At 72.2% G+C, this 44,042-nt stretch carries 31 protein-coding genes, 6 tRNA genes and 1 riboswitch (1 of these 38 only partly in view); of the genes, 18 read left to right on the forward strand and 19 right to left on the reverse strand.

Annotated features, from left to right (window positions below):
* Positions 1-905, reverse strand: the 5' portion of a protein-coding gene (locus ACIHCX_RS18965; RefSeq protein ID WP_400030730.1) for an MFS transporter. It extends 577 nt beyond the left edge of the window; only the first 905 of its 1,482 coding nucleotides appear in the window; its start codon is at positions 903-905; the stop codon falls past the left edge of the window.
* Positions 906-1,001: 96 nt separating this feature from the next.
* On the opposite strand from ACIHCX_RS18965, the gene ACIHCX_RS18970 reads away from it, so the two are divergent.
* From ACIHCX_RS18970 to purM, 4 genes are all read left to right on the forward strand, one after another.
* Positions 1,002-1,640 (forward strand): TetR/AcrR family transcriptional regulator, encoded by a 639-nt coding sequence (locus ACIHCX_RS18970; protein WP_400030732.1) that lies wholly within the window; start codon positions 1,002-1,004, stop codon positions 1,638-1,640.
* Between the two features lie 10 nt (positions 1,641-1,650).
* Positions 1,651-2,448, forward strand: a complete 798-nt coding sequence (locus tag ACIHCX_RS18975; RefSeq protein ID WP_400030734.1) for a sterol carrier family protein — start codon at positions 1,651-1,653, stop codon at positions 2,446-2,448.
* 235 nt (positions 2,449-2,683) lie between these two features.
* Positions 2,684-4,213, forward strand: a complete 1,530-nt coding sequence (purF, locus tag ACIHCX_RS18980; RefSeq protein ID WP_400030736.1) for an amidophosphoribosyltransferase — start codon at positions 2,684-2,686, stop codon at positions 4,211-4,213.
* 32 nt (positions 4,214-4,245) lie between these two features.
* A complete protein-coding gene (gene purM / locus ACIHCX_RS18985; protein WP_400030738.1) occupies positions 4,246-5,313 on the forward strand; it encodes a phosphoribosylformylglycinamidine cyclo-ligase in 1,068 nt (355 codons plus the stop codon).
* Positions 5,314-5,457: 144 nt separating this feature from the next.
* On the opposite strand, the gene ACIHCX_RS18990 is transcribed toward purM, so the two are convergent.
* Positions 5,458-5,712, reverse strand: coding sequence for a DUF3073 domain-containing protein (locus tag ACIHCX_RS18990; RefSeq protein ID WP_400030740.1), 255 nt, complete (start codon positions 5,710-5,712; stop codon positions 5,458-5,460).
* A gap of 298 nt (positions 5,713-6,010) precedes the next feature.
* A complete protein-coding gene (locus ACIHCX_RS18995; protein ID WP_400030742.1) occupies positions 6,011-7,114 on the reverse strand; it encodes a Leu/Phe/Val dehydrogenase in 1,104 nt (367 codons plus the stop codon).
* Positions 7,115-7,395: 281 nt separating this feature from the next.
* On the opposite strand from ACIHCX_RS18995, the gene ACIHCX_RS19000 reads away from it, so the two are divergent.
* Both ACIHCX_RS19000 and bldC read left to right on the forward strand, forming a co-directional pair.
* A complete protein-coding gene (locus ACIHCX_RS19000) occupies positions 7,396-8,265 on the forward strand; it encodes a hypothetical protein (RefSeq protein ID WP_400030744.1) in 870 nt (289 codons plus the stop codon).
* A 544-nt stretch (positions 8,266-8,809) separates the two neighbouring features.
* Complete coding sequence (bldC, locus tag ACIHCX_RS19005) at positions 8,810-9,016, forward strand: developmental transcriptional regulator BldC (RefSeq protein ID WP_003949541.1); 207 nt, start codon at positions 8,810-8,812, stop codon at positions 9,014-9,016.
* 475 nt (positions 9,017-9,491) lie between these two features.
* On the opposite strand, the gene ACIHCX_RS19010 is transcribed toward bldC, so the two are convergent.
* The 7 genes from ACIHCX_RS19010 to ACIHCX_RS19040 all read right to left on the reverse strand — a co-directional run bounded on the left by ACIHCX_RS19010 (position 9,492) and on the right by ACIHCX_RS19040 (position 16,355).
* Positions 9,492-9,686: a DUF6274 family protein gene (locus ACIHCX_RS19010; RefSeq protein WP_400030746.1), complete on the reverse strand. Its 195-nt coding sequence runs from the start codon at positions 9,684-9,686 to the stop codon at positions 9,492-9,494.
* 228 nt (positions 9,687-9,914) lie between these two features.
* Positions 9,915-9,989: transfer RNA gene (locus tag ACIHCX_RS19015), tRNA-Asp, on the reverse strand.
* A gap of 93 nt (positions 9,990-10,082) precedes the next feature.
* The gene (gene hrpA, locus ACIHCX_RS19020) at positions 10,083-14,060 is read right to left on the reverse strand and encodes an ATP-dependent RNA helicase HrpA (RefSeq protein ID WP_400030748.1); all 3,978 of its coding nucleotides are present in this window, start codon (positions 14,058-14,060) and stop codon (positions 10,083-10,085) included.
* Positions 14,061-14,298: 238 nt separating this feature from the next.
* Positions 14,299-14,372, reverse strand: a tRNA-Phe gene (locus ACIHCX_RS19025).
* A 24-nt stretch (positions 14,373-14,396) separates the two neighbouring features.
* Positions 14,397-14,471: transfer RNA gene (locus tag ACIHCX_RS19030), tRNA-Asp, on the reverse strand.
* Positions 14,472-14,519: 48 nt separating this feature from the next.
* Positions 14,520-14,592, reverse strand: a tRNA-Glu gene (locus tag ACIHCX_RS19035).
* Positions 14,593-14,672: 80 nt separating this feature from the next.
* Positions 14,673-16,355 (reverse strand): metallophosphoesterase, encoded by a 1,683-nt coding sequence (locus ACIHCX_RS19040; protein WP_400030750.1) that lies wholly within the window; start codon positions 16,353-16,355, stop codon positions 14,673-14,675.
* Positions 16,356-16,434: 79 nt separating this feature from the next.
* Here ACIHCX_RS19040 and ACIHCX_RS19045 point away from each other — a divergent pair, with 79 nt between their 5' ends.
* Positions 16,435-16,785 carry a metallopeptidase family protein gene (locus ACIHCX_RS19045; RefSeq protein WP_400030752.1) on the forward strand — a complete coding sequence of 117 codons (351 nt, stop codon included), beginning with the start codon at positions 16,435-16,437 and terminating at the stop codon, positions 16,783-16,785.
* A gap of 295 nt (positions 16,786-17,080) precedes the next feature.
* On the opposite strand, the gene ACIHCX_RS19050 is transcribed toward ACIHCX_RS19045, so the two are convergent.
* Positions 17,081-17,407, reverse strand: coding sequence for a hypothetical protein (locus tag ACIHCX_RS19050; protein WP_400030754.1), 327 nt, complete (start codon positions 17,405-17,407; stop codon positions 17,081-17,083).
* 284 nt (positions 17,408-17,691) lie between these two features.
* On the opposite strand from ACIHCX_RS19050, the gene ACIHCX_RS19055 reads away from it, so the two are divergent.
* Both ACIHCX_RS19055 and ACIHCX_RS19060 read left to right on the forward strand, forming a co-directional pair.
* The gene (locus ACIHCX_RS19055; protein WP_400030756.1) at positions 17,692-19,869 is read left to right on the forward strand and encodes a DEAD/DEAH box helicase; all 2,178 of its coding nucleotides are present in this window, start codon (positions 17,692-17,694) and stop codon (positions 19,867-19,869) included.
* A gap of 226 nt (positions 19,870-20,095) precedes the next feature.
* A tRNA-Lys gene (locus ACIHCX_RS19060) sits at positions 20,096-20,168 on the forward strand.
* A 68-nt stretch (positions 20,169-20,236) separates the two neighbouring features.
* On the opposite strand, the gene ACIHCX_RS19065 is transcribed toward ACIHCX_RS19060, so the two are convergent.
* Complete coding sequence (locus ACIHCX_RS19065; protein WP_400030758.1) at positions 20,237-20,989, reverse strand: DUF4118 domain-containing protein; 753 nt, start codon at positions 20,987-20,989, stop codon at positions 20,237-20,239.
* A gap of 146 nt (positions 20,990-21,135) precedes the next feature.
* On the opposite strand from ACIHCX_RS19065, the gene ACIHCX_RS19070 reads away from it, so the two are divergent.
* The 5 genes from ACIHCX_RS19070 to ACIHCX_RS19090 all read left to right on the forward strand — a co-directional run bounded on the left by ACIHCX_RS19070 (position 21,136) and on the right by ACIHCX_RS19090 (position 26,979).
* The gene (locus ACIHCX_RS19070) at positions 21,136-22,974 is read left to right on the forward strand and encodes an APC family permease (protein ID WP_400030760.1); all 1,839 of its coding nucleotides are present in this window, start codon (positions 21,136-21,138) and stop codon (positions 22,972-22,974) included.
* 144 nt (positions 22,975-23,118) lie between these two features.
* Positions 23,119-24,249, forward strand: coding sequence for a dihydrofolate reductase family protein (locus ACIHCX_RS19075; protein WP_400030763.1), 1,131 nt, complete (start codon positions 23,119-23,121; stop codon positions 24,247-24,249).
* A gap of 100 nt (positions 24,250-24,349) precedes the next feature.
* Positions 24,350-24,423: transfer RNA gene (locus ACIHCX_RS19080), tRNA-Met, on the forward strand.
* Positions 24,424-24,672: 249 nt separating this feature from the next.
* Positions 24,673-24,830: riboswitch (cyclic di-AMP (ydaO/yuaA leader) on the forward strand.
* A gap of 11 nt (positions 24,831-24,841) precedes the next feature.
* The gene (locus ACIHCX_RS19085) at positions 24,842-25,897 is read left to right on the forward strand and encodes a M23 family metallopeptidase (RefSeq protein WP_400030765.1); all 1,056 of its coding nucleotides are present in this window, start codon (positions 24,842-24,844) and stop codon (positions 25,895-25,897) included.
* A 137-nt stretch (positions 25,898-26,034) separates the two neighbouring features.
* Positions 26,035-26,979: an aldo/keto reductase gene (locus ACIHCX_RS19090; protein ID WP_400030767.1), complete on the forward strand. Its 945-nt coding sequence runs from the start codon at positions 26,035-26,037 to the stop codon at positions 26,977-26,979.
* A 31-nt stretch (positions 26,980-27,010) separates the two neighbouring features.
* Here ACIHCX_RS19090 and ACIHCX_RS19095 read toward each other — a convergent pair whose 3' ends face one another.
* The 4 genes from ACIHCX_RS19095 to ACIHCX_RS19110 all read right to left on the reverse strand — a co-directional run bounded on the left by ACIHCX_RS19095 (position 27,011) and on the right by ACIHCX_RS19110 (position 32,081).
* On the reverse strand, positions 27,011-28,387 hold the full coding sequence (locus tag ACIHCX_RS19095) for a PrsW family intramembrane metalloprotease (RefSeq protein ID WP_400030841.1): 1,377 nt from the start codon (positions 28,385-28,387) through the stop codon (positions 27,011-27,013).
* A 19-nt stretch (positions 28,388-28,406) separates the two neighbouring features.
* Positions 28,407-29,249, reverse strand: a complete 843-nt coding sequence (gene trmB / locus ACIHCX_RS19100) for a tRNA (guanosine(46)-N7)-methyltransferase TrmB (protein ID WP_400030769.1) — start codon at positions 29,247-29,249, stop codon at positions 28,407-28,409.
* A 68-nt stretch (positions 29,250-29,317) separates the two neighbouring features.
* A complete protein-coding gene (gene lhgO, locus ACIHCX_RS19105) occupies positions 29,318-30,538 on the reverse strand; it encodes an L-2-hydroxyglutarate oxidase (protein ID WP_400030771.1) in 1,221 nt (406 codons plus the stop codon).
* A gap of 118 nt (positions 30,539-30,656) precedes the next feature.
* The gene (locus ACIHCX_RS19110) at positions 30,657-32,081 is read right to left on the reverse strand and encodes an MFS transporter (RefSeq protein ID WP_400030773.1); all 1,425 of its coding nucleotides are present in this window, start codon (positions 32,079-32,081) and stop codon (positions 30,657-30,659) included.
* A 683-nt stretch (positions 32,082-32,764) separates the two neighbouring features.
* On the opposite strand from ACIHCX_RS19110, the gene ACIHCX_RS19115 reads away from it, so the two are divergent.
* On the forward strand, positions 32,765-34,864 hold the full coding sequence (locus tag ACIHCX_RS19115) for an asparagine synthase-related protein (protein ID WP_400030775.1): 2,100 nt from the start codon (positions 32,765-32,767) through the stop codon (positions 34,862-34,864).
* Here ACIHCX_RS19115 and ACIHCX_RS19120 read toward each other — a convergent pair.
* Both ACIHCX_RS19120 and ACIHCX_RS19125 read right to left on the reverse strand, forming a co-directional pair.
* Entirely contained in the window at positions 34,851-36,860 is a 2,010-nt protein-coding gene (locus tag ACIHCX_RS19120) for a sigma-70 family RNA polymerase sigma factor (protein WP_400030778.1), read from the reverse strand. The genes ACIHCX_RS19115 and ACIHCX_RS19120 overlap by 14 nt on opposite strands.
* A 181-nt stretch (positions 36,861-37,041) precedes the next feature.
* Complete coding sequence (locus tag ACIHCX_RS19125) at positions 37,042-37,830, reverse strand: TetR/AcrR family transcriptional regulator (RefSeq protein WP_400030780.1); 789 nt, start codon at positions 37,828-37,830, stop codon at positions 37,042-37,044.
* A 394-nt stretch (positions 37,831-38,224) separates the two neighbouring features.
* Between ACIHCX_RS19125 and ACIHCX_RS19130 the strand changes: the two genes are divergently transcribed.
* Positions 38,225-39,601 carry an NAD(P)/FAD-dependent oxidoreductase gene (locus ACIHCX_RS19130; protein ID WP_400030782.1) on the forward strand — a complete coding sequence of 459 codons (1,377 nt, stop codon included), beginning with the start codon at positions 38,225-38,227 and terminating at the stop codon, positions 39,599-39,601.
* Between the two features lie 234 nt (positions 39,602-39,835).
* A complete protein-coding gene (locus ACIHCX_RS19135) occupies positions 39,836-41,539 on the forward strand; it encodes a SpoIIE family protein phosphatase (RefSeq protein WP_400030784.1) in 1,704 nt (567 codons plus the stop codon).
* Between the two features lie 66 nt (positions 41,540-41,605).
* On the opposite strand, the gene ACIHCX_RS19140 is transcribed toward ACIHCX_RS19135, so the two are convergent.
* On the reverse strand, positions 41,606-42,889 hold the full coding sequence (locus tag ACIHCX_RS19140; RefSeq protein ID WP_400030843.1) for an MFS transporter: 1,284 nt from the start codon (positions 42,887-42,889) through the stop codon (positions 41,606-41,608).
* A 166-nt stretch (positions 42,890-43,055) separates the two neighbouring features.
* On the opposite strand from ACIHCX_RS19140, the gene ACIHCX_RS19145 reads away from it, so the two are divergent.
* On the forward strand, positions 43,056-43,619 hold the full coding sequence (locus tag ACIHCX_RS19145) for a MarR family winged helix-turn-helix transcriptional regulator (RefSeq protein ID WP_400030786.1): 564 nt from the start codon (positions 43,056-43,058) through the stop codon (positions 43,617-43,619).
* The last annotated feature ends 423 nt before the right edge of the window (positions 43,620-44,042 follow it).

The following is a 44,042-nucleotide window of genomic DNA, read 5'->3' on the forward strand; positions in this document are numbered from 1 at the left end:
GCCGAGGAGCTGGAGACGCCGCGCGCGACCTGGAGGTAGATCAGGACGTAGTAGATGGCGCACATCATCGCGCTGCCCAGGATGCCCTGGACGGCGAAGCCCAGGCGCAGCTCACGCACCGTGAACAGGGAGAGCGGAAGCACCGGTTCGGGCGCCCGCACCTGCCGCCACAGGAAGAGGGCGAGTGCCACGAGCGCCGCCAGGGCGAGACCCAGGACGACCGGGGAGGACCAGGGGTACCGCTTGCCGCCCCAGTCCGTCACCAGCAGCAGCGCACTGGAGAAGGCCGCCGCGAGCGCGGCGCCCGCGTAGTCGATCGGCCGGCGCACAGGGCGCTCGGGAAGCTTCAAGGCGAAGGCGGCGGCGACGAGGACCGCGAGGCCGACCGGCAGGTTGACGTAGAAGATCCAGCGCCAGCTCGCGTGGTCGGCCAGCAGACCGCCGATCCAGGGCCCGATCGCCATGCCGCCGCCGGCGACGATGCCGCCGAGGTTGCCGCCCTGCGCCGTGTCCTCTCCGGGGCCCTTGAGGTGGGCGATGACCACCATCGTGACGCTCATCAGCCCACCGCCGCCCAGGCCCTGCAGCGCGCGGGCCACGATCAGCTCGCCCATCGACTGGGCCGCGCCGCACAGCGCGGAACCCAGCAGGAAGGTGGCGATCGCGCCGGTGAAGACCCGCTTGGGACCGAGGACGTCGCACAGCTTGCCGTACAGCGGCAGCATCGCGGCCGACGCCAGCGCGTAGGCGCTGACCAGCCACGGGATCTTGTCGATGCCGTGTTCGGGGTCGAGGTCCCGGACGATCGGGACGGTGGCCGCGGAGACGATCTGCAGGTCCAGCAGCGCCAGGACGATGGTGACGAGGCAGACGAGGAAGCCGACTTTGCGCTGGGTCTCGGTCATGGATGTCACCATGACGCACGAGAGTGTACTCAGTCAATATTTCATCCGAGCTCATCTTTCATCTCGGCCAAAACTTCATCTTGGTACTGTGATCTCATGGCGGAAGCGATGGGGCTGCGCGAGCGCAAGAAGCGGCAGACGGCGATGAGGATCTACCGCACGGCGATCGAGCTCTTCACGGAACGGGGCTTCGACGACGTGTCCGTGCAGCAGATCGCCGATGCCGCCGACGTGTCGAAGATGACCGTCTTCAACTACTTCGGGTCCAAGGAGGACCTGGTCTTCCGTCCCATGGAGGAGCACTTCGGCGACGCGGCCAGGGCCGTGCGCGAGCGCCGGCCGGACGAGAGCGCCGTCGACGCCGTACGACGGCAGCTCCTCGAACTGGTCGAGGCACGCGACCCGTCGGTCGGCCTGCACAGCGAGCCGTTCGCCCGCATGGTGCGCAGGCTCGTCGTGCAGACTCCGGCCCTGATGGAACGCGCCTTCCTCGGCGCCCAGAAGGGCACCCGGGACCTGGCCGGTCTCCTCGCCGAGGAAACCGGAGACGTGATGCTCGCGACCGTCGCCGCCGCCATGCTCAGTGCCGCCCGCAACGCCCTCGTCGAGGAGAACCACCGCCGCATCGACGACGGCGAGAGCCCGGAGGAGGTCGCTGCCGACGCCCCCGAGCGGGTCCGGCGCGCCTTCGAGCTGGTCGAAAAGGGCCTGAGCGGCTACGCCGTGAAGGCATAGGCTCGCCGTCATGCCCCCGGCCAAGAAGCGCACCCGGACCTATGACCCCGGCAGGACCCGCGCCGCCGTCCTGGCCCAGTCCGGTCATGTGCGGGACGCCGTCCGCGCCCTGACCCCCGAGCAGCTCGCGCTGCCCACGCGGCTCGGCGACTGGACCGTGCGGGATCTGGTCGCCCACGTCGGCATGGCCCTGTCGGCCGTCGGCCGGCTGCTCGACCGGCCCGAGCCGGCCAAGCAGGACGGTGCCCTGCACGACTGGCCGTCGGCCATCGGCGCCGACGCCCCGGCCATCGCGGCACACGCCCGCGAGCTCGCCGAGGGCAACCCCGACCCCGTCGCCCACCTCGAGGCCGCCGAACGGGACTTCACGGCCGCTCTCGCCGGGCATCCCGGTACCCGGCTGCTCGACACCAGCGCGGGCGCCCTGCCGCTGGCCGACTACGTCGTCACCCGCACGGTGGAGCTCGTCGTCCACACCGACGACCTGAACGCCGCCGTGCCAGGTCTGGACATCCCCTACGACCGCCAGGCGCTGGCCACCGCGACGAGGCTGCTGGCCGATACGCTCGCCGCCCGGGCGCCCGGCGGCTCGACCGAGGTGCGCATCCCGCCGTACGCCGTCGTGCAGTGCGTGCCGGGCCCCCGGCACACCCGCGGCACCCCGCCCAACGTCGTCGAGACCGACCCGCTCACCTGGGTCCGGCTGGCCGCCGGCCGGCTGGCCTGGCAGGACGCCGTGGCGGCCGCCGCGGTCAGCGCGAGCGGGGAGCGGGCCGATCTCGGCGGGCTGCTGCCGCTCCTGGCCTGAACCCGCTCCCCGTGGTGTCCACGGCCCGAATGATGTGCGACGCCTCACTCATGTCCCCCGCGGAAAAGTCCGCCGTGCCCTCCCGACGGTGCCGACGGCACCGGATGGATCATCGATTCACTGCTCTGACCTGCTAAAACGGCGACGGGGCGGGAGAAGTGGCGCGAGAGCGGACCCGGACGGGCGGCCATCCCCCCATTCGGACCAGTGGTCGACCTCGCCTACACTCGGAACCGTGCCACGTGGTGACGGACGACTCAACCACGACCTGCTCCCCGGTGAGAAGGGCCCCCAGGACGCGTGCGGCGTCTTCGGTGTCTGGGCTCCGGGTGAAGAGGTCGCAAAGCTCACGTACTTCGGGCTCTACGCCCTCCAGCATCGGGGCCAGGAATCCGCGGGTATCGCGGTCAGCAACGGCTCCCAGATCCTCGTCTTCAAGGACATGGGCCTGGTTTCCCAGGTCTTCGACGAGACCTCGCTCGGCTCCCTCCAAGGTCATATCGCGGTCGGACACGCCCGCTACTCGACCACCGGCGCCTCCGTGTGGGAGAACGCCCAGCCGACGTTCCGCGCCACCGCGCGCGGATCGATCGCTCTCGGCCACAACGGGAACCTGGTCAACACCGCCCGGCTCGCCGAGATGGTGGCCGAGCTGCCGAAGGACGACAACGGGCGCTCCACCCGTGTCGCGGCCACCAACGACACCGACCTGCTCACGGCCCTGCTGGCCGCCCAGGTCGACGCCGACGGCAAGCCGCTGACCATCGAGGACGCGGCCCACACCGTCCTGCCGCAGGTCAAGGGCGCCTTCAGCCTCGTGTTCATGGACGAGCACACCCTCTACGCCGCCCGAGACCCGCAGGGCATCCGCCCGCTGGTCCTGGGCCGTCTGGAGCGCGGCTGGGTCGTCGCCTCGGAGACCGCGGCACTGGACATCACCGGTGCCAGCTTCGTCCGGGAGATCGAGCCCGGCGAGTTCGTCGCCATCGACGAGAACGGTCTGCGCACCTCCCGATTCGCGGAAGCGAAGCCCAAGGGCTGCGTCTTCGAGTACGTGTACCTGGCCCGTCCTGACACCGACATCGCCGGCCGGAACGTCTACCTCTCCCGGGTCGAGATGGGCCGCCGACTGGCGAAGGAGGCCCCCGCCGAGGCCGACCTCGTCATAGCGACCCCGGAGTCCGGCACCCCCGCCGCGATCGGGTACGCGGAGGCCTCCGGCATCCCCTTCGGCAGCGGTCTGGTGAAGAACGCCTATGTGGGCCGCACCTTCATCCAGCCCTCGCAGACCATCCGGCAGATCGGCATCCGCCTGAAGCTGAACCCGCTGAAGGAGGTCATCAAGGGCAAGCGCCTGGTGGTCGTCGACGACTCGATCGTGCGCGGCAACACCCAGCGGGCCCTGGTGCGGATGCTGCGCGAGGCCGGTGCCGCCGAGGTGCACATCCGGATCTCCTCGCCGCCGGTGAAGTGGCCCTGCTTCTTCGGTATCGACTTCGCCACGCGGGCCGAGCTCATCGCCAACGGCATGAGCGTCGACGAGATCGGCACCTCGCTGGGCGCCGACTCGCTGGCGTACATCTCCATCGACGGCATGATCGAGGCGACCACCATCGCCAAGCCGAACCTGTGCCGCGCCTGCTTCGACGGCGAGTACCCGATGGAGCTGCCCGACCCGGAGCTGCTCGGCAAGCAGCTGCTGGAGTCCGAGCTGGCCGCCGGCCCGGCCGGAACGGCCGCGGCCGACGCGATCCGCCGCCCGTAAGCACGCACGACGACACGAAGGTTCCCAAGGTCATGTCTTCCGAGACCACTGGCGCCAGCTACGCGAGCGCCGGCGTCGATATCGAAGCGGGCGACCGCGCCGTCGAGCTCATGAAGGAATGGGTGAAGAAGACCCGTCGCCCCGAGGTGCTCGGCGGCCTCGGCGGCTTCGCCGGCCTCTTCGACGCCTCCGCCCTCAAGCGCTACGAGCGCCCGCTGCTGGCCTCCGCCACGGACGGCGTCGGCACCAAGGTCGACATCGCCCGTCGGCTCGGCGTGTACGACACCATCGGCCACGACCTGGTCGCCATGGTCATGGACGACATCGTGGTGTGCGGTGCCGAGCCGCTGTTCATGACCGACTACATCTGCGTCGGCAAGGTCCACCCCGAGCGGGTCGCCGCCATCGTCAAGGGCATCGCCGAGGGCTGCGTCCTGGCCGGCTGCGCGCTGGTCGGCGGCGAGACCGCGGAACACCCGGGGCTGCTCGGCGCGGACGACTTCGACGTCGCCGGCGCGGGCACGGGCGTCGTGGAGGCGGACCGGCTGCTCGGTCCGGATCGCATCCGTACGGGTGACGCGGTGATCGCCATGGCGTCCTCCGGGCTTCACTCCAACGGGTACTCCCTGGTCAGGCATGTGCTGCTGGACCGCGGCGGGCTGTCCCTGGAGGCACATGTCGAGGACCTCGGCCGCACCCTCGGCGAGGAGCTGCTGGAGCCGACCAAGATCTACTCGCTGGACTGCCTGGCGCTGATCCGCACCACCGAGGTGCACGCCTTCAGCCATGTCACCGGCGGCGGGCTCGCCGCCAACCTGGCCCGGGTGATCCCGGACGGTCTGCACGCCGTGGTCGACCGCTCCACCTGGACCCCGGCCCCCGTCTTCGACCTGGTCGCCAGGACCGGCGACGTCGAGCGGCTGGAGCTGGAGAAGACCCTCAACATCGGCGTGGGCATGATCGCGATCGTGCCCCAGGAGTCGGTCGACGTGGCCCTCGTTACCCTGGCCGACCGCGGGGTCGACGCCTGGGTGGCCGGCGAGATCACCGACCGCGGCGAGCACACCACGGGCGCCGCCCTGGTGGGAGACCACGCGTGAACCACACCCGTGACCGGCACGCTTCGGCCGCCGGCGCCCGGTGGGCGTCGGCGGGCGCACGAAACCCGGTCCGGTGCATGAGCCCCGGACCGGGTGCGATGCGATGCCTACGGCACGCTGGATACGGCTGAGCCGCCGCGGGCGTTATGCGCCGCGACGGTGTTGCCGCGAGGAGTTGTCGTCCTCGTCCTCGTCCTCGTCGTCCTCGTACACATCGGCGTACCGTGCGTACGGGTCGTCCTCGTGCTCATCGTCCTCGAAGCGGTCGCCGTTCGGTGACTGATTCGATGTCGATGCGCCCAGCTCCTCAGCCAGGCGTGAGAGGTCCGTCCCACCGCTGTTGTACTTCAGCTGGCGGGCGACCTTCGTCTGCTTGGCCTTGGCCCGGCCGCGCCCCATGGCTCGACCCCCTCAACGACGGGGCTCAACGGCCCCAGAGTCTGACACGCGTTCATGATCCGGAACGGGCTCTCCATGGAGAGACCGGTCCGTAGGGCTTCCACGGTACCTGAGCCCACGCCCATACGGTACGTCGCCCACCGGACGCGCGTGTGCACAGGACCGCCAAGGAAACCTGTCCTTGCTGGTCAGTGGCGATTTTAACCACTTATCCGCAGACGACCCGCCGGTGGAAGTGAGAGTTCTCTCCAACTGTCCACCGGCAGGTACCGCGCGGAGGCGAGACGTCCGCCGTGCGTCAGCGGGCGGGCCGCGCGTTCCTGGCGGCCCTGGCGTCTGTCATCCGCTGCTCGGCGATCCGGTCGGCCGCGGCGGCCGGCGGAATCCCGTCTTCCTTCGCACGTGCGAATATGGCGAGCGTGGTGTCGAAGATTTCCGACGCCTTCGCCTTGCACCGGTCGAAGTCGAAGCCGTCCAGCTCGTCGGCGACCTGGATGACACCGCCGGCGTTCACCACGTAGTCCGGCGTGTAGAGGATCGAGCGGTCGGCCAGATCCTTCTCGACGCCCGGGTGGGCGAGCTGGTTGTTGGCCGCGCCGCACACCACCTTGGCGGTCAGCACCGGCACGGTGTCGTCGTTCAGGGCACCGCCGAGCGCGCAGGGGGCGTAGACGTCCAGCCCCTCGGTCCGGATCAGCGCGTCGGTGTCGGCGGCCACCGCCACGGTGGGGTACTGGTCGGTGACACGCCGTACGGCGTCCGGCCGCACGTCCGTGATCACGACCTGGGCGCCCTCCTTGACCAGGTGCTCCACGAGGTAGTACCCGACCTTGCCGACGCCCGCGACGCCGACCTTGCGGTCGCGCAGCGACGGGTCGCCCCACAGGTGCTGGGCGGAGGCACGCATGCCCTGGTAGACGCCGAAGGCGGTCAGGACCGAGGAGTCGCCCGCGCCGCCGTTCTCGGGCGAGCGGCCGGTCGTCCAGCGGCACTCGCGCGCCACCACGTCCATGTCGGCCACGTACGTGCCGACGTCGCACGCGGTGACGTAGCGCCCGCCGAGCGAGGCGACGAACCGCCCGTAGGCGAGCAGCAGTTCCTCGGTCTTGATCTTCTCCGGGTCACCGATGATCACGGCCTTGCCGCCGCCGAGGGCGAGGCCGGCCATGGCGTTCTTGTACGACATGCCGCGGGCGAGGTTCAGCGCGTCGGCGACGGCCTGCTCCTCGGTCGCGTACGGGTAGAAACGTGTACCGCCGAGCGCGGGGCCCAGGGCGGTGGAGTGGATGGCGATGACGGCCTTGAGGCCGCTGGCGCGATCCTGACAGAGCACGACCTGCTCATGACCCCCCTGCTCCGAGTGGAACAGGGTGTGCAGGACGCCGTTGGTCACGTCGGTCACGGTGGTGACTCCCGGGTAAGTAGCGGCGAGCGGGGACTGGCCCTCCGAGGTCCCCGCGCGTTGTGGTGGCGAGGGCGGAAGGAGGGGTGGTGGGCGGCGGCCGGTGGGCCGCTCAGCAGGAGATTAGACCCTGACCCCGCTCCCCATGGCCGCGGTGGTGGCGATCACCCTCCCCCGGAGTACGCCGCCACCCGGGCGTGGGACGATTTGCAGTGGTTTTCCGTCCAGCCGGGTGCGGCCCGTGCGGGTTTCGGGTCCGGTTCGGTGGGGAGGGAGCAGGCGTGCCCAAGGTGTCCTCCGTGGTCGTCCCGTACGCGACCTACTTGCGCGTCTACGAGCCGCTGGCCGCCTTCCCGGAGCCGGAGCGCAGCCACTGGGCGCGCTATGCCCGCCGCCCCGACCGCCCCTCCTGCCAGGACGAACTGCGCCGCTCGCTGGCCGACCTGCTGCCCACCCCGCCGGTGCCGGTGCCGGTGCACGAGAGCCCGGACGCGTTCGTGCTCGACGTCGACGGAGTGGTCTGCGTCTGTCCCTGGCGCACCCGGCTGCGCGGCTGGCAGGCCCTGGGTGATCTCGCCGAGGACTTCCCGGCCGTCGTGCTGGACGCGGTGCTGCCGCCGCTGGTGCGCCGCCAGGCCGCCCAGGACTACGAGCGCTGGCTGGCCGACAACCCCGACGCCCGCCCCTGGATCCGCACCGCGACCTGGCAGGTGCCGCTGAACTGGTTCGTGCTGGTCTCCGACGAGGAACGGGAGTACGTCAAGGGCTCGGGGGACAGCGGGGATCCCGGCGGCTTCGGGGACGACCTGCCGGTGCTGCGCTACCGGACGCCGATGGTGCAGGCGCGGCGGCGGGTGGCGCGCGGCCTGCGGGCGCTGAAGGACGCCATCGACGAGGGGCCGCTGATCGACGGACTGGTGGACGTCGGACGCTGGCTGGAGGAGTTCCATCCGCGCTCGCTGGTGGAGTTGGACTACGGCGGCCTGGTGCACGCGCTGCCGGCCGGTGAGCTGGAGGGCGACCACTCCGCCGCCGACGTGGCCGAGGGGATCGAGGCGCTGCGCCAGGGCGACGGGGCGGCCGCGGGAGCGGCGTACGGACGGCTCGTGGAGCGCTGGCGGGCGGTGCGCGACCGGCGCTCCGCGAACTGACGCCCCGCCAGGGCCTCGTGCCGGGGTGACGTGGATCACGGATGAACGGGACGTGAACGACGTACCGTCGGGGGCGTTTCCGGGAGCTGACGGGATGTAGGTCCCGATCCGGGCGATTGCGTCAAGGGTGACGGACGGCACTTACCCGACCCTTGCGCCGCTTACCACCCCTCGTGCCAAAATAGGACAAGGAGTCCGGGGAGGGCTCCATACGTCCACCTGTGCTCCACTGTGGGCGGAATTGCCGTATTGCACTCTTTGGGGGGTCTGGTGACTCCTGATCGTGCTGTGACTGATCGTCACAGTGGCGTGACTGTCCGCTATGACATGGTCCATCGGCTTCCGTCGCTGATGAACACCTGGGAGGGCAATTCCATCGGTTTGGCCGACGCGGCTGGACAGATGGTGTAGTTGTAGTGCCGAGGACAAGCCGTTCGTCCTATAACCGACTCGACTCGCGTCCGCCATTTCGGGCAACGCGGGTCAAGGTGCAGAATTTAGAGGAAAGAACCGAGAAGGTTCGGTTCTCCCGAGGAGGCCGCTCATGACCGCTCGCACCCCTGATGCCGAGCCGCTGCTGACCCCGGCTGAGGTCGCCACCATGTTCCGCGTCGACCCCAAGACGGTCACGCGCTGGGCGAAGGCCGGCAAGCTCACGTCGATCCGCACGCTCGGCGGGCACCGCCGCTACCGCGAGGCCGAGGTCCGCGCACTGCTCGCGGGCATTCCGCAGCAGCGCAGCGAGGCCTGAACAACCGAATAACCGGACGAACCGGCTGGTCCCCCAACTGGCCGAGGCGTCCGGACCCGCAGCTCCAAGCGACGCGGGGACTGCCCCAACAGACCCCACGCCCAAGCCGTCAGAGCTCCGCAGGCAAGTGAACAAGGGTGCGTCGTCGATCGCGCTGGACTCCGCCGAGTCCAGCGCGATCTTTTTTGTGCGTCTTCCGGGACCCTCGGGGTGGCTCTGTGAGTGGGCTTGTCGGAGTCTGGGGAGGCTCGGCGGATCATCGGTGGAGCAGCACACAGGGCGGTGCAATTGCACATATTAAATTGACCCTGTGTAGGGCGGGTGTAAGTACCGCACTTTCAGAAACTCATTCGGTGACACCCGTCACATACCGAGGCGCTTGTTACCGGCCGTGTCTCTGCGCTAATGGAGGCTCCGGTTCCATCGCCCCACGCCTGCAAGGGAGTTCGGGACACGAGGGACGCCACGGCGCCGCTCACGCCGTCGAGGGGTTGTCGTCCCTCACCGCCTCCTCCGGGGTTCCGGAGGCCGTCCGTGGGGCGCCGTCCATCGCCAGTCGCAGCAGGCGGCGGCAGACGGCGCAGCGGCGGGTGAGATGGCGGTACGACGAGGCGGCCGCGAGATGTGCGCGGAGCAGCGCCCGCGTCTCGTGCCTGGCCGATGCCGTCATACGCCACCTCCGGTGAACCGCGGGGGAGCGGAGCCTGCTCCCTGGGTACCGAGGGAATGTGACGCCGTCAAGACGCGGCGGCGCGCCACTGGCCGACGCCGGCCCCTTCGCCCTTCCGGAACGCACGGCGCGGCGCGGACAGCGCGGACAGTGCGAACGGAGCCGACGGTGTGCGCACACGGGAAGAGGGCCCGCGCCCCCTGGGGGACACAGACCCTCTTGACAATGCGGTCCTGACGGGATTTGAACCCGCGGCCTCCACCTTGACAGGGTGGCGAGCACTCCAAACTGCTCCACAGGACCTGGTTTCGCGGCGCCATTCGTGCGGTGCGCTGCGAGATGAGACTGTACAGGAGCAGGGCTGCCGGGTCGAACTCACGCAGGGTGCGCGCACCGTCACGGGGCGGCCGCGTCGATCGCCTTCACGATCCGCTTGTCGGAGACCGGGTACGCCGTGCCCAGCGCGTGCGCGAAGTAGCTCACCCGGAGTTCCTCGATCATCCAGCGGATGTCCAGGACCGAGGACGGCACCGGCCGGCCCCGCGGCATCTGCTCGAGCAGCCACGCGTACTCGTCCTGCATTTCGTGGACCTTCTCCATGCGCGTGGTGTCCCGCTGGACGTTCGTCGGCATCTGCTGGAGCCGGCGGTCGGCGGCCACCAGGTAGCGCATCAGGTCCGGCAGGCGGCGCACCCCGGACGCCGTGACGAAGCCGGGCTTCACCAGGCCGTCCAGCTGCGCCCGCAGGTCCGCCAGGTTCGGCAGCAGCGCGGGGCTGCGTACGGCCTTCAGGCGGCGCTCACAGGCCTGCCAGGCGGCCAGCACCTGCTGCACCTGGCCCACCGTCCGCACGGTCACGTCCACGATCTCGGCCCGCACCTTGTCGTACAGCTTCCGGTACGACTCCTCGTCCCAGACCGGCCCGCCGAAGTCCGCGATCAGCCGGTCCGCCGCCGCCGTCGCGCAGTCGTCGAACAGCGCCTGGATCGAGCCGTGCGGGTTCGCCGACAGGGCGAGCTTCTGCGGGTTGCTCAGCTTCTCGGACGCGAACTTCGCGGGGTTGACCGGGATGTTGCGCAGGATCAGCCGCCGCGTGCCCCGCCACATGGCCTCGGCCTGCTCGGCCTCGGTGTCGAAGAGCCGTACGGACACGGTGTCGCCGTCGTCCACGAGCGCCGGGTAGGCCTTCACCGGCTGGCCGGCCCGACGCGTCTCGAAAACGCGGGTCAGCGTGCCGATGGTCCAGTCGGTCAGGCCCTTGCGCTCCAGGGACTCCCCGCCCTGCCGCTCCGCGGTCGCCGCGGCGGCCTGGGACAGCGCCTTGCGCGCCTTGGGCCTCAGCTTCAGCTTCAGGGCCTCGAGGTCCTTGTCCTCGGCCAGCTTGCGGCGCCGCTCGTCGACGATCCGGAAGGTGATCTTCAGGTGGTCGGGGACCCGGGACCAGTCGAAGTCCTCGGCCTCGAAGGGCACCCCGACCATGCGCTTCAGTTCGCGCGCCATGGTGGTGGTCAGCGGCTCCTGCAACGGCACCGCCCTGTCCAGGAACACCTTCGCGTAGTTCGGCGCCGGCACGTAGTTGCGGCGGACGGGCTTGGGCAGGGAGCGGATCAGCTCGGTGACGACCTCCTCGCGCAGACCCGGGATCTGCCAGTCGAAGCCCTCGTCCGTGACCTGGTTCAGCACCTGCAGCGGGATGTGGACGGTCACGCCGTCCGCGTCCGCGCCCGGCTCGAACTGGTACGTCACCCGGAACTTCAGGTTCCCCTGCCGCCAGGAGTCCGGATAGTCGGCCTTGGTGACCGCCTCCGCCGACTCCCGGATCAGCATCTCCCGCTCGAAGTCCAGGAAGTCCGGCTGCTCGTGCCGTTTGTGCTTCCACCAGGAGTCGAAGTGCGCCCCGGAGACGACGTGTTCGGGCACCCGCCGGTCGTAGAAGTCGAACAGCGTCTCGTCGTCGACGACGATGTCCCGGCGCCGGGCCCGGTGCTCCAGCTCCTCCACCTCGCTGAGGAGCTTGCGGTTGTCGGCGAAGAACTTGTGGTGCGTGCGCCAGTCGCCCTCGACGAGCGCGTTGCGGATGAACAGCTCCCGGCTGAGCTCCGCGTCGATCCGCCCGTAGTTCACCTTCCGCTGGGCGACGATCGGCACGCCGTACAGCGTGACCTTCTCGTACGCCATCACCGCCGCCTGGTCCTTCTCCCAGTGCGGTTCGCTGTACGTGCGCTTCAGGAGGTGTTCGGCGAGCGGCTCGACCCACTCCGGCTCGATCTTCGCGTTGACGCGGGCCCACAGCCGGGAGGTCTCGACGAGCTCGGCGGACATCACGAACCGCGGCGGCTTCTTGAACAGCGCCGAGCCGGGGAAGACCGCGAACTTGGCGTTGCGGGCGCCCAGGTACTCGCCCCGGCCGCCGTCCTTGCGCGCGCCGGACCCGGAGTCCTTGGACTCCTTCACGTCCTTCATGCCGATGTGCGAGAGCAGACCGGCCAGCAACGAGACGTGGATCCGGTCGGCGGGCGCGTCCTGCTCGTCGAGGTGGATGCCCATCTGCTTGGCGACCGTGCGCAGCTGGCTGTAGATGTCCTGCCACTCGCGGATGCGCAGGAAGTTGAGGAACTCCTGCTTGCACATGCGCCGGAACGACGAGGAGCCCCGCTCCTTCTGCTGCTCGCGGATGTAGCGCCACAGGTTGAGGAAGGCGAGGAAGTCGCTGGTCTCGTCCCGGAAGCGGGCGTGCTGCTGGTCGGCCTGGGTCTGCTTGTCGGCGGGACGCTCGCGCGGGTCCTGGATGGACAGCGCGGCCGCGATCACCATGACCTCGCGGACGCAGCCGTTGCGGTCGGCCTCCAGCACCATGCGGGCCAGGCGCGGGTCGACCGGCAGCTGGGCGAGCTTGCGGCCGGTCTGCGTGAGCCGTTTGCGGGGGTCCTTCTGCGCCGGGTCCAGCGCGCCCAACTCCTGGAGCAGCTGCACGCCGTCACGGATGTTGCGGTGGTCCGGCGGGTCGATGAACGGGAACTTCTCGATCTCGCCGAGGCCGGCCGCGGTCATCTGGAGGATGACGGAGGCGAGGTTGGTGCGCAGGATCTCCGCGTCCGTGAACTCGGGGCGGGTGAGGAAGTCGTCCTCGCTGAAGAGCCGGATGCAGATGCCGTCGGACGTACGCCCGCAGCGGCCCTTGCGCTGGTTGGCGCTGGCCTGCGAGACCGGCTCGATCGGCAGCCGCTGCACCTTGGTGCGGTGGCTGTAGCGGGAGATCCGGGCGAAGCCGGGATCGATGACGTACTTGATGCCGGGGACGGTCAGCGAGGTCTCGGCGACGTTGGTCGCCAGGACGATCCTGCGGCCGGTGTGCGGCTGGAAGACCCGGTGCTGCTCGGCGTGCGACAGCCGCGCGTACAGCGGCAGCACCTCGGTGGACCTGTACTTCTTCTTGAGCAGTGCGTCGGCGGTGTCCCGGATCTCCCGCTCCCCGGAGAGGAAGACGAGGATGTCCCCCGACCCCTCGGCCATCAGCTCCTCGACGGCATCCGTGATCGCGGTGATCTGATCCCGGTCGGCGTCCTCGGAGTCCTCCTCCAGGAGCGGCCGGTAGCGGACCTCCACGGGATACGTCCGCCCGCTGACCTCGACGATCGGCGCGTCGCCGAAGTGCCGGGAGAAGCGCTCGGGGTCGATCGTGGCCGAGGTGATGACGACCTTCAGGTCCGGCCGCTTCGGCAGCAGCTGTGCCAGATAGCCCAGCAGGAAGTCGATGTTGAGCGACCGCTCGTGGGCCTCGTCGATGATGATCGTGTCGTAGGCGCGCAGCTCGCGGTCGGTCTGGATCTCGGCGAGCAGGATGCCGTCCGTCATCAGCTTCACGAACGTGGCGTCGGGGTCCACCTGGTCGGTGAAGCGCACCTTCCAGCCGACGGCCTCACCCAGCGGCGTTTCGAGCTCCTCGGCCACGCGCTCGGCGACGGTGCGGGCGGCGATACGGCGGGGCTGGGTGTGGCCGATCATGCCGCGCACACCCCGGCCGAGCTCCATGCAGATCTTCGGGATCTGCGTGGTCTTCCCGGACCCGGTCTCACCGGCGACGATGACGACCTGGTGGGCGCGGATCGCGTCGGCGATCTCGTCCTTCTTCTGGCTGACCGGCAGTTGCTCGGGATAGCTGACCGCCGGCACCCGGGAACGCCGGGCGGACATGCGCTCCTCGGCCGTCCCGACCTCGCCCTCGATCTCGGCGAGGACGGCGACACGCGCCTCCGGCTTGCGGATCTTGCGCGCGCCTTCGAGCCTGCGGCCGAGCCGGTGCGCGTCACGCAACGACAACTCGTTCAGGCGGGAGGCGAGGGCGCCGAGGGCGGGGGCGGGATGCGTAGACATACGGGACCCAGGATCTCATCCCCGAGAAAATCCTGGCGAACGCTTTTGCCGCGGCCTGCCGGGGGCGCGTGGCGGGCCCGGGGGCGCGGCCTGCCGGGGGCGCGTGGCGGGCCCGGGGGCGCGGCCTGCCGGAGGGCGAGTCCGGTGTGCGGTCCGGCGTGCGCGTACGTCCTCGGGTGGTGTCACCGGGCCCGGGAACGAAAAAGGATCCCGCCCGATGGGCGGGATCCTTCTCTTGTGGCTGGGGCCGGGGTCGAACCGGCGACCTATCGCTTTTCAGGCGATCGCTCGTACCAACTGAGCTACCCAGCCACGAGGTTCCTTGCGAAACCCCAGCGGTCCTGACGGGATTTGAACCCGCGGCCTCCACCTTGACAGGGTGGCGAGCACTCCAAACTGCTCCACAGGACCATGCTTGCGTGCGAACCGACGAACGTAAGTGTCGCACACCGTACTGCGTGCCCCCAACGGGATTCGAACCCGTGCTACCGCCTTGAAAGGGCGGCGTCCTAGGCCGCTAGACGATGAGGGCTATCGGCCCGCCTGGGCGCTTCTCAGCGCGTCGGGGACGTGAAAAGCATAGGGGATGGCCGGGGGTATCGCCAAAACCGTTTACGAGCCGGAGGGGGACGGCGCGGACGGAGGGGCCGGGGAGGCCGTGGAGAGGGAGGGCGCGGTCGGGGAGGGGGTGGCGCCCGGCCTGTTCTCCTCGGGCAGGTGGCGGCTGACCTCGGCCGTCGTCTGGCCCAGGCCGCCCAGCCTGATCGCGTCCCAGGCCTGGAGGCGGCGGCTGTCCCGGTCGAGGTAGAGGATCGACGCCTCGATCGGGGCCGGGTACTTCCCCTCGACCGCGCGCAGCCCGCTGCCGCCCGTGGACCCCTCCATGCGCAGCCGCGTGCCGTACGCGAGGACCTCCGTCCCCTGGTGGTGGAGGTGGCCGCACAGCACCAGCGGCACGGTGCCGTCCGTCCCCCGCGCCGCGGACGGCTCGTGGGCGATGGCGATGTCGACCGGGGTGCCCTCGGCCCGCTGGTCGCGCAGGGCCGAGGCCAGCCGGGCACCGGCCAGCTCCTCCGAGGCGTCGGCGCCCGGTGCGCCGGAGCGGTCGGGGGTGAACTGGGGGTCGCCGATCCCGGCGAAGCGCAGACCGGCGACGGTCTCGGCGCGGCCGTCGTCCAGGACGTGCACGTTCTTCATCCGCTCCAGGTAGCGCTGGGTGACCTTCGAGTCGTGGTTGCCGCGCACCCAGACATACGGGACGCCCAGGTCCTTGATCGGGTCCAGGAAGCCGTTCTCCGCCGCGGTGCCGTGGTCCATCGTGTCGCCGGAGTCGACGATCACGTTCACCTTGTACTGCTCCACCAGCGAGGCGATGATCTTCCAGCTCGCCGGGTTGAGGTGGATGTCGGAGACGTGCAGGACCCGGATCGTCGTCGGGTCCGGCTGGTAGGCGGGGAGCGTGGAGGTGACGTCGTAGAGCTTGGTCACGTTCGTCACCAGGCGCGCCAGCTCCCTCTGGTAGACGTCGAACTCGGTGACGATGCTGCGCGCGTTGCCGACCACGGTGGGCGCCGAGGACAGCAGCCCGGAGAACTTCGGCTCCAGCACCGACTTGGGGTTCCAGGTGGCGTACGCCGTCGCGCCGGACGCGGCGAGCAGGGTCAGGGCCAGGCCGCCGGCCGCCAGGGCGCGGCGCGGGCGGCGGTAGACCGCCAGGCCGAGCGCGGTGGCGCCGGAGACGACGGCCACGCAGGACCGCACGGCCAGGTCGAGGGTGCCGTGCTCGACGTCGCGCGCCACCTCGTCCTGGAGGCCGGACATGCGTTCCGGGTGGTCGACCAGGGCCTGGGAGCGGAGCGGGTCGAGCTGGTCGACGTTCACGTCGAGGCGGACCGGGGCGACATGGCTGTCCAGCTCCAGGGAGCCGAGGGGCGAGACGTTGATCTTCGTTCCGCCGCTCAGGGACGGGCGCAGGGCCATCGTGGTGTTCATCGGGCCGACCGGGGCCCTTACGTTGCCGACGACGAGCAGCCCCAGCCAGGCACCGGCCAGGACGACGGCCACCAGTCCGGCGGCGCGCGCCCAGGGGCGCGGCTCCTGCGCCGGCGAGAGGTCCGGGCGCGGGCGGGGCGATCGTCGGCGGAGGGCGACGGCGTGCACCGCCCTGCGTATGCCGCGGAGGAAGGCGGCGCGCACCGCACTCCGTATGCCGCGGAGGGAGACGGTGTGCACCGCCCTCCGTATGCCGCGGAGGGGGTGCGGGCGGTTCGGGTCTGCGGCGGGGACACGGGACATTGGGCGCGTATGCCCATGCCCGACACCCGATATGCCCGCGCGGGGCATGGTCGCGCGGGCGGTGCCGGACAATGACCGTGTGCTGGAGATGACGCGCGAGGAGTTCGAGGAACTGGTGGCCGAGGCCCTCGACCGGATTCCGCCGGAGCTGATGCGGCTGATGGACAACGTCGCGGTGTTCGTCGAGGACGAGCCGCCCGCCGACGATCCCGATCTGCTCGGGCTGTACGAGGGGACCCCGCTGACGGAGCGCGGCGAGTGGTACGCGGGGGTGCTGCCCGACCGGATCACGATCTACCGCGGGCCGACGCTGCGCATGTGCGAGACACGGGAGGACGTGGTCGTGGAGACGGAGGTGACGGTGGTTCACGAGATCGCCCACCACTTCGGGATCGACGACGAGCGTCTGCACGCGCTGGGCTACGGCTGATCCCTGCCGGGACCGGTCGCGTGTCCTCGCGTGGGTGAACGGAGTTGGACACGGCGACTTCTTCCTCCCGGAGGTGGCTGCCTGTGCGCCCCTTGTACGTATCCGTCCGTCTCGCCGCTGTGGTCACCGCCGTCACCGCCGCCGCGGGCTGCATGAGTGTGGGGGAGGACTCCGGCGGCGCGGCCGGGCCGTCGCACTCCGCCGGACAGCGGGGCGGCCGGGCCCCGGGCGGTGAGGACGCGGTGTACGGCGGTGACGCGGGTCACGCCGGTGGCGGCGGGGACGGCAAGCGGAGTCACGGGGCGAAGGGGAAGCCCGGCGCGTCGCCGTCGGCCTCGGCCTCGCCGTCGGCGGGGGACGGTGCGTCGGCTGCGCCGGGCAGTGGCGGGACGCCGCCGAAGGCGGGCGGGACGACGCCGGCCGAGGCGGTGCCGGCGCCCCCGCAGACGTCCGCCGAGCCCGAGCAGCCGCCGGCCTCGTCGCCCGCTCCGCCGGCCCCGTCGGATCCGCCGACGGCCGAGCCGTCGCCCTCGGAGCACGACGGCACCGGGGCGCAGCCGGAGCAGCGGGACCGCCCGCACAAGCCGGGGCGGCGGCCGCAGCGGGCGAGTGGCTGACCCACGGACACCCCGCCGCCGCTTCGGCTGCGCCGTGTCGCGGACCGGGGTGCGCCGTGGTCGGACCGTACCGCGGATCGGGCTGCGCCGCGCCGCCGGTTTGCGTTCGGGGGTGCAGGGTGCGTATGGTGGTAGATCGTTTGATCCCATTTGCCCGGCGCCCATGCAGAGCGCGCCGTGTGGCGCGTACTCTCCTTTGCCGTGGCGGACCGCATCGAGGCGGTCGTGGCGCGAAATCACGGAGTTGACGGGCGCGTGCCGACGAGACTCCGGAAGGTTTCGCATTCGCATGTCCATTTCCACCGATCACGCCGTCGTGCCCGAGAACGCCGACGACGCCCCCGAGGTCCACGAGGTGGCCGAGAGCCGCGAGGCGCCCGAGATCACCTTCGACGACCTCGGCCTGCCCGAGGGCATCGTCCGCAAGCTCGCGCAGAACGGCGTGACCACGCCCTTCCCGATCCAGGCCGCGACCATCCCGGACGCCCTGACCGGGAAGGACATCCTGGGCCGGGGCCGCACCGGCTCCGGCAAGACCCTCTCCTTCGGTCTGCCGACGCTGGCCACGCTGGCCGGCGGCCGCACCGAGCGGAAGCGGCCGCGCGCGGTCATCCTCACCCCGACCCGTGAGCTGGCCATGCAGGTGGCCGACGCCCTCCAGCCCTACGGCGACGTCGTCGGTCTGCGGATGAAGGTCGTCTGCGGCGGCACCTCGATGGGCAACCAGATCTACGCCCTGGAGAAGGGCGTCGACATCCTGGTCGCCACCCCGGGCCGGCTGCGCGACATCATCAACCGCGGCGCCTGCTCCCTCGAAGACGTGCAGATCGCCGTCCTGGACGAGGCCGACCAGATGTCCGACCTGGGCTTCATGCCCGAGGTCACCGAGCTGCTCGACCAGGTTCCGGCGGGCGGTCAGCGGATGCTGTTCTCCGCGACGATGGAGAACGAGATCAAGACCCTCGTCGACCGCTACCTGACCGACCCGGTCAGCCACGAGGTCGACGCGGCGCAGGGTGCGGTGACGACCATGTCCCACCACATCCTGATCGTGAAGCCCAAGGACAAGGCGCCGGTCACCGCGGCCATCGCCTCCCGCAAGGGCCGCACCATCATCTTCGTGCGCACCCAGCTGGGCGCCGACCGCGTGGCCGAGCAGCTGCGCGAGTCCGGTGCGAAGGCCGAGGCGCTGCACGGCGGCATGACCCAGGGCGCCCGCACCCGCACCCTGGCCGACTTCAAGGACGGGTACGTCAACGTCCTGGTCGCCACCGACGTCGCCGCCCGCGGCATCCACGTCGACGGCATCGACCTGGTGCTGAACGTCGACCCGGCCGGCGACCACAAGGACTACCTGCACCGGGCCGGCCGTACCGCCCGCGCGGGCCGTACCGGCACGGTGGTCTCGCTGTCCCTGCCGCACCAGCGGCGTCAGATCTTCCGCCTCATGGAGGACGCGGGCGTGGACGCCTCGCGCCACATCATCCAGGGCGGCGCGGCCTTCGACCCGGAGGTCGCCGAGATCACCGGCGCCCGGTCGATGACCGAGGTGCAGGCCGAGTCCGCGGGCACCGCGGCCCAGCTGGCCGAGCGCGAGGTCACCCACCTCGCCAAGCAGCTGGAGCGCGCGCAGCGGCGTGCGGCCGAGCTGCGCGAGGAGGCCGACCGGCTGGTGGCCCGCCTCGCCCGCGAGCGCGGCGAGACCGTGCCGTCCGAGGGCTCGGACGCGGTGGCCGGGGAGCAGGCGGTGGCCGAGGTGTCGGTGCCGGAGCAGCTGGCGGCGCGGGACGTCGACCGCATCGACCGGGAAGAGGGCGTCGAGCGCGTCGAGCGCGAGGAGCGTACGACGGCCTCGTCGTCGTACGACCGGCGTGAGAGGCGTGACGACCGCGGCGGCTTCAACCGGGACCGCGACCGGGACCGTGCGCCCCGTTCCTTCGACCGTCGTGACGACCGCGGCGGCTTCAACCGGGACCGGGACCGCGGTGACCGTGGCGGCTTCCGCCGTGACGACCGCGGCGACCGCGGTGGCCGTTCCTTCGAGCGGCGCGACGACCGGGGCTTCGACCGCCGTGACGACCGCGGTGGCTTCCGCCGTGACGACCGGGGCGACCGCGGTGGCCGTTCCTTCGAGCGGCGCGACGACCGCGGCGGCTTCAACCGGGACCGCGACCGGGACCGGGCGCCCCGTTCCTTCGACCGTCGTGACGACCGCGGCTCCTTCGACCGTCGTGACGACCGCCGTGACGACCGCGGCGGCTTCCGCCGTGACGACCGTCCGGCCCGGCGCGACGAGCGCGGCGGGCACCGCGGCAGCGACCGCCCGTTCAACCGCGACCGCCAGGGCGACCGCCCCGGCTTCCGCTCCGGCGGCCACGAGCGCCCCTACGGCCGCCGTGACGACCACCGCAGCGGCGGCTCCTTCGGCCGCCGCGACGACAAGCCGCGCTGGAAGCGCAACGGCTGACGCCGGCTGAACCCACCCCGCGGGGCCCGTACGACTCCTGTCGTACGGGCCCCGCGGTTCTTGGCCGCACCAAGATCTCCGGCGGCTGGAGGGGCTGCAAGAGGATCTTCTGGCCGCAACCGTCACCCGGTCACCGTCGATCACGGTGAACTTCCGGCCGGGCACCCCCGATACCCGATCGGCGACAGGCCCGCCTCCCGCTATGCTCAGGTAGGCAACATCGCCTGGGCCCTTAGCTCAATTGGCAGAGCAGTGGACTTTTAATCCATTGGTTGTGGGTTCGAGTCCCACAGGGCCTACCGGACCCCTCGGGGTCGGGACCCCCGCTGACCTGGTCAGACGGGGGTTCTGTCGTTTCTGGTCCCTGTCAGCTTCTGGGAACGGTTCTCCAGGTGGTCTGCAGGGCGGCGCCCACCTGGTCGGCCAGGGTGACGGCGACCAGGCGGGCCTCGAGGGGCGGGGTGTGGCCGGGGGTCGGCCGCAGGAGGTAGCGGCCGTGGAAGTGGCCGCCGGCGAGGACGCGCAGTTCGATGTCCTGGGCGGGCATGCCGAGTCGGTCGGTGTCCCACGTCCTGCGCCCGACGGTGAGGGAGCCGTCGGGTTCCAGGCGGGGGGCGTGGCCGAGCAGGGTGCCGTACTCGAAGCGGCAGCCGCGCAGATGGAGCAGGCCGACGAGTTGTGCGCGCACGACCTCCACCACCGCGTCGGGTGAGGTCGCCTCCCGGGCCAGCTGGGCCGCGTGGTGGATCTGGGCGAGGTAGCCGGCGTCGGTGATGGTGACGACTTCCAGGCGCCGGGCGCGGGCCGCCAGTTGGGAGACGGTCAGTGCGACGGCGAGCAGCACGACGGCGGTGGTGATGTCGGCGGTGCCCGCGATCGTGAGCCGCTCGTAGGGGGCGGTGAAGAAGAAGTCGAACCAGACGGCCGCGGACACGGCGGCGAGGACACCGGCCGGCCGGTGTCCGAGGGCCGCCGTCGCCACCACGACCACGACGAGGGCGAGGGCGACGACGGTGTTGGGCAGACCCGCGCGGAAGGGCAGCAGCACCGCGCTGACCGCGAGCGGAGCCACGAGGGCGATGACGATCGCAACGGGCCCTCTGGCGAGGTGGTCGGTCATCGTGGGCACCTCCTGCCTGCCTCTTCCGGTGTAGCAGGACGCGAGCGGCCCCGGGTGACCTTTAACAGCTCTCTTGCGCTGTATTCGGTGGTTTGCGGGGGATCCTGCCTCCGGAGTTCCGAAGGCGACGTGAGGACGGTGGAGCCGTGGGTGCGAGTGCCGAGGGCGCGGATCGGGGTCGCACCGCCGGGCGGGTCGTGGGGAGACGGCAGGAGAGGGACCGGCTGACGGTGCCGCAGGGGCTGGCCGCGCTGTCCCTGGACGCGCTCGCCTCGGTGGCCTACGGGCCGGAGGCGATCGTGGTGGTGCTGGCGACGGCCGGCAGCCGGGGCCTCGGTTTCACCCTGCCGGTCACGCTGGCGATCGTGGTGCTGCTGGCGGCGCTGACGTTCTCCTACCGGCAGGTGATCGCCGCGTTCCCGAACGGGGGCGGCGCGTACGCGGTCGCGGGGCGCCATCTGGGCCGGCGGCTCAGCCTGGTCGCCGCCGCCTCGCTGATCATCGACTACGTGCTGAACGTGGCCGTGTCGGTCTCCGCCGGCGTGGCCGCGCTCACCTCCGCCTTCCCCGTCCTGTACGGCGACCGGGTGGTGTTGTGCGTGATCGTGCTGGGGCTGATCACGGCGGTCAACCTCTACGGGGTCGCCGAGTCCGCCAAGGTGATGTTCGCTCCCACCGTGGTGTTCATCGCGGCGATCGCCGCGGTCATCGTGGCCGGGCTGGTGCGCCGCACGCCGGCGGTCCCGCCCGTCCATCCGGCGGCCCCGACCGTCTCCGCGGTCGGAGTCCTGCTGCTGTTGCGGGCGTTCGCCTCCGGCTGCTCGGCACTCACCGGAGTGGAGGCCATCGCGAACGCCGTCCCCACCTTCCGCACCCCGAGGGTCCGGCGGGCGCAGCGCACCGAGGTCGCGCTCGGCGCGCTGCTCGGGGCCATGCTCATCGGGCTGTCGTTGCTCATCGGCAGGTTCCACGTCGCACCGAGCGGCACCAAGACCGTCCTGGCGCAGCTCACCGAGGCGTCCCTGGGCCACAACGCCGGGTTCTACGTCGTGCAGTTCGCCACCATGACGCTGCTCGCCCTCGCGGCCAACACCTCCTTCGGCGGCATGCCCGTCCTGACCTCCCTGCTGGCCCGCGACAACCATGTGCCGCACGTCTTCGGGCTGCGCGCCGACCGGCAGGTCTACCGCTACGGCGTCGTCGTGCTCGCCGCCGCCGCCCTGGTCCTGCTGGTCGTGGCCCAGGGCGACACCCAGAAGCTGGTGCCGGTCTTCGCCATCGGCGTGTTCATCGGCTTCACCCTCTCCCAGGCCGGCATGGTCCGGCACTGGCACCTGGACCACGGTCCCGGATGGTGGCGGAGGGCGGCCGTCAACGGCCTCGGGGCACTGCTGACGCTCGCGGCCCTGGTCATCGAACTGGTCGCGAAGTTCCACGAGGGCGGCTGGCTGGTCTTCGCCGCGGTCGCCGTCCTGGTGACCGTGTTCGAGTCGGTGCACCGCACGTACCGGCGTATCGGCGCGGCCCTGCACCTCGGCGAAGTCCCCGCACGGCCCGAGCCGCGCCACACGGTCGTCGTCGTTCCCGTCGGCGCCGTCAACCTGCTCACCAGCGAGGCCCTCAGCGTCGCGCTGTCCCTGGGCGACGACGTCCGGGCCGTCACCGTCGTGCACCCCGAGGACCGCGACGCCCCTTCCGCCGACGAGGTTCACGCCGCCTGGAACGCCTGGCAGCCCGGTGTCCCCCTCACCGTGCTGCACAGCCGCACCCGGTCCCTGACCCGGCCCGTCGTCGACCATCTGCGCGCGCTGTCCGCCCAGGAGCGGCAGGACCGGATGGTGGTCCTCATCCCGGAGATGCATCTGCCCAGGCCCTGGCAGCGGCTTCTGCAGAACCAGCGCGGCGTCGTCCTGGACCGCGCCGTGCGCCGCCACACCGACGCCGTCATCTGCCGGCTGCGGTTCCGCGTCCACCTCGAGCACTGACCATCGCCGAGACCACTGCCCCGCACCGACCGGTGCGCGGCCCGCCCGCGTCGTGTGCGCGGCTCCGCCACGGTGGTGCCCCGTCTCCGATCGGCGGTGTCGGTCAGACTGGAAGCGAGTCCGCCGTCGAGAGAGAGGGCGTCGATGCCCCACCCGTACGTCCTGCTGTCCGCCGCCGTCTCGCTCGACGGCTACCTGGACGACACCGGCCCCGAGCGCCTGCTGCTCTCCAGCCCCGCCGACTTCGACCGGGTCGACGAGGTACGGGCGTCGGCCGACGCGATCCTGATCGGCGCCGGCACCCTGCGGGCGGACAACCCGCGGCTGCTGGTGAACTCGCCCGAACGGCGGGCCGCCCGTCGCGCCGCCGGGAAGCCGGAGTACCCGCTGAAGGTCGCGGTCAGCGCCTCCGGCGAGCTGGACCCCCGGGCGCCCTTCTGGCACACCGGCGGCGAGAAGGTCCTCTACACGACCGACGAGGGCGCGCTGCGGCTGCGACGCGCGGGCCTGGCCGCCGACGTCGTGCCGCTGGGCGCCGAACTCGGCTGGCCCCGGCTGCTCGAGCACCTGCACGACGTACGCGGGGTGCGCCGGCTCATGGTCGAGGGCGGCGGGACGATCCACACACAGCTGCTCCAGCAGCGGCTCGCGGACGAGGTGCAGCTCGTGCTCGCCCCCCTGTTCGTGGGGGACCCCGGCGCGCCCCGGCTGTTCGGGCCCGGGGGCTACCAGGGCGGGCGGCTGCGGCTGGTGGAGACGCGGACCATCGAGGACGTCGTCCTCGTGCGCTACGAACCCACCGCCCCCGGCCCCGCCGGCCGCGCCGCCCCGGCCGACCGGCACTGGCTCCGGATCGCCTGCGAACTGGCGGCCCACTGCCCGCCGTCCAGGACGGCGTTCAGCGTGGGCGCCGTGGTGGTCGCCGCCGACGGGACCGAACTCGCCCGCGGGTACTCGCGGGAGGGGGGCGACCCGGTCGTGCACGCCGAGGAGGCGGCCCTGGCCAAGGTCGACCCGGCGGATCCGCGACTGCCGGAGGCCACGGTGTACAGCAGCCTGGAGCCGTGCGCCCGCCGCGCCTCCCGGCCGCGTCCGTGCGCCCGGCTGATTCTGGACGCCGGGGTGCGACGGGTGGTGACGGCGTGGCGGGAGCCGGACACGTTCGTCGAGGGTGCCGACGGGACCGGGGTGCTGGCGGCCGGGGGCGCGGACGTCGTCGTGGTGCCGGAGTTCGAGGAACGGGCCAGGGAACCGAACCGGCATCTGCTCGGCTGAGCGGGACCTCGTCGCACGGCCGGGAACCGGGTGACGGACGGCGTGGAAGTGAGCTGGGTGCGAGCAGCCCCGCGGATGGCATATACTGGTGACACAACGACGCGGGGTGGAGCAGCTCGGTAGCTCGCTGGGCTCATAACCCAGAGGTCGCAGGTTCAAATCCTGTCCCCGCTACTGAAACTCAGGGCCGGAATCTGATCAATGGATTCCGGCCCTGAGTGTTTGGCGGACGTGCGGGTTCTCCGGCACAGGCGCGGACTCTCCCGTATGTGGAGTCAACTCGTCCGGTTTTCGGTGCTCATGGACCATAAGGTCGGGCCGCGAGGTGGAGCGATCAAGCCGAACGGCTTGGAATACAGGCCCCGGGTCTATTAACGTTCGATAACGCAGCACGGTCGTCCCAGCCGTCACAAGAGGCGGCTCCGTGCGCGCACGCCGAATCCCGCAAGGGAACCGGGGAACCACTAACTTGGGGTGAATCGGGCGTAACTGCCGTGTTTCGCATGGCTTGTTTACGCGCGTAGGAGACCTTCCCGCTCCGAACCCGTCAGCTAACCCGGTAGGCGAGACGGAAGGAAAGGAGTACGCCTTCGTGGCGTCCAACCCGCCTGCTCCGGAAGCCCCGTTCACGCCGAGCCGGCAGTACGGAGAGACCTTCGGCTACGACAGCCGCCGCGCCGACGAGGGCCCCTGGGAGGAGTGGAACCCCACCGCGGATTCCGTCCGTCCCGTGCGCGGCCGGCACCGCGTCGCCAAGCAGCGCGGCGGCGGACTCGCCCGCAGCTCCACCGTTCTCGGCGTCGGTGTCATCGCCGCCGTCGGCGCGGGCGGCATGGCCAGCGCCAACAGCGCCAAGCCGCCGGTGTCCATCTCGCTGCCCGATCTGCCCTCCGTGGGCTCCCTGTTCGACCACTCCTCCGACGCCCCCGAGGGCTCGTCGACCGCGCTCAGCAGCGTCGGCGTGACCACCGCCGAGGCCGAGGGCGGGACCGCGGACGCCGGCGAGGTGCTGCGCAACCGGATCATGGCGCAGGCCGAGCAGCAGCAGGTCCAGATCGAGGCCAAGGCCCAGGCGGACGCCGAGGCCGCCGCCACCAAGGAGGCAGCCCAGGCCGCCTCGAAGGCGGCCGAGGAGGCCGAGGCCAAGGCCACCGCCGCGAAGCAGAAGGCGGAGGAGGAGGCCAAGCGGAAGGCCGAGGAAGCCAAGCGGAAGGCCGAGGAGGCGCGGCTGGCCGAGCTGGCCAAGCAGTACACGCTGCCCACCTCCTCGTACACGATCACCTCCACCTTCGGTCAGGCCGGCTCCATGTGGTCCTCCGGCTACCACACCGGCCTCGACTTCGCGGCGCCCACGGGCACCCTGCTCAAGGCGATCCACACCGGCACCATCACCGAGGCCGGCTGGGCCGGCGCCTACGGCTACCGCACGATCCTCACCCTCGACGACGGCACCGAGCTCTGGTACTGCCACCAGTCGTCGATCAACGTCAGCGTCGGCCAGCAGGTCAACACGGGCGACGTGATCGGCCGCGTGGGCGCCACCGGCAACGTCACCGGGCCCCACCTGCACCTGGAGGTCCACCCGGGCGGCGACGCCACCGGCATCGACCCCGGGGTGTGGCTGCGCGACAAGGGCCTCACCCCCTGACGCACACGCCCCACCCCGCGACGTACGCGGACCGGTCTCACCCCTGACGAGACCGTGAGGCCGGTTTGCGCAACTTTTGCGGCCGGACGCGGCCCGGTGAGGAATGGGCCGCTCCGGCGCGGTTGTTGATGTTGCACATGACTTCTCTACGCAAACTGGGTTCGTCCGATCTCGAGGTCTTCCCGCTCGCCCTCGGCGGCAACGTCTTCGGCTGGACCGCCGGCCAGGAGCAGTCCTTCGCCGTCCTCGACGCCTACACGGCCGCCGGAGGCAACTTCGTCGACACCGCCGACTCCTACTCCGCGTGGATCGAGGGCAACCACGGCGGCGAGTCCGAGACGATCATCGGCAGGTGGCTCAAGGAGCGCGGCAATCGCTCCGACGTCGTCATCGCCACCAAGGTCAGCCAGCACCCCGACTACCAGGGGCTGAGCGCCGCCAACATCAAGGCCGCGGCCGACGCCTCCCTCCGGCGCCTGGGTACGGACCACATCGACCTTTACTACACGCACTTCGACCGGCCGGACGTCCCCGTCGAGGAGATCATCGGCGCGCTCGACGAGCTGGTCAGGGCGGGCAAGGTGCGGCACATCGCCGCCTCCAACATCTCCGCCGAGCGCCTCCAGGAGTCCCTGGACCTCTCCGAGCGCGAGGGTCTGGCCCGGTACGTGGCGCTCCAGCCGCACTACAACCTGGTCTCGCGCGACACCTACGAAGGCGGGCTCCAGAACGTCGCCGAGCGGTCCGGCCTGGCCGCCGTCCCGTACTTCGCGCTCGCCTCCGGCTTCCTGACCGGCAAGTACCGGCCCGGTACGACGGTGGACAGCGCGCGGGCGCAGGGCGCGGCCAAGCACCTCGAGACCGAGCGGGGCCGCAACGTCCTCGCGGCCCTGGACGAGGTCGCACGGGCCCATGACGCCGAGGTCGCCACGGTGGCCCTGGCCTGGCTCGCCGCACAGCCGACGGTGGCCGCCCCGATCGCCTCGGCGCGGACGGTGGAACAGCTCCCGGCACTGCTCGGGGTCGCCGAGCTGCGGCTCACGGACGAGGAGCTCGGAAAGCTGACGCGGGCGTCGGCGTAGCTCCCCGTCCCCCGGGACGGAACAGCCGGCGCTACGGCTGTGTCCGGTACGGGTTGTACGCGGGGGACGGCGTCAGGTGCGCGGGGTACGGCGTCGCCGGTCCGTACGGCGGCCCGTACGACCCGTGCCCCAGCGGCCGCGGGTGCACCCCGTACACGCCGTACACCCCGTACCCGGGCCAGGGTGGCGCGGCCATGGGCGTGGTCATCCTGGCCGCGTGGTCCAGCGCGGGCTGCGCCACCTCCCGCCTGCGCCACAGCTCGCGCAGCAGCTCCCGCTCCCGTACGGCGAAGTCGGCCCCGGCCCGTCCCCGGCGCCCCCGGTGCCGGAGGCAGGCCAGCTGGGTCGCGTACACCTCGTACTGGGCGACCGTCCGCGCCGCCTGCCTGCCGAGGTGGCGCCGGGCGTGCTCGCGGGCCAGCCTGCGCGCCCGCATGGAGGCCAGGGCGAACGGTTCGGCCGGGGTGAGCCAGCCGGCGGCGGTGTACGCGGGCAGCTCCTCGCGCACGGTCCTCAGCTCGCGCTGCCGGGTCCAGACGACCAGCCAGGTCAGCAGGCCGAACGCGGGCACCATGATGGCGGCGTACACCGCGAGGAAGCCGTACTCGCCGAAGGTCGCCGAGCCGTTCCACAGGGCGTGCATGCCCATCGCGAGCAGCAGCCCGGCCGGCGGCGGCAGCAGGCGCCGCAGCCGACGGCCCCCGGACGTCGCGGCGATGCCGAAGCCGATGCCGGTGAGCACGGTGAACATCGGGTGCGCGAACGGCGACATGACGACGCGGACGAAGAAGGTCGCCGCGGTGACGGAGGCGATGCCCCGGTCACCGGTGAGCTGGTCGGCGCCGAAGGCGTTGCCGAGGTAGAGGATGTTCTCGGTGAACGCGAAGCCGGTCGCGGTCACCCCGGCGATGACGACCCCGTCGACGACGCCGGTGAAGTCGCGCCTGCGGAAGAGGAAGACCAGCAGGACGGCGGCGGCCTTCGCGGACTCCTCCACGACCGGCGCTATCACGGTCGCGCCCAGGGTGTCCGCGCCCGCGGGGTCGGCGGTCGCCGTGGCGATCCAGTGGGTGGCGAAACTGTTGGCGACGATCGCGATCAGGGCCGCCGCGCAGGCGCCCCAGGCGAAGGCGAACACCAGGTTCCGCCAGGGGGCGGGCTCGACCCGGTCCAGCCAGCGGAAGGCGGCCGTCAGCAGCGGTACGGGCAGTACCGCGAGACCGAGCCCGACGAGGAACCCCTCGGTGCCGGTCTGCCGGCGCACGAGGGCGAGGATGACGAGCCCGGAGAGGGCGAGCAGGGTGACGAGGGCGCCGTACCGGACCCATCGCCGCTGCCACCAGTGCGCGTGGCGGGAGGTGCCGCCGGGGGCACCGGGAGGTGTCGGGTACGGGGGGCAGGCGGCCACGGCATCGGCCCTCACGAGGTCACTGTGGATGCTGGTTTTCGTGTGGCACGCGACGGAAGAGCAGGTCGTTCACCACATGGCCCTTCTCCAGTCCCTGGCCCTCGAAACGGGTCAGCGGCCGGAAGTCGGGACGCGGCGCGAAACCGCCGTCGGCCCGGGTGTTCTCGAAGTCCGGGTGCGCGGTCAGCACGTCGAGCATCTGCTGCGCGTACGGCTCCCAGTCCGTCGCGCAGTGCACGATCGCCCCGGGCCTGAGCCGGGCGGCGGCCAGCGTCAGGAACTCCGGCTGGATCAGCCGCCGCTTGTGGTGCCGCTTCTTCGGCCAGGGGTCGGGGAAGTAGACGCGCAGCCCGTCGAGGCTGTCGGGGGCGAGCATCTCGCGCAGCAGGATGATGGCGTCGCCGTTGCCGACGCGGACGTTGCCGAGGCCGTGCTGGTCGGCGAGGCTCAGCAGGTTGCCCTGGCCCGGGGTGTGCACGTCGACGGCGAGGATGTTGGTGTCCGGGTCCTCGGCCGCCATCCGGGCGGTGGCCTCGCCCATGCCGAAGCCGATCTCCAGCACGACCCGGTGCGTGTTCCCGAACAGCTCGGCGAGGTCGATCACCCGCTGTCCGTCGATGTCCAGACCCCGGCTGGGCCACAGCCGCTGCAACGCGTCCGCCTGTCCCGCGGTCACCCGGCTCCGGCGCGGCTGGAAGCTGCGGATCCGCCGCTCGAAGTGCGAGCCGGCCGGATCGGCGACGGGCCCGTCGGGGAAACGCGGCTCGCCCTTGGCCCGGGTGTGCCGCACGGACACGCCCGGCGTGTGCCGGGGCAGCTCACCGGGGGCGGGAGCCTGGGGGGTGTTCAGCGAGTCAGTCACAGTGGGAACGATTTTACGGGGGACCGACACGAACCGGCCGTCGAGGCGGACAGGGCCGCGCACGCCGTTCACGTCGACGCCAGCGCGGACAGGGCACGCCGCGCCACCTCGCGTCCGATCGGCAGCGAGGCGGTCGCCGCGGGGCTGGGCGCGTTGAGCACGTGCACCGCCCGGGGGCCCTCCCGGACCAGGAAGTCGTCCACCAGCGTGCCGTCCCGCAGGACGGCCTGCGCCCGCACTCCGGCGGCGGCCGGCACCAGGTCCTCCTCCCGCACCACGGGCACCAGCCGGCGCACCGCCCGCGTGAAGGCGGCCTTCGACACCGACCGGCGCAGCTCGCCCGCGCCGTACCGCCAGTGCCGGCGGGCGATCCGCCACGACCCGGGCCAGCCCAGCGTCCCCGCCAGCTCCCGCGGCCGTACGACCCCCCATCCGTAGCCCTCGCGGGCCAGCGCCGGAACCGCGTTGGGCCCGACGTGCACGCCGCCGTCGATTCCGCGGGTGAGATGCACACCGAGGAAGGGGAACGCCGGATCGGGCACCGGATACACCAGCCCCCGCACCAGTTCCGGTCGCGTCAGCTCGTAGTACTCCCCGCGGAACGGGACGATCCGCACGCCGGGCTCGTCCCCGGTCAGCCGCGCCACCTCGTCGCAGTACAGCCCCGCGCAGTTGACCAGCACGCGCGCGCGGACGACGTCACCGCTCCCGGTCAGGACGGCCACCCCCCGCTCGGGCCGCCGGTCCACCCGCACCACCCGGGCCCCGTACCGGATCTCCGCGCCGGACGCCTGGGCCAGCTGCCGGGCCACCGCCGCGAAGTCGCAGATCCCCGTCGTCCCCACGTGGATCGCGGCCAGCCCGCGCACCTGCGGCTCGTACTCCTCGATCTGCGCGGGGCCCAGTTCGCGCACCGGGATGCCGTTCTCCCGGCCGCGCTGCACCAGTGCGTGCAGCCGGGGCAGCTCCTCCCGTCCGGTCGCCACGATCAGCTTGCCGGTCACCTCGTGCGCGATGCCGTGCTCCGCGCAGAACTTGACCATCTCGGCGGCGCCCTGCGCCGCGTACCGCGCCTTCAGCGAGCCCGGTCGGTAGTAGATCCCGCTGTGGATCACCCCGCTGTTGCGTCCCGTCTGGTGCCGGGCCGGGCCCTGCTCCTTCTCCAGCACGGTCACACGGGTGCCCGGCGCGGCGCGCGTGATCGCGTACGCCGTCGACAGTCCGACGATGCCACCTCCGATCACCAGCACGTCGCAGTCGTAAGCGATGTCCGGCCGCACCTGCTCCACCTCCCGCCTCGATAGTGCACCGCGGCACTGACAAAGCCGCCGATCCGGCGGGGCGACGCGGCCGTGGTGTCCGGCAGGGACGGGCTCAGACCGGGTTCAGACCGGGCGCAGGACGGGCTCAGGCCGGTGTCATCAGCAGCGGGCGGGCCCGCTCGCGCAGCTCGACCACGCGTGGCTCGTCGCCGTACGGCTCCAGCCGGTGCAGGAGGTCCTTGACGTACTCCGTGGTGCGCGCGGAGGAGATCCGCCCGGCGACCTCGACGGCCCGCACGCCCTGCGCGCAGGCCGCGTCCAGGTTGCCGGACTCCAGTTCGGCGACGGCCGAGACGACCAGCCGCAGGCCGTGCGAGCGGACGAACTCCTCCGTCGGCTTCGACAGCGCCTGCTCGGTGAAGCGGCGGACCTGGCGGGGTGCCTTCAGGTCGCGGTAGCACTCGGCGGCGTCGGCGGCGAACCGGTCGTAGCCGTAGAAGCCGAGCCAGGACGGGTCGTTGTCCCCGTCGCGGGACCGCTCGAGCCAGCCCTCGGCCGCCTTCAGGGCGGCGCCGGCCGCCTGGGCGTCGCCCGCGCGTGCGTGGGCGCGTGCCTCGATGAGCCGGAAGAAGCTCATGGTGCGGGCCGTGGCCAGGCCCCGGTTGCGCTCCAGGGCGGCCTGCGCGAGGTCGACGCCCTCGTCGCCGAAGCCGCGGTAGGTGGCCTGGAGGGACATGGAGGCCAGGACGTAGCCGCCGAGGGGCACGTCGGCGGCGGCGCGGGCCAGGCGCAGCGCCTGGATGTAGTAGCGCTGGGCGGCCTCCTGCTGGCCGGTGTCGAAGGCCATCCAGCCGGCGAGCCGGGTCAGTTCGGCGGAGGCGCCGAACAGCGCCCTGCCGACCTCGTCGGAGTACGAGGCGAGCAGCAGCGGCGCCGCCTCCACGCGCAGGCACTCGGGCACCATCGAGGAACGCCAGTCGCCGCCTCCGTACTTGGAGTCCCAGCGCCTGGCGTCCTCGGCGGCCTCCCGCAGCTTGCGCACATCGCTGTGGCCGACTTTGACCGGTGCGCCGGAGGACTCCGCAGGGCCCGCCTCACGCGCCACCGAACTGTCGGCCGGGGTTATCAGCCACCGCGAGGCGGGCGTTGCGTACGCGCTCACTGCGAACGATCCGGCGAGCGACTGCCAGATGCCGCCGGAGCCGGCCCGGCGGCCGGCGAGGTCGAGCCGGTACAGCTCCGTCGCCGACTTCACCGCCTGGCCCACGTCCCTGGGGAAGGCGAGGCCCACTTCGGGTGCGGGATCCGCGTCCGCCAGGCCGATCTCGTGGAGCGGCACCGGGCGGCCGAGCTTCTGCCCGATGGCGGCGGCGATGAGGTGCGGCGCCGCACCCTGTGGCACCATCCCCTTCGAAACCCAGCGCGCCACCGAGGTCTTGTCGTAACGAAGTGTCAACCCGCGTTGGGCGCCGAGGTCGTTGACGCGCCGCGCGAGTCCTGCGTTGCTGATTCCCGCGAGGGCGAGAACGGCGCCGAGCTTTTCGTTCGGCCCGCGTTGCTCCCTGGACATGCGCCACCCCTCGACACAGACGGCTGCCGCGCTGGCATAACCACGCGGCATTCGTAAACCCAGCGTAGTTCGCCGCATCCCAAGCGTTAAGGGGCATTCTTCCGGATGGCGGGATTGTGGCCCGCACTCAAGTGCGGTCCCTGCACGCAGGGTTGCGGCGTGCCCCCGTCGTGTGGCCGTGCGCCCGCCCGTGCGCTCTTCTCCGGCCACCCGGGGAGCGGTTCCATGGTCCTGCGTGGGTCGGCCCGCTGTACTGGATCCAGTGGGCTGGGGGACACCGCCGCCTTCATCCCCGCGGGCGGCGGAACGGTCCGGGGGGCGAACTCCGCCTCCCGGACTGCGTGTTGTCTGCGTGAGACGCAGAGCGAGTACGGAGTGTGCGCACATGTGTCCCCATGACGCAGAATTGGCCGAAAGTCGACTCTGCCTCCCGCCGCCGATCACCGCTCCCACCACGGCAGTTGAGGGCGCGAAGGGTGTTGCGGGGAGCGCATCAGGGGGCGCATTCGAGTCGTGACGGCCGTGCACGGTACGGGCGTTCGCCACTGCCGGGGCCGGCGCGCCGGGGCGCGCACACCGTACCGAAGGCGGCTCCGCCTCCCCTCCGGCGCGCCTCCTTCGTGGCAGCATGGTGACCTGGTTCGTTGCGGTGCACTGGTTGCCCACAGGCGGTGGAGGCTTCGATGCGGTGGTTGGTGGGATGGAGCAGCACCGCCGCGGGCGCCACCGGGACCGGCTCCGCGGGCGCCACCGGATACGACGGCCAGACCCTGCACCCGGTGGGCTCCCGGCTCCTGTGGGGCGACCCGGACCCGCTGTGGGCGGTCGGCGACTGGCGTCCGGACGAGATCCGCGTGGTCCAGGCCGACGCCCGGACCAGGATCGCGGTGCTCGGCATCTGCGGGGCCTCCGACGAACAGCTGAGGGCCGGCCTGTTCGCCGCGCGCGGGGGCGCGCTCAGGCATCTGACGGCCTGGCCCGGAAGCTACACCGCCGTCGTACAGGTGGACCGCCGCATCACCGTCTGCGGCGACCTCGCCGGGGCCCGCCCGGTGTTCCACACCCCGTGGGCCGGCGGCACGGCGTACGCGACGGCCGCGCTGCCGCTGGCCGACCTCGTCGAGGCCAACCTCGACTTCGGGCACCTGGCCGCCCTGCTGGCCGCCCCCGACGTACCGGCCGCGCTGGACGACTCCACGCCCTACGAGGGCGTACGGCGCGTTCCGCCCGGGCACGCGCTGATCCTGCGCGCGGGGGCGCGTGAGGTCGCCGGGTACGAGCCGGTCGCCTCGCTCGCGGTGGCCGCACCGCCGGCCGACCCGGACCGCGCGGTCGACGCGGTGCGCGACGCGTTGGTGGAAGCCGTCCGCGCCCGGCTGTCCGCGCCCCGGCACGTACCCGACGTCGACCCGGGGCCGGTGCCCGGCATGGGTCCCGCCGAGCGCCGTGCGGCCCGCGGGATGCCGGTGCCGGGGATCGGGGCCGACCTGTCCGGCGGGCCGGCCTCGGGCACGCTCGCGCTGCTGGCCGCCGGGCTCCCGGGCCGGCCCGGCACCCTCCTGGGCCACGGCACGGGAGCCGGCGAGCGCCTGCTCGCGGTCACCTTCAACGACCTGACGGCCACCGGGCGCGAGGCCGAACTCGAACGCGCCGGGACGCTCGCGGCCAACCCCCGCCTGCACCACGTCGTGGTGACCGGCGGCGAGGACGTGCTGCCCTACGCCGAACTCGACGGCCCCCTCACCGACGAACCCGGCCCGTCCCTCGTCGCGGCGGCGCGGCACCGCGCGCGGCTGGCGGCGGGCAGCGCGGACCACTTCACCGGCCACGGTGCCCGGCAGGTCCTGGACGCCCACCCCGCGCGCCTGGCCGACCTGCTGATGGACCGCAAGCGCCGCCATCTGGTCCGGCCGGTCGCCGCGCTCGCCAGGGCCGACGGATCGGTCATGGTCCCCGCGCGCGTGTACGGCGCGGCGCGGCGGCTGGCGCGCACGCCCTACCGCGCGGGACTCGACGTACTCGCCGAACGGCTCCTGCACCGCCGCTTCGACGAGCCCACGGGCACCGTCGGGGCGTCGCTGGCCGCACTCTCCTGGGCCAGACCCGGACCGGCGGCCCGGTGGCTGACCGGAGAGGCGCTGGCTGAAGTATCGGTTCGCCTGCAAGGGGCGACCCACCGTTCGGGAGTGGGGCCCGGGCAGCGGCCGGGCGACTACCGCGCGCGTGCTGCCCTCGCCCGGCACGCGGCGGACCTGCGGGTGCTCGAGCAGGCGGCCGAGGTCCGCTCCCAGCGGCTGCACACGCCCTTCCTCGACAACCAGGTCGTCCGCGCCTGCCGGGCCCTGCCGGAGGCACTGCGGGTCCAGCCCGGTGCCCGCGCGGTGATCCTGCGTACGGTCCTCAAGGGCGCCGGGGTGGGCGACCTGCCACCGGGCTGGGGCGCCCCCTCGCACGCCTCGGCCGCGGCGGCGTCCCGTACCGGCCTGCGCGTGGCCGTCAACGATCTGGTGGACCTGTTCGCCACCCCGCTGCTCGCCGAGGCCGGCCTGGTGGAGGCCCGCGTGGTCCGCAAGGCCCTGCGCGCGGCCGCGCAGGGCGAGCCGCTGCCGCTGGACGGCCTGGCGGAGCTGGTGTCCCTGGAGCTGTGGCTGCGGCGCCTGCTGTCCCGCCGCGGCACCTGCTGGACCGGCACACCCGCGCGTGCCCGCGCGGTACCGGCGGGCATCGCGCCGCAGCGGGGCGCGCTCTCCTCCGGCGGCCGGGCGAGTCCTACCGGCAGGTGAACCGGGACTCGGCCCAGTCCGCCAGGGCCACGGTGTCGAAGGAGCTGTCCGGCTCGACGACCAGTCGTACGGTCCGGTGCCCGGCGAGGCCCACATGGACGGGGACGGCCGGATCACGGCCCGCGACCGTCCCCGAGTTCCACAGGCGGACGCCGTCGGCGTACACCGAGAAGGAGACCCGGCCGAGCCTGCCCGTCAGGCTGTCGACGCCGACCACGGCGTCGTAGGCGGAGCACTCGCGGTTGAGGTCGATGGTGACGGACGAGTCGCCGTGCACGGTCACCCCGTGCGCGTAGCGCTTGCCGGCGATCCACAGGCTGTGGCGCTGCCACACCCAACTGCTCGCGCCGAGCCGCATCTCGGGGCGGGTGCCGTCTCCGGTGACGTCGTACTTCAACTCGTTCCAGCGGTAGACCACGGGAGCGGGCGGGGGAGGAGTCGGTGTGGGTGTGGGGGTCGGCGCGGACGTGGGCGTGGGCGTGGGCGCGGGCGCCGTGGTCGGGGCGGGCGTCGGTGACGGTGACGGTTTGGGCGCCGGAGCGGGGGCGGCGGCGGGAGGCGCCGGAGGCTTGACGCTCGGCGTTGGTGTCGGTGTCGGCTTCGGGGCCGGTCTCGGCGGCTCGGGCGTCGGGGCCGGTGCGGGAGGCAGAGCGGGCGTCGGCTTCGAGGCCGGCTTCGGCGGCTGCGGCACGACCGCCGGCGCGGACGCGGCGGGTCGCGCCTCCGGCCTCCCGGCCGGGGTCTCGTGACCGACCAGCGCGAGCGCGACCGCCGCGGCGGCCACGGCGACCACACCGGCCGCGATCCCCGCCTTCACCGGCGCGCCCAGCCCCTCCGAGGCCACCGAGCCCCCGCCGCCGGAGGCACCTCCGCCCACGGCACCCGCGGCACCTGCCGCGCCCGCCGCGCCCGCGCCCCCGGCGACGATGCCGAGCGTCTTGGCGTACCCCGCGGCGCCGAACCAGCCGATGACGGCGACCGGGACCACGGCCGGGATGCCGCCGGCGACCTCGGCGATCTGCGTGGCCGCCAGCCGGCACTTGGCGCACTCCTCCAGATGCTTGCGCAGCCCCCGCTCGGCACGGGTGCGCAGCTTGCCGCGGGCGTAGCCGCCGAGTTGGTCGGCATAGCGGGCGCACTCCTCGTCCGCGGTGAGGGAGGCGCTGACATGGGCCTGGAGATAGGCCTGCCGCAGCCCCTCCCGGGCCCGACTGGCCAGCACCCGGGTGCCGTTGGCGTCCAGCCCGAAGAGCGTGGCGACGGCGCTCGGCGACTCGTCCTCGACCTCGGTGTGCCACAGCACGGCCTGCCACCGCTCGGGCAGCGAGCGGAAGGCCCGCACGGCCATCGACTGCTCGGCCTCGTGCATCGCGCGCACGTCGGCGCCGAGGTCCACGCCCGCTCCGAAGGAGCCGCCGGAGGCGCCGTCGTACGAGAGCTCCGCGGCCTGCGCGGCGAACACCGCGAAGTCGTCGACCAGGTGCTCGCGCCGGGCGGTCCTGGTCCACTGCGCGGCGACCCGGCGGACGGTGGTGAGCAGATAGGCGCGTACGGCGTACTCGGGTCCTGAGCCGCCGCGCACCGCCTGGAGCACCCGGGCGAACACCTCGGCGGTCAGGTCGTCGGCGGTGTGGGCGTCCCGGCAGCACGTGCGCGCGTACCGGCGTACGGCGTCGGTGTGGCGCCGGTACAGCTCCTCGTAGGCGCTGTCGTCGCCCGCGCGCACCCGCCCGATCAGCTCGGCGTCGGACGGCGGCAGGTCCGCCGGGGGCGCCGGCTCCACCGCGGACGGCTGCTCGCTCCCTCCCATCCGCTCGCGCTGCGCCGGTACGGCGTTCTGCGCCGGTACGCCGCTCTGCCCCGAGGCACCCCGGGGCCGCCCGGCGGCGTGCGGGACGCCGGACGGTCCGCCCTGGGACGGCACCTGCGGAGAGTCCGTCCCGTCCGTCCGCGACCCGCCGTCACCGGCGCCGTCACCACGCCCGTCAACGCCCATCGCGCAAACGCCCCCGTCGCCGGCCCGACCGTCCCGATCACCGAGCCAGACTGCCACACCGACCGCCGCCGGGCCCCGACGGCGGGGATCCTCCACTCGTCCGTGGGGCCCTGCCGTGCCCCGGCACCACCCTCACCCGTACGGGGAGGGCCGCCGGACGCGGCTCACGCGGGGTCACCGCTCACGCGGGCCGCGACCGCAACCCCTCCAGCAGGATGTCCAGCAGCCGGGCCGAAGCCGCGGCCTGCTGCGCCGCGTCCGGCAGCGAGGGCGCCGCCGTCGCGATGACCAGCAGCACGTCCGACACCGACACGTCCGGCCGCAGTTCGCCCGCCGCGCGCGCCCGCTCCACGAGTCGGCCCACGACCTCCAGCAGCGCTGCCGCCCCCGCGTCGTCCTCCGCCGCACCGGACGTGGGCGCCGTCCCGTCGGCCATGAGCCTCAGCTCCCCGGAGCCCGGCTGGACGCGCTGCTGCGGCACCCGGGGGTCGGCCGGACCGCCCGCACCGCCGGCCCGGTCCTCGGCGACCGAGACCCGCAGCACCTGCGGCGGCAGCAGCCGACCGGCGCCGGAGGCCACCGACGTCCGCAGGAAGCGGGAGAGCGCCGACCACGGCTCGTCCTCCTGACCGAGCGCGGCCCGCGCCTGGTCGGCCAGCCGGGAGGTCTCCTCCTCGGCAATCCGCCGCACCAGGACGTCCTTGCTCGGGAAGCGCCGGTACACCGTGCCGACGCCGACCCGCGCGCGCCGCGCCACGTCCTCCATCGGCGCGCCGTACCCCAGCTCGCCGAAGACCTCGCGGGCGGCCCGCAGCACGTGTTCGAGGTTGCGCTGTGCGTCCACGCGCAGCGGCGCCGTCCGGCCCGTGCGGGGCTCGTCCCCGCGCGCGTTGCCCGCCGCAGCGCCCATCGCCCCGTTGCCGGGTGCCACGGCGGACGCGGTGGACCAATGAGTGCCCTGAATGTGCATAAGTGATCCCCCGGTAATGACGTCTCCCCCCGGAGACTCCCCGTCCCTGATTCCGGAGCGCGCGGAACGGGATCACGCACGATCAGGCCCGCCCTCGAGATCTGGTGGTACTCGGCGGGCTCGCTCGGATCACATCCCCCACACCCCGTAGACACACGAACATAGTTGAGAGGGAGTCAATTCAGAAGGGGCAGGTTCCGCACGGAGCGCCCCCCGATCGGAGTACGAGCCGCATACGTCCGTATTGAGCCCCCTTCCGTCCCCCGGCGCGCACCCACTGACCTGGGCCCTTTCCTCACGTATCGACAATTCGGCCAACCCCGTGCCGCTCGGGCCGACGGTCACACAATTCGCCGGGGCTGTGGACAAACGAGAGCGCCGGGTGCGTCATGGGATGGTGAAGGAACGTGCGCGCATTCTCGTTGTCGGCGGCGGCTACGTCGGGATGTACACGGCCCTGCGCCTGCAGCGGCGGATGAAACAGGAGCTCAGCCGGGGCGAGGCGGAGATCATCGTGGTCACCCCCGATCCCTATATGACGTATCAGCCCTTCCTGCCCGAGGCGGCGGCCGGCGCGATCTCCCCCCGGCACGTCGTCGTCCCGCTGCGCCGCGTGCTCGACCGGTGCCGCATCATCGTCGGCGAGGCCACCTCCATCGACCACGCGCACCGCGTCGCGACCCTCACCACCCTCGCCACGGAGGAGACCGGGGGCACCGAGAAGCTGACGTACGACGAACTCGTCCTCGCCCCGGGATCCGTCGCGCGCACCCTGCCCATCCCCGGCCTGGTCGACTACGGCATCGGCTTCAAGACCGTCGAAGAGGCCATCGGCCTGCGCAACCACGTCATCGAGCAGATGGACATCGCCTCCTCCACCCGCGACCCCGCGATCCGCGACGCGGCCCTCACCTTCGTCTTCGTCGGCGGCGGGTACGCGGGCGTGGAGGCGCTCGGTGAACTGGAGGACATGGCCCGCTACGCCGCCCGCTACTACCACAACGTCACGCCCGAGGACATGAAGTGGATCCTCGTCGAGGCCTCGGACCGCATCCTGCCCGAGGTCGGCGAGGAGTTGGGCCGCTACACCGTGACCGAGCTGCGTCGCCGCAACATCCAGGTCCTCCTGCGGACCCGCCTCGAATCGTGCGCCGACCGGGTCGCCGTCCTCAGCGACGGGCAGCGCTTCCCGACCCGTACGGTCGTGTGGACCGCGGGCGTCAAACCGCATCCGATCCTCGCCGCCAGCGACCTGCCGCTGAATGAGCGCGGGCGCCTGAAGTGCACCGCCCAGCTGACCGTCGAAGGCGTCGAGCACGCCTGGGCCGCGGGCGACGCCGCGGCGGTCCCGGACGTCACCACCGGCGAACCGGGCAGCCTCACCGCGCCCAACGCCCAGCACGCGGTCCGTCAGGCCAGGCTCCTGGGCGACAACATCAGCCACTTCCTGCGCGGCGAACCCCTGGAGACCTACGCCCACGCATACGCCGGCTCGGTCGCGTCGCTCGGACTGCACAAGGGCGTCGCACAGGTCTACGGGCGCAAACTGAAGGGCTACCCCGCCTGGTTCATGCACCGCGCCTACCACCTCAGCCGGGTGCCCACGGTCAACCGCAAGACCCGGGTGCTCGCGGAATGGATGCTGGCGGGACTCTTCAAACGGGAGATCGTCTCCCTGGGTTCCCTGGAACATCCCCGGGCGGAGTTCGAACTCGCGGCTGGTGGAAAGCATCCTCTCGACCCGAACATCAACCCGAAAGGGTCGACCTGACCGGACCGGGGAACTCCGCCGCACGCCCCGGCGTCCAACGGATGCCGGCGCGGTCGGCCACACCGCCCAACCGGCCCGCGACCGGGGACGGGCAGCCGCCCGCCCCGCACGGATGACGCATTCCCGCCGTGCCGTATCCCCGGCACAGTAAGAATGTGCGGTCACCGCCGCGCGGCCCCTGACCCCCGGCCGGGCCCGGAGCTGGCCTGAGACGACGACACGAGGCAAGGATTCGTGAACTTCACGCGCTGGAGCGCCCGGCTCCCCGGAATCACCGGAACGCAGCGCCGCGCGGCGGCGCGGCCCGATCTCGCGACCGTCGGGGACCGGCGGGCGGACGGCACCGTACCCGCGGCCCGCGCCGAACAACTGACCGATGAGACAGTGCCGGTGCCCGCCGTCGACGAACTCCCCGCGCGGGAGGTCCTCGACCGCGTCCCGGCCCTCGTCGCCCTCGTCCACGGCCCCGACCACCGCGTCGCCTACGTCAACGACGCCTACGCGGCGGCCTTCGGCGCACGCACGCCCGGCGGATCCGCCCACGAGGCCCTGCCCGAACTGCGCGAACTGGGTCTGCTCCCGCTCCTGGACCAGGTGCAGCGCAGCGGCAGGCCCCGCACCCTGAAGTCCCGCAAGGCACCGGACGGCCGCTCGTACACGTTCACGTGCACACCGGTCGCCGAACCGGAGAACGACGGCCGCGACGACCGGGACGGCCACGGAGGCCGTGGCGTTCTGGTCTTCGCCACCGACGTCACCGACCACGCCGACGCCGCCGAACGCCTGCGCGCCAGCGAGCGCCGGCAGCGCGAGACCGCCGTCACCCTCCAGCGCTCGCTCCTGCCCCAAGTGCTGGAGCAGCCCGACGACCTGCGCATCGCCGCCACCTACCAGCCGGGCGGCACGGAGGCCGCGGTCGGCGGCGACTGGTACGACGTCATCACCCTCGGCGGCGGCCGCACCGCACTGGTCATCGGCGACGTGATGGGCCGAGGGGTGCGCGCGGCCGCGGTCATGGGCCAGCTGCGCACCGCGGTCCGCGCCTACGCCCGCATGGACCTGCCTCCGCACGAGGTCCTGCAACTCCTGGACGGCCTCGCCGCGGACATCGACGCCAACCAGATCGCCACCTGCGCGTACGCCGTCCACGACCCCAACGAGGGCCGGCTGGTGTACGCCTCCGCGGGGCACCTGCCGATCCTGGTCCGCGACGAGAACGGCACGGTGCTGCGCGCCGACGAGCCCACCGGCCCGCCGCTCGGCACCGGAGGCTGGGTGCACGCCTCCGGCTCGGTCCCGCTGGGCCCCGGATCCATGGCGGTCCTCTACACCGACGGCCTGGTGGAACGGCGCGACGAGGACCTCGACGAAGGGATCGCCGCGCTGGAACACGCCCTCGCCGGTGCCACCGGCTCCCCCCAGGTGGTCTGCGACCGCCTGGTCCGCTCGGCGGGGGTGCAGGCCGACCACGACGACGACGTGGCCGTCCTCGTCCTCCAGCACCCCGCCCGCACCGGCCCGGACGGCGAGCTCTTCCGCAACGCCGCGCTGGAACTGCTCGGCGGGGTGGAAGCGGCCCCACGCGCGCGTGCGTTCGCCTCCGGCGTCCTCACCAGCTGGCGCTTCCCGCCGGATCTGCACGACCTCGGCGTCCTCGCCGCCAGCGAACTGGTCGCCAACTCCCTCCAGCACGGCACCCCGCCCATGCGACTGCGCCTCAGGCGCACCGACCGCCGCCTCATCGTCGAAGTCACCGACGGCGACGACCACCTCCCCAGGCGGCGCCGCGCCGAACCGGGGGACGAGTCGGGCCGCGGCATCGCCATCGTCGCCACCATCGCCACCAGCTGGGGATCCCGCAGAACCCCGGGCGGTGGCAAGGCGGTGTGGTGCGAGTTCACCCTGCCGGGGGCGGCGGGCCGACGGGGGCCGCGCTGAGGCGGACCGTCCGCCGGGACGCGGTGGGCCGGGACGCGGCCCCACGCCCGGCGGACGGGCGCGGGCTCACGCCTGTGCGCCCACCGGCTCCGCGGTCAGCCCGCCCCGAGCGATCACGCGGCTCCGCGCGGCCCACGGATGGTCCTGCACGGTGCTGAGCCCCCGCCCCAGCCGCAGCGCCAGGACGGTGATCAGGAGGGAGAACAACAGGAACGTCACCACGTACGGCCCCGGCAGCGAGGCTGCGAGCGGGCCGCCCGCGGCCGGGCCGAGCGCCAGCGCGAGCTGCTTCACCAGGGCGAAGGCCGAGTTGTACTGCCCGGCCAACCCCTCCGGAGCGAGGTCCGCCACCAGCGGCGCGACCGTCGGCGACAGCATCGCCTCGCCGAGCCCGAACAGGGCGTACGTCGAGATGAACGCGGCCGTGGCCATCGCCCGGCTGCCGTGCCCGAGCCCCGCGTACGCCGCCGCGGCCCACGCCAGGGCCCAGATCAGGCCCACGGCCGCGATGATCCGCGACCGCCGCCGCCGCTCCACGAACTTCAGCACGGCGAACTGCGCCACCACGATCACCAGCGTGTTGGCGGCGAGCGCCGTCCCCAGCATCGACGGGGCCATGCCCGCGGCCTCCACGCCGTACGCGCTCAGGCCCGACTCGAACTGCCCGTAGCAGGCGAAGAACAGCACGAAGCCCAGCACGCACAGCTGCACCATCGCCCGGTTGCCGAGCAGCTGCCTCCAGCCGGTCCCCGCCGGCTGTCCGGCCCGCGCCGAGTCGTCGGCGGTCCGCGGCGGGTGCGGCATCCGCACGGTCGCCATCAGCGCGACCAGCAGCAGGAACACCGCCGCCTCGATCGCGAACAGCAGGGTGAAGGAGGAGACCCGGGTGGTGTCGACGAGGTGCCCTCCGATGAGGCCACCCACGCCAAGGCCGAGGTTCTGAAGGAAGAACTGCATCGCGAACGCCCGCGACCGCGTCTCCGTCGTCGAGCACTCCACGATCATCGTGGCCAGCGCCGGCTGCATCACGGCCTGCCCTGCGCCGAGCGCCGCCGCCGACAGCAGGACGGCCCCGGCTCCGCCCGCAAGACCCAGGCTCAGCGCGCCGAGCGCGGCCGTGACCAGGGCGGTGAGCAGGACCGGCAGCGGGCCGCGCCGCACGATCGCCCGGCCGGCGAACGGCAGCACGATCAGCGCGGCCACGGCGAAGACGGCGAGGACGATGCCCGCAGTCATGGCTCCCAGACCCCGCACCTGTGCCACATAGACGTACAGGTAGGGAACGGTGAAGCCGAGCCCGAACGCGCTGAGTGCGTTGCCCACGTGGATCCGGCGCATCGCTGCGCCCATCGCCCTGGTCACGTTCACCCTCTCTCAAGCAGGTAGCAAGTAGTGGACAGAAGATTGCTTGAAGTGGTCAGTAGTTAGAACTGAAGACTTCGAACCTAAACTTCGATGCTAAACAGTACACCTGGAAGGACTTCAACGCCAAGCAGTCCCGTGCCATACTGCGGACATGGGCGACACCCCCGGCGGCATCGACGGCATCGGCACTGAGCCTGCGCTCGAAGAGCAGATCGCCGCCTACCAGCGCGAGTTCCAGGACCTCGACCCCCAGGTCGAGCAGATCGTCTCCGCGTTGTCCCGGCTCAACCGCCGGATGAACGTGGCCTACGGCCGGCAGACCGCCGCGCTCGGCATAAGCAACGCCGACTGGGAGGTGCTGAAGGCACTCGTCCTCTCCGGCGCCCCCTACCGCCTGGGCCCGAGCGACCTCGCCAAGCGGCTCGGCCTCACCCCCGCCGCGATGACCCACCGCATCGACCGGATGGTGGCCGAGGGCCTGGTCACGCGGGAACGCGACGAGGCCAACCGCGTCCGGGTCATCGTGGAGCTGACGGCCGAGGGCCGCGAGAAGTGGCTCGAGGCCATGCGGCTGGCCACGGTCTTCGAGGGCGACCTCCTCCAGGACCTGTCCCCGGCCGAGCGCACGGCCCTCGGCGAGGTCCTGATCAGGATCCTGCGCCGTGTGGAGCACGCCCAGCCGGACGCCGGCGGACGGCTCAGCGACCTCGACTGAGCACCCGGCGCGGGACGCTTGACAGTCGCCTGCCGGATCCGTAATGTTCTCCGGGTTGCCGCGGGACCGTCATGGTTTCTCGTCGACACCTCCGCCGCACGAGCGGCACCCAAACCACCAGCACGATCCCCCATCCGGGATTGTTTTCGGCGTGCCCGAATTCAATTCGAGTGGGACTCGTCGATCTTGATCCGGCGCCCGAGGGCCCGATTGGGAATCGCCGAGAGAATCCGCTAAGGTTTGAGACGTCGGAACGGCCCAACAGCCGGGAAGACGAACCCCGCTGACTGGGGGTCAGGTCGAGAAAAAGATCTGATAGAGTCGGAACCGCCGGAAAGGGAAACGCGAGAGCGGAAACCTGGAAAGCACCGAGGAAATCGGATCGGAAAGATCTGATAGAGTCGGAAACACCGAAGGGAAGCG

Origin of the sequence: Streptomyces sp. NPDC052043 (genome assembly GCF_044548235.1) — a bacterium.
Taxonomy (GTDB): domain Bacteria; phylum Actinomycetota; class Actinomycetes; order Streptomycetales; family Streptomycetaceae; genus Streptomyces.

Bases quoted from the DNA above. Each gene is read 5' to 3' on its own strand.
- ACIHCX_RS18975 (WP_400030734.1), top strand. From the start codon at position 1,651: ATGCCCCCGGCCAAGAAGCGCACCCGGACCTATGACCCCGGCAGGACC.
- ACIHCX_RS19140 (WP_400030843.1), bottom strand. From the start codon at position 42,889: ATGGGCGCAGCGATGCGCCGGATCCACGTGGGCAACGCACTCAGCGCG.
- purM (WP_400030738.1), top strand. From the start codon at position 4,246: ATGTCTTCCGAGACCACTGGCGCCAGCTACGCGAGCGCCGGCGTCGAT.
- ACIHCX_RS19115 (WP_400030775.1), top strand. From the start codon at position 32,765: ATGCGGTGGTTGGTGGGATGGAGCAGCACCGCCGCGGGCGCCACCGGG.
- ACIHCX_RS19110 (WP_400030773.1), bottom strand. From the start codon at position 32,081: ATGTCCAGGGAGCAACGCGGGCCGAACGAAAAGCTCGGCGCCGTTCTC.
- ACIHCX_RS19130 (WP_400030782.1), top strand. From the start codon at position 38,225: ATGGTGAAGGAACGTGCGCGCATTCTCGTTGTCGGCGGCGGCTACGTC.
- ACIHCX_RS19090 (WP_400030767.1), top strand. From the start codon at position 26,035: ATGACTTCTCTACGCAAACTGGGTTCGTCCGATCTCGAGGTCTTCCCG.
- ACIHCX_RS18990 (WP_400030740.1), bottom strand. From the start codon at position 5,712: ATGGGGCGCGGCCGGGCCAAGGCCAAGCAGACGAAGGTCGCCCGCCAG.
- ACIHCX_RS19065 (WP_400030758.1), bottom strand. From the start codon at position 20,989: ATGACCGACCACCTCGCCAGAGGGCCCGTTGCGATCGTCATCGCCCTC.
- ACIHCX_RS19145 (WP_400030786.1), top strand. From the start codon at position 43,056: ATGGGCGACACCCCCGGCGGCATCGACGGCATCGGCACTGAGCCTGCG.
- bldC (WP_003949541.1), top strand. From the start codon at position 8,810: ATGACCGCTCGCACCCCTGATGCCGAGCCGCTGCTGACCCCGGCTGAG.
- ACIHCX_RS19040 (WP_400030750.1), bottom strand. From the start codon at position 16,355: ATGTCCCGTGTCCCCGCCGCAGACCCGAACCGCCCGCACCCCCTCCGC.
- ACIHCX_RS19055 (WP_400030756.1), top strand. From the start codon at position 17,692: ATGTCCATTTCCACCGATCACGCCGTCGTGCCCGAGAACGCCGACGAC.
- ACIHCX_RS19120 (WP_400030778.1), bottom strand. From the start codon at position 36,860: ATGGGCGTTGACGGGCGTGGTGACGGCGCCGGTGACGGCGGGTCGCGG.
- ACIHCX_RS19125 (WP_400030780.1), bottom strand. From the start codon at position 37,830: ATGCACATTCAGGGCACTCATTGGTCCACCGCGTCCGCCGTGGCACCC.
- ACIHCX_RS18970 (WP_400030732.1), top strand. From the start codon at position 1,002: ATGGCGGAAGCGATGGGGCTGCGCGAGCGCAAGAAGCGGCAGACGGCG.
- ACIHCX_RS19010 (WP_400030746.1), bottom strand. From the start codon at position 9,686: ATGACGGCATCGGCCAGGCACGAGACGCGGGCGCTGCTCCGCGCACAT.
- hrpA (WP_400030748.1), bottom strand. From the start codon at position 14,060: ATGTCTACGCATCCCGCCCCCGCCCTCGGCGCCCTCGCCTCCCGCCTG.
- ACIHCX_RS19075 (WP_400030763.1), top strand. From the start codon at position 23,119: ATGCCCCACCCGTACGTCCTGCTGTCCGCCGCCGTCTCGCTCGACGGC.